Raw genomic sequence first — 42141 nt, 5'->3', positions numbered from 1 at the left:
TCCGCGAGCTGCAGCTGGTCCTCGCCACCTGGGCAGGACACTGCCCGACCTGCCACCGCGACATACCCGCACTCAGGCGAACCTGACCAAGCCCTACTATTGCTCCGTACCGGAATGCCGGTGGTGCAGTTCCAGCCTCCGAGGCTGATGAATCCGCCGGCGTAGTAGCCGCAGCAGCCGGGAATGTCGGCGTAGCGGCTCGCGGGCCTGGAGACCTGGCCGTCGGTGCTCAGGGTGACCGGTACTCCGGCGACCTCGGAGATGCTGTCGGCCGTCGAGGCCGAGGAGACGGGGCCGACCGAACGCGCTGCGGATGCCGCTGCGGCACCGGTTGCCACTTCGAGGCCCGAACCGTCGACGGCGACAGCGATGCTGGTGATCCGCTGGGTGGTGGCCACGCCCTGGGTGACGAGCCGCTTGCGGGCGTCGTGCAGTTGCTTCTTCGAGTACTTCGCGGCAACGACCCTGACCAGGGAGAGGTCGATGCCCGGATGGCGGCGCTTCGCCTCGGCCAGCAGCACGTCGGCACTGGCCGGTGCCGTGACGTACACCTTCACGCGGTGAGCGGAGGTGTCGAGTTCGACGCCTGCGTAGGTGTCTTCTCCGCGGCCCCGGCCCACTTCGTCCACAGCTCCTGCCACGGCCCGTAGCGGGTTCAGCAGTCTGTCCTGCTCGGAGTGCGGTAGCGCCGCGATCTGCTGCGGCGTCAGATGTCCGTCCGACGCGGTGCTCGCTGTCGCTGCCCCTGCACCGGCGAACAGCAGGCTGCCGCCCAGGCAGGCGACGGCAAGAAACGCCGTGAGCTGTGTATTCGCGCTACGCGTCCTATGTTTCACTGGGGTCCCCTCGCATGAAAAGCCCATGTCGTCCGAATCTGCGGACGCCCCTCCCGGGCGCCAGCCGACCGGGGAATGATCGGCCCCGGGGCCGGTAAGCCGGACGCCAGACTAGCGATCGAATCCAGATGAAGGTGCGGAACTATCCGTGGTCCTGCAAAGTGGGATGCGGCATTCCGGGGGCAAGAGGGAATTTGTGGCAGCCGACGCCCCAATTTCCACCTCCAGGGCATCCGAACCCTTTTGGGGTCGGACCCCGTGAATCCGCTCGAATCGGTCCTCGCAGGGCAGCGGCCAGGGGGTGGGTTTTCGGCTGTGGCGGAGGAGGCTGCTGCGAACACCGGCGGGCGGGGCGGGCCTGGCGTGGGACGACGGGCGGGAGGGTTCGGCGGGAGGGTTCAGCGTTCGGGGCAGGTGCAGAGCGGGGCGAAGGCGCGGGTGGCGGCCGCGGTGAGGTCGGCGGCGACGGTGGGGGGCGGGTCGCCGGCCAGGATGCGGCGGCGCAGTTCGCGCAGGGTGGCGCGGTGCAGGCCGGTGAGGGCGCCGGCCAGCAGGGGGGCGTCGGGGGAGCGGGGGGCGAGGGCGGTGGCGAGGGCGGCTTCGGCGCGTTCGCCGATCTCGCGTTCGCGGGCGCGCAGGGCGGGGCTGGCCTCGACGGTGCGGAAGAAGGCGGCGGAGCCGGGGGCGAGGCCGATCGCCGGGTCGGCGCGGCGGAGGGCGCCGCACAGGTCGTCGCGGACGGCGGCGGCGGGGCAGCAGGTGCCGGGCGGCAGCGGGTCGACCAGGGCGGCGAGGTGCCGTTCGACCTCGTCCTGCCGGTCGAAGAACAGGTCCTCCTTGGTCGGGAAGTAGTTGAACACCGTGTTGGTGGAGACGCCCGCGTGCCGGGCGACCTCGGCGACGGTGACCCGGTCGAAGCCGTGCGCCAGGAAGAGCGGCAGCGCGGTGTCCGCGATGGCGGTGCGGGTCTGCTGCTTCTTGGTCTCGCGAAGGCCCATGCGCCCATCGTACGGAATGGTAGGGTCGCTGAAAAATTGATGTGACACCAAGATTTTCCGCGGAGCGCGAGGAGAGCGACATGACGGACCGGCGGCGGGAGTTCACCTTCGGCATCTACCCGGGCGGGCTGCTCGGCGACGAGCACGGCCTGGTCCACCCCGTCCGGCCCGACGACCCGGTCCGGATCGCGGAGGCGCTCGACCTGCTGCAGGGCGCCGAGCCCGGCTTCCGGGTGCGGGTCTACCGCTCCTTCGCCGCCACCGTCCCCGCGCCGCCGCAGACCCCCGACGGCTGGGAGGCGTACCTGGGGCGGCCCGGGCGGAGGGTCGACCTCGTCCTGCAGTTCCGCGAGCCGACCGGCAGCCGGGCGGGCTGGGAGGCGTACGTGCGGGGGCAGGTGCGCGAACTCGGCGGGCGGCTCGGCTCGGTGCAGGTGTGCGAGGAGCCGAACGCCGACCTGCCGGTGCTGGACGGCAGCGTCCCGGGTGTGCTGGAGGCGCTGGTGGCGGGGGTGGTCGCGGCCAAGGACGAGGTGCGCGCGCTCGGGCTGGACGCCGCCGTCGGCTTCAACGCCGTCCCCACCCTCGCCCCGGACGCGCCCTTCTGGCCCGCGCTGGGGGAGCTCGCCGACCGGCGCTTCCTGGACGCGCTCGACTACGTCGGCCTGGACTTCTTCCCGGACGTCTTCCGCCCCGTCCCCGCCGGGCGCCTCGCCGGGGCCACCGCCTGGGTGCTGCACGGCTTCCGGCACACCGACCTGCCGAAGGCGGGCATCCCGGCCGACGTCCCGGTCCGGATCTGCGAGAACGGCTGGCCGACCGGTCCCGGCCGGTCCGAGGAGGCCCAGGCGCGGGCCCTGGAGACGGTGATCCGCACCGTCGCCGCCCGGGCCGGGGAACTCGGCATCAACGGCTACGCGCTGTTCGCGCTGCGCGACGCGGACAGCTCCGGGGCGAGCCCGTTCCACCGCTTCGGCCTGCTGCGCGACGACCACACGCCCAAGCCCGCGTTCGACACCTACCGCCGCCTGATCGCCGAACTCGGGCCGGAACTGAACCGCGAACGCCGGGTCGGCGGCCCCAACTCGCCTGTGCGGGAGCCGAGTTAGACGCATGGTGATGTTGGTCACGCCGGCGCCGGGGGTCGGAGTGCCTGACGGTCCGTCAACTTCCCTGACCGGAAAGGGCGGAGGGCGGTCGAATGCCGTCCGGTGTGGCCGCCGTCACGTCCGCCCGGCCGGTCCGGGGTGAACCACCGCTGGTCAGCGGGGGGACCGGCCCCGGACCGGCTCGGGCGCCGTGGCTAGCATGGGGGGCGCCTCGGCGCGGCCAACCCTCACCACGGCCCGCCTCCAGCTCGGCCTACCCTCAGCTCGGCCTACCCTCGAAAGTTGAATTGTGACTGTCAACGACGACGTGTTCACGGACTGGAAGAACCGCGAGGAGCTCGCGGAGACGATGATCCCGATCATCGGGCGGCTCCACCGCGAGCGGGACGTCACCATCCTGCTGCACAGCCGTTCCCTGGTGAACAAGTCGGTGGTCAGCATCCTGAAGACGCACCGCTTCGCCCGCCAGATCGCCGGTGAGGAACTCTCGATCACCGAGACCTTCCCCTTCCTCCAGGCCCTCGCCGCCCTCGACCTCGGCCCGTCCCAGATCGACCTCGGCCTGCTCGCCGAGGCCCACCGCGCCGACGACCGCGGCCTGTCCGCGGCGGAGTTCACCGCCGAGGCGGTGGCGGGCGCGACCGGCGCCGACAAGCTGGAGCGCCAGGCCCCGCGCGACGTGGTGCTGTACGGCTTCGGCCGGATCGGCCGCCTGGTCGCCCGCCTGCTGGTCGAGAAGGCCGGCGGCCTGCGGCTGCGCGCCATCGTGGTCCGCAACGGCGGCGGCGACGACCTGGTCAAGCGCGCCTCGCTGCTGCGCCGCGACTCCATCCACGGCCAGTTCCAGGGCACCATCACCGTGGACGAGGCGACCGACACCATCGTCGCCAACGGCAACGCGATCCGGGTCATCTACTCCAATGACCCCAGCGAGGTGGACTACACCGCGTACGGGATCGACAACGCCATCCTGATCGACAACACCGGCCGCTGGCGCGACCGCGAGGGCCTGTCCCAGCACCTGCGCCCCGGCATCGCCAAGGTCGTGCTGACCGCCCCCGGCAAGGGCGACGTCCCGAACATCGTGCACGGCGTCAACCACGACACCGTCAAGCCGGACGAGCGGATCATCTCCTGCGCGTCCTGCACCACCAACGCGATCGTGCCGCCGCTGAAGGCGATGGACGACGAGTACGGCGTGCTGCGCGGCCACGTGGAAACCGTCCACTCGTTCACCAACGACCAGAACCTGCTGGACAACTACCACAAGGCCGACCGCCGCGGCCGCTCCGCGCCGCTCAACATGGTCATCACCGAGACCGGCGCCGCCTCGGCCGTCGCCAAGGCGCTGCCCGAGCTGAAGGCCAAGATCACCGGTAGCTCGATCCGCGTCCCCGTGCCGGACGTCTCGATCGCCATCCTCAACCTGCAACTGGCCCGCGAGACCACCCGCGAGGACGTCCTGGAGCACCTGCGGGAGGTCTCGCTGACCTCCCCGCTGAAGCGGCAGATCGACTTCATCGACTCGCCCGACGCGGTCTCCAGCGACTTCATCGGCTCCCGCCACGCCTCGATCGTGGACGCGGGCGCGACCAAGGTCGAGGGCGACAACGCGATCCTCTACCTCTGGTACGACAACGAGTTCGGCTACTCCTGCCAGGTCGTCCGGGTCGTCCAGCACGTCTCCGGCGTCGAGTACCCGACCTTCCCGGTCGTCTCGACGCACTGACCCCGCACGTCCAGCGGGCCCCGGCCGACCGGTCGGGGCCCGCTGCCGTCTCCCGGCGCTACGTCGGCTCCCCTTCTCCGCAGGCCTTCTCCGCACGCTTCCTGGCGTAGGCGCGAGCCGCCCGGACGCGGTCCCCGCAGCGGGTCGAGCACCAGTGCCGGGCCGCGTGGGTGCGGACGTAGAACCGGCTGCACGGGGCGCCCCCGCAGCGGGCCAGCCGCTCGGCGTCCGGGCCGGTCAGCAGGTCGGCGGCGTCGGCGGCCAGCCGGGCCATCGCCCGGTCGGCGATCCGGTCCGCCGGGTGCGGCAGGCTGCGGTGCAGCCCCTGCTCGGCGTCCCAGCGCAGCAGCGCCACCGCCGGGGCCGCCGTCAGCGCCTCGTTCACCGCCGCCAGCGCCCCCGGCGGCGCGGGGCGCCCCGCCACCCGGGCGTCCAGCAGCTCCCGCACCGCCCCCCGGAACACCCGCAGCCGCACCGTGCACGGCCCCAGCACCCGCCCCGCCTCCGGCGCGAGCCCGTGCTCCACCAGCCACCCCGACGCCGCCTCCGGCCCGCCGAGCAGGTCCAGCGGTCCGCTCGGCAGCGTCAGCAGCGAGTTGGCGAAGTCCAGCGCCGGGTACTGCTCGGCCCCGGGCGCGGGCGGCGGCGGTGCGACGTGGTCCGCGACGGCGGAGGCGGTGGCGGTGGTGGCGCGCTGGCTCATGCTCCTCATGGTAAACGCTCGTGTTGCCCGTGAGGAGGGGTGCCGGGTTCACTTCACGGAAAAGCTTGCGATTCTCCGTGAGGAGTCGCTAGATTCATCTCACGGAGAAAGTTGAAGTTCCCCGTGAGGGGATCGCCGATTCGCGAGGTGCGCCATGACTGCTGTCCCCACTGTCCGGGTCTTCGGAGGCCCCACCGCCCTGATCGAGTACGGCGGCCTGCGCCTGCTCACCGACCCGACCTTCGACGCCCCCGGCGACTACCCGCGCGGCGGCGGCCGGTTCCTCACCAAGACCCTCCCCGGCACCGTCGACCCCGCCGACCTCGGCCCGGTCGACGCCGTCCTGCTCTCGCACGACGAGCACCCCGACAACCTCGACCACGGCGGTCGCAAGCTGCTCGCCGACGTCCCGCGCACCCTCACCACCCGCGGCGGCGCCGCGCGCCTCGGCGGCACCGCGCAGGGCCTCGCCCCTTGGCAGGAGGTCGAGTTGGGCGGCGTCACGATCACCGCCGTGCCCGCCCAGCACGGGCCCGACGGCTGCGAGCCGGTCACCGGCGAGGTGATCGGCTTCGTCCTCACCGGCCCCGGCCTGCCCGTCGTCTACGTCAGCGGCGACAACGCCTCGCTGGAGGTCGTCGAGCGGATCGCCGAGCGCTTCGGCCCCGTCGACACCGCCGTCCTGTTCGCGGGCGGCGCCCGCACCGGCATCTTCGACAACGCCCTGCTCACCCTCGACAGCACTCGCGCCGCCGAAGCCGCCCGCATCCTCGGCGCCCGCCGCGTCGTCCCCGTCCACTTCGACAGCTGGGCCCACTTCACCGAGGGCCGCGAACCCCTGCTCGCCGCCTTCGCCGCGGCCGGGCTCGCGGACGTACTCGAACTGGCCTGAGCGCAGCCGAAAGCCCCCGGGGTTCCCTGACGGGACCCCGAGGGCTCGTGACCCGGCGTCAGGCGGTGCGGAACTCCCCGGTGGTGGTGGCGGTGAGGAAGGCGGACCAGGCGTCGGGGGTGACGTGCAGGCGGGGGCCGTGCGGGTCCTTGGAGTCGCGGATGCCGATGGTGTCGTGGGTGGTGGCGAAGTCGGTGCAGACCTCGATGCAGTCCCCGTTGCCGCTGGCGTCGCTGTAGCTGGACTTGACCCAGGCGGCACCGCTGCTCAACAGGCCGGTGCCGGAAGGGTCTTGGGTACGGGCCATGCTCAGATCTCCTCCTGGACGCGGTGGAGCCACTCCCGGGATGCTTCGGGCGCCAGTGCTCTCACCTGGAGCAGATTGTAGATGAGGGAGAAGTCCCGGACCTTGGGCGCGTGGTCGATGAGTTGACCCGCGTCGGAGCCCTCCACGTAGGCCATCCGGGGGCCGTCCGTGAAGTCCAGCAGGGTGGTCGATCCGCCCAGTGCCCCGTGCCCTCCGGCGGCGAAGGGCAGCACCTGGACGATCGAGTTCTCGCGCTCGGTCAGGTCGAGGACGCGTTGGATCTGCCGGCGCATGGCCTCCGGGCCGCCCACCGGCCGACGGATGACCGCCTCGTCCAGGACGACCCACATCAGCGGCGGGTCCGCCCGGGCCAGCAACTCCTGACGGGCCTTGCGGGAGGCCCACTTGCGGGCGATCTCCTCGTCGGTGGCGCGCGGGTTGCCGAGCCGGATCAGGGCCAGGCCGTAGTCGTCGTCCTGCCACAGGCCCGGGAACGTCCCCGCCGAGTACTTGCGCATCTCGTAGGCGAGGCGTTCAAGCTCCACGTAGCGCCGTGACCAGTTGGGGAAGCTCTCCCGGAGCGAGAGGTTGAACAGGTGGGCGAACAGGCCGTCGGCCTGGAAGAACCGGTCCAGCTCGTCCGGCAGGTCGAGCGGGACCGGGCGGTCGGCCGTCTCCACGTCGGCGATCACGGTCTTCCCGCGCCGGAGTTCGTCGGCGAGCATGGCGAGGGAAAGCCCCTGCTGCTTGCGGAGTTTGCGCAGCTGGAAGCCGAACAGGTCCCGCGCCGAGCGGTCCGGGTGGAGCACTCGTTCCGGCTGGGCCATGGCGCCCCTCCCTCGGTTCGTGACTGGGGTGCAGAGTGCGCTGGCCCCGAACTCAGGTTAGCCGCAAGCGGTTACGCACAGGGGTCGGAACGTGACGAAGCGTCAAATGCGCGCTCCGGATCCTCGTCGGGTAGGTTTCGACGGGCCGGGACCGGCCCGGCCGGGGGAGGGGTCGTGCAGGTGCTGACGCTGGCGGAGATCGCCGAGGACCCCCGGCTCCTGACCTCCCGGCTGCGCCTGCCGGGAGGGGCCGAGTTCCTGTTCCGGCCGCTCGAACACGCCGACGCGGAACGCCTGGCCGCGTTCCTCGCCGCGCTCTCCCCCGCGACGCGGCGCTTCAGCACGTTCGACGGCCACGACCTCGCGGCCGCACGGGAGTCGTGCGAGGCGATCGCGCGCCACGACACGCTCAGGATGGTCCTGACGGAGCTGCCGACCGGCCGGATCGTCGGCCTGGTCGAGTTCAGCCTCGCCCTCACCCCCTCGGACCTGGCGCGCTACCGGGACGCGGGCATCCGGCTCACCGAGCGGACCGACTGCCGGTTCGGTCCGACCCTGGCCGACGACCACCAGGACGGGGGGCTGGGCACCCTGCTGCTCCCGCACGTCGTGGAGGTCGTGCGGCGGCTCGGCAGGTCCAGGGTCGTCCTGTGGGGCGGAGTCTCCGCCGACAACCTCCGCGCCGTCCGCTGCTACGAGGAGAACGGGTTCCGGCGGGCGGGCTCCTTCGTCGGCGCCGACGGCCGGACCTCGTTCGACATGCTGCTGGACCTGCCCCCGGTGCCGGGCCCGTCCGGACCGGTGCCGTCCGCACCGCTCCTGTGCGAGGGCGACCTCGCCCTGTCGCCGCTGGGGCCCGACGACACGGACGCCCACCTGGCCGGGGAGGACGAGCTGCTGGTGCGCTGGTTGAACGGCGGGCCGGGCACCCGCGAGGGCACCGCCGCGTACCTCCGCCACTGCGCGCAGCAGTGGGCCGACGGCGGGCCGCTGCGGGCCTTCGGCATCCGGGTGGGCGCCCGGCGCACCCTCGCCGGGACGATCGACCTCCGGCTGGAGGAGCCGGACCTCGCCCCCGGGCAGGCGAACATCGCCTACGGGCTCTACCCGGCCTGGCGCGGCCGTGGCCTGGCGACCCGGGCGGTCCTGCTGCTCTGCCGGTACGCCGCGGCGCAGGGCGTGGCCGAGGGCGTGATCCGGGTGGACCCGGGGAACCCCGGTTCGGCCGGTACGTCCGCGACCTCTCCGCTCCGCTGCCTCCCGGAACGCCGTCCGCCGCCGACCGCTGACGGCGCTCCGGCGCTTCCGGGCCGCGGTCCGCGCAGTCGGGGGCGGGTGCCAGGATGGGCGGGCCGGACGGGCGGGTGCGAGGAGGCGCGGGTGGCGGGGCGTGGTGGGCGGTGGGCCCGGGGCGTGGTCGCGGTGGCCGGGCGGCAGCGGGGGGCGGCGCGGGCGCTGGTGGCGGACCACGCGGCGGCCGTGGCGGAGGTCGCCGCCGCGCACCGGGAGGTGTTCGAGCGGCTGGTGCGGGCCGAGCTGGAGGCGATCCCGGTCGAGCGGCTGAAGGACGTCACCGAGGGCCGCCTGCAGATCGGCACGCTGCGCGCCGTCGGCTACGCCACCGTCGCGGCCGTGCACGCCGCGACCCGGCAGGACCTGCTGCGGATCCCCGGCATCGGCGGCCCCACCGCCGCGCACCTGCTCGGCGCCGCCGGGCAGATCGCCACCGCCGTGCAGGAGGGCACCGCCGTCCGCCTCGACCCCGCCCACCCCGACGCCGGGACCACCGCGCTGGTCGCCGCCCTGCACCGGCTGGTGCTGGCCGGGCCCGCCGCCCGCCGGGCCGCCGCCGAGGCCGCCGATCTCGACGCCCGGTACGAGGCCCCGCTGGCCGAGGCGAAGTACGCCCGGGGCAGGCTGCGCGGCCTGCTGGCCGGGGCGCAGAAGCGCGAACGGGCCTGGCACGCCGTCGAGTTGCTGGCCGCGGAGGGGGAGCGGGCGGCGGTCGACGGGGTGGAGCTGCGGTTCGCCCAGGCCTCCGCCGACCTGCTGCGCCCGCCCGCCGGGGAGGTGGAGGCCTGGGTCGAGTTCGAGCACCGGGCCGCCGAGTTCTACGCCGAACTCGCCCTGCTCGCCGAGGACGGCCGACTCGCCGGACCGACCGCCACCGACGGCCGGGCCGCCGCCGAGGGCCACCTGCCGGACGGCCTCGCCGAGCAGGTCCGCGCCCAGCCCTTCGACGACCGCGGCTGCACCGTCTCGCTGCGCGGCTACCAGGCGTTCGGCGCCCGGTTCGCGCTGGCCCGGAAGAAGGTGGTGATCGGCGACGAGATGGGCCTCGGCAAGACCGTCCAGGCGCTCGCCGTGCTCGCCCACCTGGCCGCGGAGGCGGCGGCGGCGCGCTTCCTGGTGGTGTGCCCGGCCTCCGTGCTGGTCAACTGGCAGCGCGAGACCGCCGCCCGGACCACCCTCGCCGCGCACCGCTACCACGGCCCCGACCGGGAGGCCGCCCGCGAGCGCTGGCTCGCCACCGGCGGCGTCCTGGTCGCCACCTACGAGTCGCTGCGCACCCTGGCCGACGACCCGGTGGCCGCCCTGGTGGTCGACGAGGCGCACTTCGTGAAGAACCCGGCCGCCCTCCGCACCCGGCTGGTCGCCGAGCGGGCCGCCCGCACCGAACACGTGCTGTTCCTCACCGGCACCCCGATGGAGAACCGGGTCGAGGAGTTCCGCACCCTGATCGGCCACCTCCAGCCCGACCTGCTCACCGGCCTCCCGGCCGGACTCGGCGCCCTCGGCCCGCTCGCCTTCCGCCGTGCCGTCGCCCCCGCCTACCTGCGCCGCAACCAGCAGGACGTGCTCACCGAACTCCCGGACGTGGTGCGGGTCGACGAGTGGGACGAGCTCTCCGCGGCGGACCGCGCCGCGTACGCCGCCGCCGTCGCCGAGGGCAACTTCATGGCGATGCGCCGCGCCGCCTACGCCGACCCCGCGCACTCCGCGAAACTCCGCCGACTGCGCGAACTCGTCGCCGGGGCGGCCGAGTCCGGGCACAAGGTGGTGGTCTTCTCGTACTTCCGGGAGGTGCTCGCCACCGTGCGCGCCGCCCTCGACGCGCCCGGCGCCGCCACCGGCGTTGGAACGGGCCTCGGCACTGGCGTTGGAACGGGCACCGGCACCGGCGTTGGAACGGGCCTCGGCACCGGCGTCGTCGTCGGCACCGTCGCCGGTTCGCTGCCCGCCGATCAACGGCAGGAACTGGTCGACGCGTTCACCGCCGCCGAGGGCCACGCCGTGCTGCTCTGCCAGATCCAGGCCGGTGGGACGGGCCTCAACCTGCAGGCCGCCAGCGTGGTCGTCCTGTGCGAACCGCAGCTCAAACCCACCCTGGAGGACCAGGCGGTGGCCCGCGCCCAACGGATGGGCCAGGTCCGCCGGGTCCGGGTGCACCGGCTGCTGGCCACCGACAGCCTGGACCGCCGACTGGTCGAACTGCTGCGCGGCAAAGCCGAGTTGTTCGACCACTACGCCCGCCGCAGCGACCTCGCCGAGGCCGCCCCCGAGGCCGTCGACATCTCCGACCGGGCGCTCGCGGTGCGGATCGTCGAGGACGAGCAGCTCCGACTGGCCGGACCCGCGGCCTGACGGTCCGTCAACTCCGTGCCGACATCCTGCCGGTGTTCGCGCCGGTCGGCCCGCTGCGGTGCCGCCCCGCCCGCCGCCGGGGCGAACGCGTCCTCCCCGGGTTCGAGCCGCGTGAGCCGCGTGAGCTGCGTGAGCCGCACGAGCCGGGGTCGACGGCTGGTGGTGGGAGGCGGGCGATGGGCGGGTGGCCGGTGGGTGGTCAGCCCTCGGGCGGGGCCAGGGCCTGCACCGCGGCGTAGTCCGGGACCGGGGGCAGTCGCGGGAGCGCGCCGTTCGCGCGCAGACCGACCGCGGCGTCCACGGCCGCGCCGAGGGCGAGCCGGAACAGCAGCGAGCCGAGACTGACCCGGCGCACCCCGAGCCCGGCCAGGCGGGCGAGCGAAGGACCGTCCGGGGTGGCGAGCACGTTGAGCGGCAGCACGGTCGCGTCCACCGCCGCCGCGATGGACGCCGGATCGGTCAGGCCCGGCACGAAGACGCCGTCCGCGCCCGCGTCCCGGTAGGCCGCCAGGCGGAACGCCGTCTCCGGGCCGCGGCCCCCGCCCAGCCAGTGGGTGTCGGTGCGGGCGTTGACGAAGAGCCGGGGCACGGCCGACTTGACCGCGGCGACCTTCGCCGCGTGCAGGTGCACCGGGGTGAGGCGGCCGTCGGCGCGGCCGTCCTCCAGGTTGACGCCGACCGCGCCCGCCTCGGCGAGTTCCGCCGCGAGGTCGGCGACCTCGGCCGGGTCGTCGCTGAATCCGCCCTCGAGGTCGACGGAGAGCAGGAAGGGCCCACCGCCGATCCGGCGCGCGAGCCGCAACGTCTCGGCTCGGGTCCGGCCGGCCCCGTCCGGCAGCCCGGCCGCGGCGGCGACGCCCAGGCTGGTGGTGCCGACGGCGGGGAAACCGGCCGCGGCCAGCGCGGCCGCGGAGGCGTGGTCCCAGGCGTTCGGCAGCAGCAACGGCGCGCCGGGGCGGTGGTGCAGCGCACGGAAGGCGGCGAAAGCGTTGGCGGCGGAAGCGTCGGCGGTGCTCATCCGCGCCCCTCGGGAGCGGTGGCGGTGCCGAGACGGCCGACGGCCCCGGCGTAGTAGTCCAGAGAGCCGGCGACGTGCGTGGCGAGCAGCCGGAAGGACCAGCCCCGGCCGGGGGAGCGGTCCAACTGCGCGTCGTCCGCCGCCCCGAGGCGGTCGGCCCAGATGCGGCCGAGCCGGACGAGGCGGCTGCGTGCCTCGTCGAGGTCCTCCGCGGTGAACGGTGCGAGGTCGGCCGGGGTGGTGGTCGCCGACGCGTGCCAGTGGTCCGGCTGCGGCTCCCGGCCGACCAGGCGGGCCTCCCACTCGGCGAGGTGGTCGACCAGGTGGTCGGCGATCCGGCGGACCGCCTTGTGCGGGGTGTAGACGCGGCCGTCCACCACCAGGGGCCGCCCGTCCCACGCGGTCCAGGTCGCGGCGAGGTCCAGCGCCCGGGCGACCGCACCGGTGACCTGCGCGGCCGGGTCGTCCCGCTCCAGCAACCCGGCGGCGAGCGCCACGGCCTGGGCCCGACCCGGGCACCGGTGCGGGCCCGCCCCGAAGGCGAGCGGGCCCGGATCGTCGTGGACGCCGCCGACCGGGGCGTCCGACTCCGCGGCGGTGACGTCGACCAGCACCACCTCCCCGGCCCGGAGGTCCAGCCCGCCCACGCGGACGTCGGCCAGCGCCCGTCGGCGCAGCGCGGTCACCGGCGGGTCCTGCCGCAGCACTTCGGCGAGGAGGGCGTCCGCGCCGCCCGGCGGGAGGCCGTCGGGCGCGGCCCGGCGGGCGTGCTCGACCAGGCGGGCGGTCGCCTCGCACGCTTGCACCAGCAGCCCGATCCGCTGCGCGGCGGCCTCCAACTCCTCCAACTCCTCCAGGCCCTCCGCGCGGTCACCCTGGCCGGTCCGGGCGGTGCGGGCGAGCAGTGACGCGACGGCTCCGTCGACGGCCTCCGCCCGGGAGGGCGCCGGTTCCTCGCCGAAGTATCCGGCGGAGACCGTCACGACCGCATCGGCCACGGCGCCCGGATCCGGCAGGCCCAGCGCCTCGGCCAGGAGGCGGACGACCGTGTGCCGGTCGTCCGCGCCGACCGCCGAACCGGCGGCGGCCTGGCGGAGTTCGCGCAGGTCCAGCCCGGCGAGTTCGGCCTCCGCGCGGGCGCGGCGGCGGGCGTGCGCCCGGGCGTCGCCGGTGAAACGGGCGACGGAGGCGCGCAGCCAGGCCAGGGTGCCGACGGGCGCGTCCGTCGCGTCGGCGGCGGGTTCGGGGACCAGCAGCGGCTGGTGGAGCACGGCGCGGGCACCGGTGTGCGTGGTGACCCGGGACGGGCGGGCGGACGGGTCGGTGATCGTCATGCGGCCCACGCTAGGCGCGGGACACTTCGGCGCCCGCCGAACCGTGGGCAGGGCATGATGGCCCCATGTCCGTGCAACCCCTGGCCCGGCTCGCCGGGCTGCTGGCGGACCCCACCCGGGCCGCGATCTGCCTCGCCCTGCTGGACGGCCGCGCCTGGACGGCCGGTGAACTGGCCCACCACGTGGGGGTCGTGGCGTCGACCGCGAGCGAGCAGTTGTCCCGGCTGGTCGCCGGAGGGCTGCTGGTCGAGGAGCGCCAAGGTCGGCACCGCTACCTGCGGCTGGCCGGGCCCGGAACCGCCGCGCTGGTCGAGGACATGGCGGCGTTCGCGGCGGAACCGGGCTCCGCGCCCGCACCGCGCAACCTGCGGGACAGCGTCCGCCGCAGTGCCGAGGCGCGTGCCCGGACCTGCTACGACCACCTCGCCGGCCGCCTCGGTGTCGCCCTCGCCGACGCCCTGCTCGCGCGCGGTGTCGTCGCGGACGACACCGGCCTGACCGTGACCGCACCGGGCCGCGCCTGGCTGGCGGGCATCGGGATCGACCTGGACCGGGCGCGCCGCGGCTCCCGTCCGATGGTCCGCAGCTGCCTCGACTGGACCGAGCGCCGTCCCCACCTCGCAGGCGTCCTCGGCACGGCGCTCCGGGCCCGTGCGATGGACGGCGGCTGGCTCGCACCCGTGGGCACCGGCCGGGCCCTCCGGGTGACCCCGTCCGGCGCCGACGCCCTGCACGAGCTGTTCGGCGTCACCCTCGACTGAGCGCCCCGGCCGCCCCGCTCCATCTCGCGCAGGTGCTGGGTCAGCGCCTCTCGCTCACCCCGGACAGGCCGCGGCGCAGTCCGGCGAAGCGCCGGACCCGGTGGGCGTCCGGCTCCCGGAGGACCAGGCCCTTCCACCTGCCGCCCACCACGTCGAGCGCGGCGTCGATGCCGCAGACGTACGGTCCGCGGCGCGGTGCCCTGGTCATCGTCGACTCCCGCTGGCGGAAAGGTGAGTGCCGCAGGAAGCAGAAAGCAGTGCGCCCTCCCGCTTCAGGCGCCCAGGCCCCCGAAGAGGGTCAGCAGGAGGCGGTCGACGTACTCGTGGGTCAGGGGCTCCTGGGTGATCAGGAAGCGGAAGTAGAGCGGGCCGGAGAGGACGGCCATGGCCAGGTCCAGGTCGAAGGCGGGGGACAGCAGGCCCTGGTCGCGGGCCGTTCGCAGGCGGGCGACGGTCAGCTCGGTCTGCGGGGTGATGAAGCGTTCGTTGAGGGCGGCGGCCAGGCCGGGGTCGTGCTGGGCCTCGCCGATCAGGGCCCGGTACAGCGGGCCGAAGGGCGGGTTGCCCAGCAGGTCGACGGCCGCGTGGATCTGGGTGCGCAGGTCGGCGAGGAGGTCGCCGGTGTCGGGGTAGTCCAGGACTGCCCCGTGCAGGTGGAGCAGGGAGTCCAGCAGCAGGGCGCCCTTGGACGGCCACCTGCGGTAGACGGTGTGCTTGCCCGCCCCGGCCCGGGCCGCGATCGCCTCGATGCTGAGCTTGGCGTAGCCGATCTCCCGGCCCAGTTCCAGGGTGGTTCGCATGATGGCCTCGGTCCGGGCGGCGCCGCGAGGGGAATCGGTCATGTCCCGCATCCTATCGGCACGGCACGTGCCGTACTTGACGAACTCCCGGCCGGTGCACTTTGCTTTTCGGCACGACACGTGCCGTTCTGGTGCGTGCGGTTCCGACAGGGGAGTGCATGGACACCGAGGTGATCGTCGTCGGCGCGGGTCCGACCGGGCTGATGCTGGCCTGCGAACTGGGGCTGGCCGGGGTGCGCCCGTTGGTGCTGGAACGGCAGGCCGAGCGCTCCGACACCCCGAAGGCCGGGGGACTGGGCGGACAGGTCCTCGAACTGCTGCGCCACCGCGGCCTGTTGGAACGGTTCGAGGCCGCCTGCACCGGACCCGCCCCGGCCCCGAAGTTCCCGTTCGGCGGCATCCACCTCGACCTGACGGGGCTCGCCGACCCGCCGCTGCGCGCCCTGCCCCTCCCGCAGCAGCGCCTGGAGGAACTGCTGGAGCAGCGCGCCGACGAACTCGGGGCGGAGGTCCGCCGCGGGCACCGGGTGACCGGGATCCGCCAGGACGGGACGGCGGTGACCGCCGAGGTGCTCGGCCCGGACGGACCGTACCGGGTGAGCGCCCGCTACCTGGTGGGCTGCGACGGCGCCCGCAGCCAGGTCCGGGAGCGGGCCGGCATCGCCTTCCCCGGCACCGCCTACCCGGAGGTCACCGGCTGGCCCAGGTCACCCTCCCCGACACGGTGACGGTGCTCGACGGCGGCGACCTCGACGTCCCCGGCCTCGGCACGGTCCGCGCGGGCTTCACCCGGACGGAGCGCGGCCTGCTCGGGGTCGGCACGTCGCCCGGGTCACCCGTGGTCTCGCTCTACACCACCGAGGAGGAGGGCACCGAGTACGACGACGACATCCCGATGACCGTGGCCGAACTCCAGGGCAGCCTGCGCCGCGTCCTCGGTGCGGAGATCCCCGTTCGCGAGGCCGTCCGGCTGTCCCGGTTCACCTTCAAGGCCCGGCACGCCGAGCAGTACCGGAGCGGGCGGATCCTGCTGGCCGGTGACGCCGCCCACCTGTTCCCCGCGACCGGGGTGGCGATCAGCGCGGGCATGCTCGACGCGGTCGACCTGGCCTGGAAACTGGCCGCCGACCTGCACGGCCGGGCCCCCGACGGCCTGCTCGACAGCTACCAGGACGAACGGCGCTCCGCCAACGCGCGCACCATGCTGCACACCCAGGCCCAGGTGGCGCTGCGCCGCGGCACCGACCCCGCCGCCGAAGCGCTCCGCGAACTCCTCCAGGAACTGCTCGCCGACGAACAGCCGCTGCGCCGCACGGCGGCACTCGTCGCGGGCGCCGACCTCCGCCACCCGGTGCCGGGGCCGTCCGACCACCACCCGATGGCCGGGTCCTTCCTCCCCGCCCCCACCGCGCCCGGCGGGCGGGGAACGGCCGGCCCCGCCCCGCTGCTGCCCACCGCGCGACCCGTCCTGCTGGACCTCGCCGACCGCGCCGACCTCCGCCGCGCGGCGGAGGGCTGGCGCTCCCGCGTCGACGTCCGCGCCGCTGCCACCACCGCGGACCGCGCCGCCGACGCCGTCCTGGTCCGCCCGGACGGACACGTCGCCTGGGCCGCGGCCGTCGGTGAGCCCGCCGAGCGGGCCGCTCCGGCCCTGCGCGCGGCGCTAGCCCACTGGTTCGGCGCCCCCGACGGCGACGCCTGACGTCCCGTCCCCGACGCCCCCGTCCCGTCCCGCCCCGAGAGGAAGCCACGATGCCACCCGTACCCGCCGACCCGACCCTGCTGCACCCGATGCCCGACCAGCCCCGGGTCGTGCTGCTCAAGCCCCTGGTGACCTCGCCGCTGATCGAGGTCGGGGAGTTCAGCTACTACGACGACCCGGTGGACCCAACCGCCTTCGAGCACCGCAACGTCCTCTACCACTACGGCCCCGAGAAGCTCGTCATCGGGAAGTTCTGCGCGCTCGGCGAGGGCGTGCGGTTCCTGATGAACGGCGCCAACCACCGGATGGACGGCCCCTCGACGTTCCCCTTCCCGATCATGGGCGGCTCCTGGGCCGACCACTTCGACCTCCTCACCGGCCTGCCCGGGCGCGGTGACACCACGGTCGGCAACGACGTCTGGATCGGGTACGGGGCCACGGTGATGCCCGGCGTCCGGATCGGGCACGGGGCGATCGTCGCGGCCGGTTCCGTGGTGGTCGAGGACGTGCCAGACTACGGCGTCGTCGGCGGCAACCCCGCCCGGCTGCTGCGGCGGCGCTACGACGACGCCGACGTCAAGCGCCTGCTCGCGCTGGCCTGGTGGGACTGGCCCCTGCCGCACCTCACCGCGCACCTGCGCACCGTCATGTCCGGCACCGTCGACGAACTGGCCGCCGCCGCGCCCCGACCGGCCCCCGGGGGTGCGGCATGACCAGCAGGTTCACCGAACTGGTCGTCGACTGCCACGACCCGGAGCGGCTCGCCGCCTTCTGGTGCGCGGCCCTGGACTTCGCGGTGATCGACCGCGGCGAGGGCAAGGTCGAGATCGCCTCCTGGGAACCGACCGCCGAGGACGTCCGGGCCCGGCAGATGCCGCCCACCCTGCTGTTCCTCCGCGTCCCCGAGGACCGGGCCGGGAAGAACCGGCTGCACCTCGACCTCAGCCCGATCGACCGCAGCACCGCCGAGGAGGTGGCCAGGCTGCTGGCCCTCGGCGCCACCACCACCGACGTGGGCCAGGGGCCGGGCCGCAACTGGGTCGTGATGGCGGACCCGGAGGGCAACGAGTTCTGCGTCCTGCGCACCCTGGCCCCGCAGGAGGAGTCCTAGGGAGCGCATTCGGTCGTGACCAAGGGGTTGTCCGTGCGAGGTCTTTGACCCAGATCATCGCGCCGCGTAGGAACCGACGCCAGCAACGGCGCGGGCCCAGCCGGGGCCGACCGCTCCGGCCGGGCCCGTGCCGGACCCGGTACGCCGACTTTGCACAGCAGGGGCTCGGCCGACCGGGTAAGGGATTCTCACCCGTCGGTCGGCTCCCGCTGCCGCGTTCCTGCGGACCCGGGGAAGTCGGGCCGCTCTTTCGAAACCGGGCATCTCGAACATGTTGCCCCGGTACCGCGCAGCGTCCGGGACGGGGACACCGGTACCCGCCTCGCCCGCCCGAGACCCTCCGGGGGACACGGTGAGCGCAGCGCCCCTGCACGGCCACCACGACGACCGTCAGCCGATCCCGCGCACCCAGGCCGCGGTGGCCGCGGTCCTGCCCCCGGCGCAGCGGATGGAGTTCTACCGGGAGATGGGCGAGGCCGACGACCAGGTGATCGGCGGGGTGCCGCGTCGGTGGTGGTTGCGGGCCGAGCTCTACCGCGATGCGGAGGGCGACCGGATCCACGCCGCCGTCCAGGCCGGCACCGCCCCGGGCACCTCCGCTGCTGCCGAAGCCCGGTGGAGGGCCGAGGGTCCCGCCGCCCTAGCGGGGGCGCCCGGCCCGGGAGAGAACGGGTGGGCCGGGGGCGGCGGGACGTGGAGTGACGAACCCCGCGACAGAGCCTGCCCGGCCCCGCTCACGTTCCGCTAACGTCCCACCGACGTGCACAAACGTCCGCCTTCCGGGCCCGACTTGACGGCTGGTCGGACGGCGGGGGAGGGTACGCCGGGCGGCCCGCGAGGGCCGTCCGGCAAGCCGGCAGGGGGAGCGGACGGGGGGAGCGATGCACACGCTCGCCGAAGTGCGGGACGAACCGATGACGGCCGACGGGCTGGTGCTGCGCCGACCGCGCCCCGGCGACGCCGACCTCGTGCACCGCGGCACCCACGACCCGCTGGTGCGCGAGTTCCTGCAGGCCGTCGTCCCGCACCGGGACACCGCCGCCGCCGAGAAGTGGCTCACCGACATCCCCCCGATGCTGTGGGAGACCGGCCGCGCCGCCTACTTCGCGCTGGAGGACGCCGCGACCGGCGTCCCCGTCGGCTGGGCCGAACTCGTCGACCTCGACCCGGAACGGGAGAGCGCCGAGGTCGCCGTCTGGCTGCTGCCCGAGCACCGCCGGCTGCGCACCGCCAAGGCCGCGCTGCGCCTGGCGTGCCGCTTCGGCTTCGAACGGATCGGCCTGCGCCGGATCGACGCCTACGCCGCCGCCGACAACATGCCCAGCCAGCTGACCGGAGCCGCGATCGGCTTCCGCCGGGCCGGCTACCGCCCGGCGCTGTTCCGCAGCTCCCGCACCCACCGGCTGCACGACGCCGTGCACGCCACCCTCGTACCGGAAGACCTCTGCTGACCCTCGGGGCTCCCAACCTCCCCGCACCGAACCAGGAGTGACACCATGTCAGGAAGCGTACGGCTGGAAGACGGCGGCCGCGGCGAACTGCTGATCACCGCCGACGGCACCTTCCGGGCCCTTCGCGCCGACCGCGAGCGGACCGGCCGGACCGACCCCGCGCTGCTCCGCCGCGTCCTCGCCGGAACCGCCCAGCTCCCCGCCCCCGCGCCCGCCGACGCGCCCGCCACCGGGCGGCGGCTCACCGTCCAGGGGCAGCCCGGGCAGCCCGACCGGCAGTGGACCGACGGCACCGCCGCGCCCGTCCCCGCCGACGCGGCCGTGCTCGACGCGCTGCTCGCCCAGGCCCTCGGCGAGGCCGACCGCCCCGCCGCGCTGCCCGCCGCCCTGGCCCGCACCGAGCCCGCCGCCGGAACCGCCCGCAGCGCCGCCGCGGTCGGCACCGTGGCGGGCCGGGCCGCGTACGCCCTGGTCGAGGCCGACGGCGCGTTCGGCCTCACCGCGCTGGACGACGCCGCCCCGCTCGGCGGCTCCGACGCCGACGCCGGGCTCGCCCCGACCGCCGTCGCGCTCGGCGAGGCGGGCGGCCGCTCGCTGTTCGCGGTCGGCAGCACCGACGGCTCGGTCCAGGTCTGGGACGCCGCCACCGGCGCCGTCGCGCACGGCACCACCGGCGGCGAGGGCGCCCAGTCCGTCGCCGCCCTGGTCTGCCGGGACATCCCGGTGGCGTTCTCGGCCGGGCAGGCCGGCGACCTGCGGGCCGTCCGGGCCGACGACGGCCGGGTGCTGGGCACCCTGCCCACCGGCGGCCGCGGCGCGACCGCGCTGCGCGCCGCGCACTGCGCCGGGGTCGACCTGCTCGCCGCCGCGTCCCCCGACGGCACCGTCCGGGTCTGGGACGCCGGGAGCGGCGAGCTGCTGCACCTGCTGGTCGGCCACCGCGGCGAGGTGCTGGCGCTGGCCGTGCTCACCGTCGACAACCAGGCCGTGCTGGCCTCCGCCGGACAGGACCGCCGGATCCGGCTCTGGGACCTCGCCACCGGCCAGTCGGTCGCCGAACTCGACGGCCACACCGCCACCGTGACCGGCCTCGCCTTCACCACCCTCGCCGACCGGCCCGTCCTCGCCTCCTGCGCGCTGGACGGCACCGTCCGCACCTGGGACGTGTACGACGGCCGCCCGCTGCACGGCTGGCCGGCCGGGGAGTGGCTCACCGCCCTCGCCGCCGTCGGGGACGCGCTCTACACCGGCGACGAGACCGGCAGGATCACCGTCTGGGACGCCGCCACCGGCACGCCCGCGCCCCGGGCCGTGCCCGCCGGACGCCCCGGCAGCCCGCTCACCGCCCTGGCCGCCGGCGCCCTGCACGGCCGTGCGGTGCTCGCCGCCGGGTTCGGCGACGGCGCCGTCCAGGTCTGGGACGCCGCGACCGGCGGCCTGCTCCTCGACCTGCCAGGCGAGGGCGGCCCCGTCCACAGCCTCGACCTCACCGCCGACCTGCTGCTCTGCGGCACCGCGGCGGGCGCCGTCCGCAGCCACCGCCTCACCGACGGCACCGCGCACCCGCTGCCCGTCCCGCACGCCGGGCCGGTCGCCGGGCTCGCCTTCACCCCCGGCGAGCAGCCGCTGCTGGCCTCCGCCGGACGCGACGGCGCGATCGCCGTCCGGGACGCCGCCACCGGCGCCGACAGCCGCCGGTTCGCCACCGGCTGCGGCCCGTTCACCGCGCTGGCCGCGACCGTCGCGGGTGGCCAGCCGATCCTGGCCACCGCGGGCGAGGACCTGGCGGTGCGCCTGTGGCACGCCGTCAGCGGCGCGGCCGGGCCGGTCTGCACCGGGCTGCCGCAGGCCGCCGAGGTGCTGTCCTTCGCGGTGCTCGGCGGCCGCCCCGCGGTGATCGCGGGCGCGGGCGACGGCACCGTCCTGGTCTGGGACGTCCAGGACGGCAGCCGCACCGCCGAGTTGGCCGGCGGCGGCACGGCCGTCCGGGCCGTGGCGGGCCGCGAGTTCGACGGCGAGGCGCTGCTCGCGGCGGGCGACGCCGCGGGCACCCTGCGGCTGTGGCACCTGGCCAGCGCCTCCCTGCTCAACGAGGCCGCGCTGGACGGCACTCCGCTGGCCATCGACCTCGACGAGGCCGGTGTGCGCATCGTCACTCCGGGCGGAGCGGTCAAAATCTGACACGAACCATGCGCAGAACATTCACGATCGACCCGGAGTGAACACTTCCGGTCTTTACTTCCCTTACGGGTTCATGCCGTGAATTTACCTGATGCATGCCTTCCGGACTCCGCCGCGACGTGAGCCGGTGCCAGGCTCGGCGCCGGGGTGACGTCACGTCACCCCGGCACGTCCGCGCGGCGGGAGCGCTCCCAACTGCGGGTTAAGGTGGGCACGGAACGGGCCGGTGCAGTACGCGCCGGCACCTCCCGGCTGCCCTCCCCCGGCGCTCCGGCACGTCCGGCGCAGACCGCCGGTGCAGGGGCGTGCCGACCGGGGGCGGTGGAGCACGGAGGGTGGGGAAAGTGGCGGACAAGACGGTCTGGATCGACCTCGACGAGGTCGAGGCGGCGGCCAAGAAGATCCTCGGACTGCTGGACGAACTGAACGGTCCCGCGAACCAGTTGGCGGCCAAGGTCAAACAGGTCAAAGAGACCGTCTACGGCACCGACCTGGTCGGCAAGGCGATCCAGGGCGGCAGCTCCTCGGTCGGCGGCATCGCCGAGCACCAGGAGCAGGTCCTCGAAGGCATCCGGGTACTGATCCAGAACGCCACCGCGGTCGGCGAGAACCTGCAGTCCATGGTCGCCAGGCACCGTGCCAACGACGACCAGCAGGCCGCCGCGCTCGGCGGCGTCATGGGCACCGGCACCATGCCGGCCGGACCGGGCCTGGCGAGCGCGGAGGGCTACGTGTCCGCCGGGACGCCGACGCTCACGCCCCAGCACGTGATGGCGCCGCTGGCCGAGCACCGGACGGCGCCCACCGTGGGGCACCTGCCGTTCGTCGCCGAGGGCCAGCCGCTGCAGCCCGCGCAGGCGCACCTGCCGCTCGCCCCCCGGGGCAGGCTGCTGGAGTCCGAGGAGGGGGAGCTGCCGCGCCTCCCCCTCGCGCCGATGGAGTCCGCGCCGCGGGAGCACACGGAGCAGCTGCACGGCCGTCCGGTGGACGCCCCGCCCCCGCCGCCGCCCATCGAAGGGCTCGGCGACATCGACCCGGGCGACGGCTACCACTCCGCCGAGGTGCCCGACCTCGACTACAACACCCCGCCGCCGCCGCCCTACATGGGGCCCGGCATGTGGACCCCGACGGGGCACGGCATCTGACGCCGCCGGGCGGGCCACCCGCCCGCCCCCGCCGGGCCGTCCGCCCGGCTCCGTCTGGCCGTCCGCCGGGCTCCGTCGACACCGCCCGGCTCTGCCGTCACCGCCGGGCGGGCGACCCGCCCGTGCCGGGCCGTCCGTCCTGCTCCGCGCCGCGCCCTCCGCGCTGCTCCTGCTCCGTCCGCGCCGCCGCGGGCCCCCTGCCGACCCGACCGCACCCCTCCGGAGACCCGCTGCCATGATCGAGCTGCCCGCCGACCTCGCCGAGGTGCTCAAGACCCTCCAGAGCAACGAGCAAGGCGCCGACATCGTCTTCCCCGACGGCAACGAGGACCTGCTCGCCGAGCTCGCCGCCGCCTGGGCCAAGTGGAACGAGGTGGCCGACAGCCACGTCGTGGCGATCGTCGAGGCCGCGAACCGGGCCATGGCGAGCATGTCCGGGCCCGCCGCCGACAGCTTCGCCCAGTACCTCAAGAAGTTCGCCGGAGGCGAGGGCTCGCACGTCAGCACCACCCTGCAGTCCGGGCACGCCATGGCGAACTCGATGCAGGGCGCGGCCCAGGCGGTGGGCGACGCCAAGACCGAGATGATCCGCGAACTCCAGTACGCCAAGGACTACATCGCCGCCCACCCGGCCGGCAAGCACGACGACATCGCGAAGTCCGAGGGCGTCAAGCAGGCCGTCTCCCTGTACCACCAGTACGTCGGCCAGGTCAGCGGCAACGTGGACGCCACGCTCCGGACGAACGCCGACCACATCGCCGACATGACCGGCATGGGCCAGACCTGCTCCCTCAACGGCAGTACCGCGAGCGGGAGTTCGGGTGCCGGAGGGGTCGGCGGCGCGGGCGCGACGGGCGGCCCGGGCGGCATCGGCACGATGAGCGGCGGCGTGGGCGCCAACCTGCCCGGCGGCCTGTTCGGGACGGGCGCGGGCAGCGGCCTGCCCGGCGGCGTCCCCGGCGACCCGTCCGGCTTCTCGCTGCCCGGCCTGGACGGCAGTGGCGCGGCCGGGGCGGGCACCCCCGGCGGGACCGCCGGGGCCGACTTCTCGCTGCCGGGCCTGGACGGCAGCGGCGCGGCCGGGGCGTACGGCGGCTCCGGGGCGTACGGCGGTTCCGGGACGTCCGGCGGCTCCGGATCCTTCGGCGGGTTCGGCTCGGTCGGCAGCCCCGCCGACTTCTCCGGGACGGGCAGCACCTCCGGCTCCGGCGGCGCCTCCGGCCTGGCCCCCTTCAGCCTGCCCGCCCCGAACCTCCCCGACTTCGGCTCCGACACCGGCGGCAGCAGCGGCGCCCCCGTGTTCAAGCCGCTCTCCAGCAGCACCGGCTCCCTGGGCCTCGACAGCATCGGCAGCATCGGCGACCTCGGCACCACCACCGGAACGCCCGGAAGCACCTACAGCCCGAGCTCGATCTACGGCACCGGCCCCGGCACCGGCAGCATCGGCGGCAACCCGCTCGGCAACCTCGGCACCACCCTCGGCAGCACCCTGGGCACCCTCGGCAGCACCGGCACCAACACCGGCCGCGCCGGACTCACCCCGTTCAACGGGACGGGCAGCAGCCCCTACGGCCTCGGCGGCTCCTCCGCCCGCGGCCTCTCCGGCGGCGCGGGCGGCACCGGCGCCTCCGCGCTGCGCGGATCGGGCGGCGGCATCGGCGCGGGCAGCGCCCTGGCCGGACGCACCGGCGGCGCAGGAGCGGGCGGCGTCTCCGGGGCCGGTTCCGCGGCCGGCCGGACCGGAACCGGCCCCGGAGCCGGTGCCCTGGCGGGCGGCGCGACCTCCGGCCGCACCGGCGCCACCGGCGCCTCCGGAGCGGGCCACATGCCCGGCGCCGGCGGGGCCGGACGCGGTGGCGGCGGCAAGGGCGACCGGCACGGCAACCGCTTCGTCAGCCCCACCCGGTTCGGCAGCGAGGGCGAGGAGGAAGAGGAGCTGTACGGCGACGCGGGCATCCTCGGCCAGGCCGGCGACGTCGACCCCCGCGACCGCCACTGGCAGCGGGCCCGCCGCCGCTGGCTCGACGACGCCCGCGCCGACGGCACCTTCGCCACGCCCGAACCCGAAACGGCCCCCGCCGCGGCCGCACCCGCCAGCGAGAGCGAGGTCCTCAACCAGCTCGCGGGCGTCCTGCTCGGCGGCGGCGCGACCGTCACCGGGACGGACGGGACGGGCGACGGCGGGGCGGGCGCTACGGGCGACGACCGGACCACCGCCGTCGCGGACACCGCCGTTGCCGCCACCGCCGTTGCTGCCACCGCCGATCAGGTGACGGCACGTCAGGAGACCCCCGTGACGGCGGCGGAGACCTCCACCACGGCGACCGGGACCACCGGCGGCACCGACGACGCCTACCTGGAACGCGCCCGCAGCGCCGCCGCCCGCCGCGGCCACCCCGCAGCGGGCCCCCCTCCGCGAGGAGGGCGGCTACCAGGTGCCCAGCCCGTTCCTGCGCGCCGCCCTCTCCCGGCTGGCCGCGCCCGCCGCCGACTGACCGCGCGCCGCCGTCGCCCGCACTGACGAAGGAACCCCCTGATGAGCAACGACGAGCAGGCCCGCCGGTACGTCGAGGCCGAGACGCCCGCCGAACCCGCCTTCACGGCCCGGCTGATGCCCGAGGAGTCCGTCGCGCCCACCCCGTTCCGGGTCGGCACGGCGATGCCCGACAGCGTTCCGGCCGAGCCGTTCCTGCGGGCCACCGAGGCCACGCCGGTGGAGCCGTTCCAGCGGGCGGCGGAGGGCGTGCCGTTGCAGCCGTTCCAGCGGGCGACCCCGGCCACGCCGGTGGAGCCGTTCCAGCGGGCGACCCCGGTCGAACCGTTGCAGCCGTTCCAGCGGGCCACCGAGGCCACGCCGGTGGAGCCGTTCCAGCGGGCGGAGGAGGCGACGGCCCCGATCCAACCCGCGCACGTCATGGGACGGCCGGTGCAGCAGGGCGTGCCGATGACCGCCGCCTCCCCGCGGACCGCGGACGCCAAGAAGCGGGGCGACACGGGCGGTGCCGGGACGGGCTTCCAGGTGGACCCCGAGCAGTACCGGGCGGCCGTGTCGCCGATGCTCGCCGCCTACGAGCAGGTCGCCTCGCTCTCCCGGTCGTTGAGCGCCTTCATGTCCTCGATGGAGGCCCAGAACCCCTGGGGCAACGACGAGTCGGGCAAGAAGTTCGCCGAGGGCGAGAAGGGCTACCTGCAGTACAGCCACGCCACCATGACCGTGCTCAAAGGCCTGCCCGACGAGCTGAAGTACATCGCCGACGGCCTGAAGGCGATGGCCGCCGGCTACGAGAGCGCGGACGAGGACGTCACCGCCGAGCTCGACGGTATCGAGAGCACCGCGCCGCTGCCCACCGCACCGTCGCTCCCGTCCGCCCCCGTCCACCCCATCATCTCCACGCGACCCGTCCAGAGCGGAAGGCACTGACCCCATGGCTGTCGAACTCCCGGAGCCGCTCCAGTGGGTCCTGCTGCTGCTCGCCGGAACCCGCTGGCCCGAAGCGGACGAGGACCAGCTCCGCGACATGGCCGACCGCTGCCGCAGGGCGGCCGAGGAGCTCAAGGACGCCACGCAGAGCGCCGACTCGACCATCAAGCGCGCCCTGGACGGTCAGAAGGGCAAGGCGGCCGAGGCCCTGGGCAAGCACTGGGAGGGGTACACGGTCGGCAAGGGCACCCCGGAGGACCCCGGCCGACTGACCGGCACGATCAACTCGCTCAACGGCATGGGCGACATGCTGGAGCAGGTGGCCAACTCCGCGGAGACCGCGAAGATCCAGATCATCGCCCAACTCGGCATCCTCGCATTCGAGTTGGCCACCGCCGAGGCCGAGGCCCCGTTCACCGCGGGCGCCTCGCTGCTCCAGGTGCCGGTGATGATCGCGGCCAGTCGGACGGTCGTCTCGCAGCTGCTGAAGAAGCTGCTCAAGGAGACGCTCGAAATGGCGGCCAAGCAGGCCGCCCAGATGGGCGCGATCAACCTGCTCGCCCAGGGCATCGAGGTGGCCGAGGGCCACCGCAAGAGCATCGACCTGAAGGAACTCGGCCAGAACACCCTCGGCGGCGCGGTCGGCGGCGCCTCCGCCCACCTGCTCGGCAAGGGCATCGGCGCCGCGGGCAAGAAGGTGGGCGCCGAGAACGCGCTCAACTCCACCGTCGGGAAGATGGGCACGGGCGCCGTGGTCGGCGTCGGCGCGGACGTCTCGACCCAGCTCATCACCACCGGCCACGTCGACGGCGGCTCGCTGCTCGGCTCCGGCCTCTCCGGCGGCGCGGGCGCGGGCCTGCACGCCGGAGCCTCCAAGCTCAAGGGCGCCGCCGCCCCGCCCCCTCCCGCCGCCACCCCGAAGCTCGACCTCCCCGGCAGCAACGGCAGCAGCGGCGCCGGGCACGACGGCCCGCCCACCTTCACCAAGTCCACCCCCAGCGACAGCGCCTACCACGGCCCGACCGGGACGTCCTCCTCCACCGGCGGCAGCAGCCGCGGCAGCGGGGCGACGGAGACCACCGGTACCGGCGCCGACTCGGGCTCGGGCACCAGGGGCGAGAGCGGTACGGGCTCCGGACTCGGACTCGGGACGACCGCGGGCGCCACCGCCGGACACTCCGCCGGGCACTCCGCCGGGACGGGAGGTGCGGGCGAGTCGAAGGTCAACGGCCTGGCACCGTTCGGCTCCGGCCACAGCAGCCCGACCCCGACCCCGACCGCGTCCACCGCCACGCACGGGACGGACTCGCCCACGCCCACGCCCGTCCCGCACGAGCAGGCTTCCACGCACGTCCAGGAGCAGCCGGCACCGCACGCAGAGACCCCGGCCGCCACCCCGCAGCCGCACCAGGACGCGCCCGCACCGGAGCCGGTGGCGCAGCAGGTGCATGAGGCCCCGGTGCCGCGTCAGGAGCCTGCGGCGCAGGTGCACGAGACGCCGACCCCGCGTCCGGAGCCCGTGGCGCAGCAGATGCACGAGACGCCGCTGCCGACGCCGGAGCGCGGTGTGCTGCAGCCGGACGCGACGACCGCGCCGCCTGCCGAGCACGTCGCCGCGCAGCCGCACGAGACTCCGGTGCCGCGCCACGAGCCCGTGGCTCAGCCGCACGGGTCGACCGCGCCGCCCGCCGAGCACGTCGCCGCGCAGCCGCACGAGGCGACGACGTCGCGCCAGGAGCCCGCGGCGCAGCCGCAGTCGCAGCAGTCCGGGGTGCCGAACCTCTCCGGGGCGCTCGGTGCGGCCGGGCGGTTGGCCGGGGGCGGGGAGACCCACCTCGACGGGGGGACGCGGTTGGCGGCCGGTCCGACGGCGACCCGGACGGCGGGGCCGGACCCGCTGCCCGGGCAGGTGGTGCCGGACGGCCTCGCCGAGGGTGCGCCGCCCGCGAACGGTGCCGCCGCGCAGAACCCGGCGGCGGGCGGTTTCGCGCCCGGTGCGATGGCTGGCGGCAGCGCGATCGGGCACGGCGGGAGCGGTGCGTCCGGGCACCGGTCGGCGACGCCGCCCAGGTCCGCGGTGCCCCGGCAGACCGGTGCGCCCCTGACGGGCGGTCCGGTCCAGGGCGGTCCGGTCCAGGGCGGCACGATCCGTCCCGGTTCCGGACGGCAGGGCGATGGCGGCAGCCGTTCCCACACCCAGGAGCAGCGCCGTCGCGAGCAGGAGCAGGAGCAGCGTCGGCACGAGTTCGCCACCCGTGAGCACGACACGTCCGGGACGCCGGTCGAGTCGAAGCGCGACGTGCCGACGATGGGCCAGCAGGAGCGCCTGCACACCATCGGCGGTCTCAAGCCGGAGGAGCGGCGGGCGCTCGCCACGGACAGGGAGTTCGTCGCCGACCTGCGCCGGAACTCGACCCCGGACGAGTTCGCCGAGTCGGCCGCGCACCTGCTGGTCGAGGTCGACCCCCGGACGGTGCAGAGCGGGGCGTCGCGCCACGAGGCGCAGCAGCAGATCGCCCGGCTGCTCCGCGACCCGGCGGTGGCCGAGCGGCTGCTGACCAACGGGGTCGAGGTGGTGGTCGTCCCCAAGGACGTCCGGATGACCGACGTACCGGCCTTCGAGAGCCTCAAGAACCAGCAGCTGGGAGGCGATTCGGCGCACGGCCGCGGCTGGGACGACGTCCGCGGCTCGGGCGGCCGCAAGGTGGCCGTCACCGAGGAGAACCTGCTGGGGGAGCGGACCACGATCGGCGGCGAGCACAACAACTACGCCGACGGCTACTCCACGACCACGCACGAGTTCGCGCACGCCGTCCACAAGTTCGGCCTCTCGCCGCAGGACAAGGCGCTCGTCACCGAGTCCTTCAACGGGAAGCGCGACGCGGACGGCGACCGCACCGCGCAGTGGGCCGACGGGCAGCGCCGGGACACCCAGGGCCGGGACCGGGAGAACTACAGCTCCACGGACGAGAGGGAGTACTTCGCCCAGGTCACCAACGCCTACCTGTCGACCAACCACGGCCGCGACCCGCTGACCGGCCAGGACCGCAACAACGGCGCCCACTGGGCCGGGAACCACGAGCAGCCCCTGCACGACCTCCTGGGCCGCCTGTACGGCCAGGACCCGCTGGCCGTCCACACCGGCGGCCCGGCCAACCAGCGCAACCGGACCGAGGCCGAGTCGGGCGTCGGCGACTTCTTCCGGATGGCGGAGGGCCAGCCGCACGACGCCCCGGCCCCGCACGACGCCCCGGCCCCCCACGAGACCCCGACCCCCCGCGACACCCCGGAAGGCCGACCGCAGCCGGAAGGCCAGCCGCACGGGACGCCGCGCGAGGAGCCGGCTCCCGCGCCGCCGACCAGGGGCGGTGCGCCGGAGCGGGAGGGCCGGACCGAGTTCAACCGGCGGATGCTCGATCTCGCCCTCCAGGAGCACCCGGGCGAGGACCTCCACATCCCGCTGGGCGGCGGCGGTCACCTGACGGCCACCCCGCACGGCGACGGCAACACGTTCTCCGTCCAGGAGCACGGCGGGGACGGCAAGCCCGTCGGCCCGCCCACCGACCACACCGCCGCCGAGCTGTCGGAGCGCGGGACGCCGGTCACGGTGAAGCCGGGCAACGTCTGGGAGCCGCGGACGAAGCCGCTGTCGGACCCGAACGGCCCGGACAACCTCACCCTGGTGTTCAGCCCGTACGAGCACTCCTTCGCGCACTACTCGTACCGGCCGACCGGGAAGAAGGACGGGGAGGAGAACCCCCACCTGACGGTCGACAACGCCCTGGCCACCCTGTTCGCCAAGATGTCCCCGAACGACGGCACGCACAGCACCGCCTCGGAGTTCCTCGACGCCCGCGCCGACTCGCAGCAACTGGGTCGGAAGGACAAGCCGATGGACAAACGGGACTACAACAACCTCCTGCAGGAGCACGGATACGCCCCGGTCGACAACCTGCACTTCTACCCGTCCGGGTCCGCCGCCGGGAAGAAGGGCGGCAAGGCCGCCGGGCAGCCCGCTGACGTCAACCTGGCGGAGTTCTCCAAGTTCGTCGACGACTCCCTCGGGAAGGTCGGGGCGGACGGGGACCTGCGGAAGGTGATCAGGGACTCCACCGCGGACCTCGCGGAGGGCAAGGAGATCAAGGGCGGCAACGGCAACCAGCCGCGGCCCAAGCACGTCGACCGGCCGATGGACTCGCTGGTCATCGACGGGGACAAGAAGCCGGACTTCGCGCGGTTCGTCACCCAGGTGACCACCCGGACCGGGGCCCGGCCGGTGCCGCCCCTGCTCGACAAGCTCATGCGCGACCACGACAACGCGCTCCCGCTGACCCGGGACGAGTACGGCCTGCTCAAGGACAGGCTGTCCCCCGAGCTCCGGCAGCGGATCGAGGACCACTACACGGCGACCGAGCGCCCGTTGCGGGAGGCCGAGGCGGAGCTCCAGGACGTCAAGAAGCGGGGCAAGGCCGCGGAGGAGGCGTTCAAGGACGGGAAGAAGAGCAGGTCCGAGTACCGGGAGGAGCTCAAGTCGCTGCGCGGGGAACTGCAGGCGGCGCAGGAGAAGGTCCGGGTGGCCGAGGACGAGGCGTCCTACCGCGCCACCCCCGGCACCGGCGGCTCGACCCAGGTGCACGAGGCCATCGCCGAACACCACTGGCGCGACGTCAACGCCTGGGTCCGCGACCCGCTCAACGAGAACCAGAACGCCCCGCACGACAACGGCGAGGGCCCCTCCGCCTCCCCGCCGCCGCCCGCGCACGAGGTGACGTCCACCCGCGGGGGCACGTCCGCCCACGACGACGTCCCGTCCCCGCCGCCGCCCGGCGCGTCCGAGCGCCGGGTCGACCCGGACACCGGCCGGATCCTGCCCGACCCGGCCGAGGTGGCCAGGGTCCAGCAACTGCTGGCCGACCGCCCCCAGGGCGAGCCGGTGCAGGTCGGCATCTCGTACCGCACCGACAGCCGCGGCGGCGCCTACACCTCCCACGACAAGCAGTCCTGGGAGGGCGCCAAGCCGGTGGAGCAGGTGCACGCCGAACAGGGCGAGGTCCGAAAGGGCCAGCCCGACGGCGAAGGGGTGCCGTGGGTGCAGCAGGACTCCCTCCCGCCGCACTCCGAGGGCAGCGCGGCCTCGCCGCCCGCCCGCCTGGAGGACCCGGCGCAGCACCTCCGGGACAAGGACGTGCTGTACATCCCGGGCGCGGCCAACGCCAACGACCACCAGGTCGCCGGCCCCGGGGTCGGCCCCGGCGCGAAGGAGCAGGCCGAGGCCAAGGACTTCAAGCGGGTCACCGACCCGGTGCCGCTGGAGCAGAAGCGGGACGACCTGCGCAACGAGCGGCAGCGGCTGCTGGACGAGCGGGCCGCGCTGCAGGCCAAGCAGGACCGGATCGCCCGGCAGGAGGCCGACGGCACCCCGCCGGAGACGCTCACCAAGAAGGAGCGGGGCCGCCTCACCAACAACCCGCGCGAGCTGGAGAAGGTCGAGAAGGCGCTCCCGAAGGCCGAGAAGGACGCGGCCAACGCCCGCCGCACCTACGACGAGCACCGCCAACGCGCCTCGTACGAGCTGAAGCTGATCGACCACGCGCGGATGACCGGCATGCCGATCCTGGCCGTCTGCGGCGGGTCCTGGCGGCTCGCCGAGAGCTACGGCGCCTCGATCGGCACCTTCCCCAAGCACGAGCGCGGCCAGCACCAGGACGGCACCTGGGACCTGCGGCACGGCATGACCACCGAACCCGGGACCTTCCTGGACGGTGCGATCAAGCACGGCACGGACAAGGACCCCTCGGGCGCCGAACCCGTCTTCCAGGTCAACAGCACCCACTGGGCCGCCGTCCTGGAGGCGGAGGGCCTCCTGACCAGCGGCCCGGGCGACTCCCCGCTGGTCGTCTCGGCGCGGGCGCAGGGCACCGACTCGAACTCGGTCGAGGCGTTCGAAGGACGGCACGGGGCCCCGGTGGTGGGCATCCAGTGGCACCCGGAGGGCAACCTGCCCGGCATGCCGGGCAGGGAGGCCAACGAGACGCTGGTGCCGCACGACGACGCCTCCGGGCTCAAGCACCGGCAGGAGACCGAGCAGGGCCGCCAGGCCGACAGTATCTTCCAGGCCATGACCCAGGCCGGACAGACCTACCGCCGCCGCCAGAACCTGGTCGAGCAGTTCAACGAGACCCACCAGCCCGGGCACTACCCGGACGACCGCGAGGGCCAGGGGCAGCGCCCCGAGCACGAGGAACCGCAGACCTGCGGCCCGTGGACGGCCCAGGACCACGAGCGGATCGCCGAGACGCGCGCGGAGACCGAGCGGCAGCGCGAGAGCGGCGAGCCCCGCGACCTGACCGAGGGCCAGCAGCGGCTGGACGAGCGGCGGGCCGAGGAACGGCAGCAGGAACTGGACGCGCTGAAGGACCGTCGCCTGGTGAGCGGCGACGAGGACCTCCCCTCGCCGCCCCCGCCCGGCGAGAGTTCGCGGGACGGCGAGAACGCGCGGGACGGTCAGAACGCGCGGGACGGTGAGCAGAAGGCGCTGCAGAAGGCCGGGCTGGACCTGGGCGGGGACCCGGACCGGGTGATCACCCGGCTGACCGAGCGCTTCGGCCCGCAGGACGCCGGGGCGGCCGACCGGGTGCGCGAGGCACTGGCCGACGGCGCCGACTTCGACCGGGTGCTCGGCGCCCACCTCGGCCGGGAACTGCACTCGGACGGCACCGGCGAACTGGTGCACGCGATGCAGAACGGCGCCAGCGCCGAGACCGTCCACTACCTCTTCGGCGACGGCGAACGGACCCCGGCCGTGGACGGCCAGCTCGGCCGCCACCCGGAGTGGGTGGACCCGCGCGAGCTGGGCCGCTGGCACATGGGCGTCAGCATGCAGGGCCGCAACGAGCCGATGGTCCGGCTCAACGAGGGCCTCGCCAACGGCGAGCACGGCGGCGGGTCGCTGCTCTACCTCGGCGGCGACGCCGACCTGGAGCACCCGGTCTTCACCACCGGCAGCAAGGACCTGACCATCGTCTCGACCGACCCCAACGTCCCCGACCGGACGCAGTTCCTCGACAGCAAGGGCGCGGCCATCCAGGAGAAGCTGGAGCGCCTCGCCGACGGCCACACCGTGGTCAAGGAGCCGATCGGCAGCAACGGCACCCACTTCTCGGTGCGGGACGCCGACAACAACTCGCTGATGGACGTCCGCTTCCACGCGATGACGTACGACGAGTTCCTGCAGGGCACCGGCGCGGGCCGCCAGTTCGACTTCCTGATGGAGAAGGACTCCTGGTTCGGCAGCTGGGAGGACCCGCGAGGGGGGACGCTGAGCGACGCGGACATCGTGCAGCGGCTCGGTGCGGCGGTGAAGGACGGCGGCCACTGGATCGGCGGCTTCGAACCCGGCCTGAGCGCGCACACCGAGCAGCTCTTCCACGACCGCACCGGCGACTTCACCCTGGACGCGAAGACCCCGTGGGGCGGCCAGGAGGAGCTGCACGTCCGACGCCGGGTGGACCAGCCGGAGTCCCGGACCCAGCAGGGTGACGACCCCGAGGTCCTGGAGACCTGGGACATGGTGAACCAGCTCCTCAAGGGGGAGTACCCCGTCCCGGTCGGCATGAGTGTCGACTACTTCCACGAGACCGTGGTCCAGTCGGTCGTCGAGAACGCGCTCAACTACCTGCCCGAGAGCCAGCGCCACCCCGCCGAGCTGGCCACCAGGCTGGCCGACTGGTTCCGGCGGGAGGGCGGTGACGGGCAGCCCGACCCGGCCACCATCGAGGCGCGGCTGCGGACGGCCGATCCGGACGAGGACGCGTCCCCGCCGCCGCCCGCCCAGGAGCAGCCGCCCGTCCACGAGCAGCCGCCCGTCCACGAGCAGCAGCAGCGGACCGGCGAACTCGTCGACTACCTCGGCGGTGAGCCGAAGGTGCACCCGCCGATGAGCAACTCGCTGCTCCAGAAGGTCAACCCGCACCCGGCGGCCGGGCACGGCGGCGACCTGGCCGCCCGGGTCGAGCACGTCGAGGCGTACCGGGACACCCACTTCGGGCAGCCCCGGGTCTCCGCGACGCCCGCACCCGGCACCGCCCCGTGGCAGCGCGCCGAAGCACCCGCCCTGTTCGGCCAGGGGCCGGACGCGGTGCAGAAGCTGACGGACCAGGTGCGGGCGGGCGGCCCCGGCAGCTTCGCCACCGTCCTCGGCGCCGGGGCGCACGGCGACGCCCACGCCGTCGCCCTGGTCCACGACCGGGACGGCACGCTGCGCTGGGCCGACCCGACCAACCACCAGGTCACCCCCGCCAGCGGCGGACTGCCCGCGGACTTCCGCCCCGACTGGACGGTCTGGGCCTCCGTCGCCGACCCGCACGGCACCACCGTGTCCGGGCCGCACGACCCCGGGTTCGCGGAACGCTTCGGCGCCCCCGCGGGAACCGGCGCGAGCACCGACCGCACCGGCCGCACCGACCTCGACACGACCCCCGGCGGCCGCAGCACGCCCGAACCCGCCACGACACCGGAACCGGCCGCGACCACCCCGCACGACGAACACCCGGCCCGCCCAGAGGACACCGCGAACCCCGCGGCACCCGTCCGCCCCGACGCCGCCCCGGCGGGCACCACCCACCCGGCGGGCACCACGCCCCGCGCCCGCTCCGCCTCCGCCCCGCCGCAACTGGGCCGTCCCACGGCCGCCACGCCGAACGGCGGCAGCACACCCCACGAGAGCCGACCGGCCTCCCCGACCCCGAAGGGCGAGGAGCCGACCCCGGCGGTCCCGAAGGCGGAGCCGAACTCCTCGGCTTCGAAGGCGGAGTCGGCCGTCGTGCCTCCGAAGGACAGGTCCGTTCCGGCGGTCCCGAAGGCGGAGTCGGCTGTCGTGCCGCCGAAGGACGGGGCCGTTCCGGCGGAGCCGAACTCCCCTGCGCCGAAGGACGAGCGCAGCGGTGCCGAGCGGGAGTTCCCGCCCGTCGGGCCGCGGGTGCCGGTGCCGATGGACGGGCTCTGCCTGCTCCACTCGATCGCCGTGAGTGCGCCCGGACACGCGGGCGGCGGCAGCCCGGTCCGGGACCTCCAGGGCGCCGTCGAGCGGCACTTCAGCACGCTGGCCCCGGAGCAGTGGCCGAGCGAGGTCGTCTCCAACTACCGCAACGACCTGATCGCCCGGGGCGGGCTGGGTACCGAGGAGCTGCTCGGCTACCTCCCCGCCGACGCCCGCCCGAACTTCGCCGGGATGGACCCCGTCCAGTTGCGGCGGACCGTCGGCACCCACCTCACCGAGAACTCCCCGCCCCCGTCCGCCCGCGAACGCGAAGCCCTGCTGCGCACCGTCCGGGACTGGGAGGCCCGCTGGCGGACCGACGCGGGCGAGATGCTCCCGGCCGCCGCCGCCCACGCACTGGGCCTGCGCCTGCGGGTGGTCGGCCACGACGGCGTCGCCCGGGCGGTCTTCGGACCGGCGGGCGGGCGGCCGGTGACGGTCTACCGCCAGGACGACCACTACGACGGCAGCGGCCCGGCGGACCCCGTCGCGCACGCCACCCCGGAGCCGGAGCAGAAGAGCACCGTCCCGGAGCCCGAACAGAAGAGCACCACCCCGGAGCCGGAGGCCAAGCCGGACGTCCAGGACCCCGCCGCGGAGCCGGTGGCCCCGAAGGACCGGGCGAACCCGAAGAACACCGGTCCGCGTCCGATCGCGGGCGACGACCTGGTGCTCGGGCTGACCGAGCACGAGACGGCCGTCCGGGCGAAGGTCGTCGAGGTGATGGCGGCGGCCGTGCCGGGTGACCGGGCGGAGGCCCGGGCGTTCGCGGACGCGTACTTCGGTCCGGCGACGCTGCGTCCGATGCTCGGTGCGCTGTCCCGGGGCGAGGTGTGGACGGCCCCGTTCGAGAAGAACGGGTGGAGCGGCAGCGTCAGGCTGAGCGGGGAGGTCGTCCGGTCGACCCACCGGGGGACCGAGAAGATCGAGTTCGAGGACGGCGCCGACCGGACGGTGGTGACGGGCACCGCGCACGACGCGCAGTGGCAGTCCAACATCGGCGTCCAGGCGCGGCACTCGGCCGGGATCGCCGAACCGTTCGAGCTGGCCGGCTACTTCCACGACCGGGGCGAGGGCGAGGTCGACCTCGCGCTGGGCGGCATGGTGGCGCGGTCCAAGACCTCCGAGACCGCCGACGTGTTCGAGTCGCAGATGCGGCTGGAGCTGGACTTCGGCGACCTGCGGCACGACGGCTCCCCGGTGCGCACCGGTTCCGCCCGCACCGAGACGGTGGACCTCGGCATGACGGTCGCCGTCCCGCCGCGTGCCGACGCCGGGTCGGTCGGCGAGCTGCGGACGCCCCCGCAGCGCCTGCTGGGCGGCCGGGTCGGCGGGCCGGAGATCGTGCTGGACCTGGTGCCGCGCGACTCGGCGGACCAGCGGCCGGTGGAGGCGCTGCTCGACCGGGTCGAGGCGGCCGGGCAGCGGGAGTTCGGCGAGAAGTGGCCCGAGCTGCGGGAGAAGGTCCTCGCCGAGGTCGACTTCAACCGGCTCCAGCAGAACCTGAAGAGCATGACGGCGGGCGAGCCGGTCACCGTCGCGCTGACCGACCGGCACGGCCGGACCGTCGCCAGCATCGACATCACCGCGCGGGTCGGGGAGCTGAAGCAGACCGGCACCACCAAGGAGACCGAGTTCAACATCGGCACCACCGTGCAGCAGGTGCACAGCACGGTGACCAACCGCGGGCACGCGGGCCAGCTCGGGGTCGGCAACGTGTTCAAGCCGGGCGGCGGCGCGCTGCTCGGCGGCAGCACGGCCGGGCGGCTCGGCCGGGACCGGATCGCGATCGAGGGCGACAACCGGACGGCCCAGCTGACCAGCAAGTCGAAGGTGCCCGGCGTCCGTTACGAGGGCCCGGTCCACTTCGACCTGGCGTTCAACGGCCGGGGCGTCGCGCACCCGGCGGGTTCGGCGGACGTCCGGCTGCTGGTGGACCGTGCGGACACCACGGAGCCGGTGGCGGCGGCCGAAAAGGCCCCGGAGGCCCCGGAGACGCAGAAGGCCCCGGAGGCCCCGGAGGCCCCGAAGGAGCAGAAGGCCCCGGAGGCCCCGGAGACGCAGAAGGAGCAGAAGGCGCCGGAGCCGCAGGAGACCCCCGCGCCGCCGGAGTCGGTGTGGCGCGGCGGCGACGGGACGGGCGGGCTCGGCGAGACCGTCGTGGTCCGTGACGTGGAGGGGACGGCCGCGCTGCGGGCGGCGGTCGACGCCAAGGGCCGGCAGCGGTTCGGCGACGAGTGGGACGGCATCCGCGACCACGTGCTGCGCGGGCTCAGCCAGCCGAACGTGGCCGCCCGGCTGACCGGGATGACCCGGGGCGAGCCGCTGCAGGTGAAGATCCCGGGCAAGGAGGACCTGGTCGTCACGGCGACCGCCCGGGTGGAGTCGATGACGTACCGCCGGGAGGACGGCAAGGCCGAGCTGAACACGGTCAGCGAGACCGGCGCGTTCAGCGTGGACCGCAGCCTGCTCTCCCGCACGGTCGTGGGCACCGGCCAGCTCGGCGGCCCGGTCGCCAAGGGCACGCCCGGCGCCGACCTGGTGGCCACCGGGTCCAGCCAGCAGCGCAAGCGGGCGGGCGGCCAGGGCCGGCAGGCCGACCGGGTGTACGCCAGCGGCAAGTACGGTGCGCCGCAGGTGATCTACGGGTCCCGGATGGCCGTGGACGTCCACTTCGGCCGCCCCGGCGAGGCGGCGACCGCCGCCCCGGACGTGTCGGCGCCGGTGCGCGTCGAGGTGGGCATGGACGCCCGGGACACCGTCAAGGTGCGGGCGCAGCGCGGCGAGGACGGCACGGTGGCCTTCGGTCCGCCGAGCAAGGACGCCGAGTCCACTGCGGGTGGGGGCAGTCCGGCGCCGAAGCCGGAGGCCACCCACACCGCGCCGCGCCGGATGCTGGAGCAGCACGAGCTGAACGCGTCCTACGTGGTGCACACCCTGAGCGGCGCGGACAAGGTGCGCAGCACGGTGGAGGAGCTGATCCGCGCGAAGCACGGCGAGCCCGCGGACGAGGTGAACCGGAAGATCGACTCGACCTTCGAACGGGGCGCGCTCAAGGCGAAGCTGTCCCAGCTGACCCGCGGCGGCAAGCTCACCGAGACGGTCTCCGGGAAGACCTGGACGGCCGAGATCACCGTCACCGCCCGGGTGGAGGGCGCGACGTACCACTCGGCGACGGACAAGTACGAGTTCGAGTCCGGCACCCGCACCTCCAGCGGCCAGGGCAGCGTGCAGGACCTGCGCAACCGGCACGACGGCGGCGGCCAACTCCGGTTCAGGACACCCGTGGTGAACGGCGCGGGCGGCTACACGCACCGGTTCGACCGCAGCTACGGCCAGGGCGTGGAGACGGTCGGCTCGGCGTCCAACCGCGGCAAGCACGTGGAGCCCGCGGTGCTGTTCGACGTCAACGCGGCGTACGACGTGAAGGTGGAGTTCAAGCGGCTGGGCGTGGCGGACGGGTCGGTCACCCGGCCGGTCGGCGCGGTGGCCCGGGTGGCGGTGCCGACCCGGGACGCCGAACCGGTCGGCGGGGCGACGGCGCGCACCACCGTGAAGCAGCCGAAGGGCTTCGTCGAGGGGCGGCGGCTGGACTCCTCGGCGATCGTCACCGACGTGCACGCGCTGCCGGGGACCCGCACCGGCGACCCGGGGGCCCGTACCGGCGACCCGGGGCGGACGCTGGGCGAGTCGCTGCTCTCCCAGGTGGAGTCCGGCTGGAAGCCGAGCCGGTTCCGCCGCGGCGGCGAACGCACCGAGAGCGCCGGACGTCCGGACGGCGCACCGAAGTCGGTGCGCAACCCGTTCGCCGACGACTGGTCGGGCATCCGCCGCGAGCTGGACGCGGAACTCACCCCGGACCGGCTGCAGGCGCGGCTGAAGGGCATGACGGCCGGGGACGAGATCGTGGTCCGGCACGGGCGGACCGAGGTGCGGGTCTCCGCGGTGCTCCGCGACCGGCTGGAGCACCTGGGCGACTCGGGCACCACCGAGTTCAACACCGGCACCGACGTGCAGCGTTCGTTCGCGGACAGCGGCGGCAGCGGCAACAGCCACCAGGGCCTGGCCGGGCTGACCGGGGCGGTGCCCGTCGGGGCCGCGCCGGTCTCGGTGACGCTCGGCGCGACCGGCACCGGTGGCAGCGGGCACGAGCACGCGGACGTCCGCACCAGCAGCACCGCGGCCGGGTCGGCGACCAAGGCGAAGCTGCCCGGCAGCGCCTACCGGGGCGAGGCGGAGCTGCAGTTCACCATCACCCGGCGGCCCTGGTTCGGTCCGTCGGTCCACCAGCGGCGCACCGCGGTGGTCGGGTTCGAGACCCTCGTGGAGACCGGCGAGACCGTGCCGGTGGCCGCGGAGCCCGACGCCGCCACCGCACCGCCGCGGACCGTCCCGGCCCAGGCGCCCGCGCCGGTCACCGTCCGGGTCCCGCCGGAGCGGGTCTGGGAGACCGGCCTGCGCGACACCGACGTGCTGCGGTTCCTCGAGGACGCGGGCGGCATCCAGGACCTGCTGCGGCTGCGCGGAGCGGAGTACTTCGGCAGGTCGGCCTGGCAGGAGATGGCGCCCGTGGTCGGGACCGTCGCCGCGCACAGCCACGTGTCGGCGCTGTTCGGCACCGCCAGCCAGGGCGCGGAGATCGCGGCGAGCGTCCCGACCGGGCGGCTGTCGCTCGGCGGCGGCAAGGGCGTGGAGCTCGGCCTCAAGGTCGTCTCGCTGGAGCACCGGACGGACGACAGGGCCGTGGAGTCCAGCCCGTCCAACAGCACCTCGTCCGGGGTCGGCCACGCCGACCTGTCGGCGCGCAACGCGGGCCTGCAGGGCCTGGTGGGCGCGTCGGTCACCGGCGACGTCACCCACAACGCCGGGATCACCGGCGGCGCCCAGCGGCTGTGGCGGGAGGGCGGCAGCCACGCTGACACCGGCCAGACCGTCTCCAACGGCAAGTACGCCGTCCCGATGGCCCGCTACCGGGGCGCGGCCGAGGTCGAGGTGACCTTCTTCGACAACGACCGCAAGCCGGTCACCGAGAAGGGCGTCGTCCCGTTCACGGTGGACATCCCGCTGGCCGAGACCACCGCCTCCGAGGTGCCGGGCGACCACTACCTCGCCTTCAGCGGCGACCGGCGGAACGGCGAACTGCGGTTCGGCGAGAACGCCCGGCTGCTGGAGGACGTCCACCGGACACTGGCCGCGGACGGCGACGCGGCGCCCTTCGACCACACCGCCCGCACGCCCGCCGAACGCGAGCAGCTGGCCGGCACCGTGCGGCTCGGACGGGCCGTCTACGGCGGGGAGTTCACCGCCGGGACGGCAGCCGGGGAGGCCCGGATCCGGGCCGTCCACCGGCTCGTCGAACTCGGCGGCGGCACCTCCACCGGCGCCTCCGCCCTGCTCGGCGACCTGCTCCGCACCCCGGAGGGCACCGCCGCCGACGCCGGGCAGGCCCGCCAGGTCATCGACCACCTCGCCCGGCGCACCGCCGACGGGCCGGTCACCCTGGACGACCTGTACGAGGGCGCCCGGGACGGCTGGTCCGCGCAGCAGCCGTACGAGGTCCACCGCGAGACGTGGACCGACCACGGCCCGGCCAGCGAACTGGTCACCGCCGCGATGGCCACCGCCGTCGACGCCCTCGCACCGCTGCTCCGGGGCGCGGCGCCCGGCCCCGGACAGCTGCACCTCACCGTCAGCGGGACGGGCCCCGAACTGCCGCTGCACCGGGAGTTCCCGCTCGACGGCGACCCGGCGGACCGGATCAGGGAGATCGAACAGGGCACCTACCTGAAGCCCGGCACCCGCCCGAGCGAGGTCACCGTCCGGGTGGCCGGGAAGCCCGGGTCCGGCCAGGACTGGGACTACCGGGTCACCGCCCGCGCCGACCGCAGCCGCGAACTGACCCTGCGCCACCGCACGCCCGCGGCGGCCGGGGCGGCCTCGGAGGCCGTGTCGGACGTGTCGGAGGCCTCGGCCGCGTCGGACGCGGGGCAGCAGGCGGAGGTCGCCCGCCGGGCCGCCGCTGCCGCCCGGGTCGACGCGCTGCGCGCGTTCACCGCGGGCCTGGGCGCGCCCCCGGAGGCGTCCGCCTGACCGAACCGGAGAACGACAGGTCCGCCGGGCCCCTGCCCGGGCCCGGCGGACCCACCGGGTCAGGGACCCGGTGGCATGCACCGGATAACGACCGGATAACCTCCCTGACCGGACAAGGCACCACGTGGGGGGTACACGGTGAAATTCCGGCTGCTGGGCGCAGTCGCGGCCGACGGGGCCGACGGCGCACTACACCTCGGACCGGAGAAACGGCGCAGCCTGCTCGCCCTCCTGCTGCTGCGCCGCAACCGCGCGGTGTCCGTCGCCCAACTCACCGAGGCGCTCTGGGTGGACGAACCGCCCGCCAACGCCCGCACCGTCGTGCAGAGCCACGTCTCGCGGCTGCGCGCCCTGCTCGCCGCCGCGCACGCCGACCGGCACGGCGTCCGGCTCACCACCGCGGGCGACGCCTACACCCTGCACCTGCCCGAAGGACTGCTCGACGTCGAGCAGTTCGACGCCCTGGCGGCCGCCGCCCGCGGCGAACGACGCTCCACCGAAGCGGTCGGCGCCCTCGAACGCGCCCTCGGCCTCTGGCACGGACCCGCCCTCACCGGCACCGTCACCAGCGCCCCGCTGGCAGCCTGGCGGCAGACCCTGGAGGAGAACCGGATCGCCGCCGTCGAAGCCCTCGCCGACCACCTCCAGCGCCTCGGCGACCCCGCCCGCGCCGCCGAACTGCTGCGCACCGAAACGGTCGCCCACCCGCTGCGCGAGTCCCTGGTCGCCGCACTGATGCTCGCCCTCTTCCGGGCCGGACGGCAGTCCGACGCCATCGACTGGTACCACCGCACCCGGGACGCCCTCGCCGACCGCCTCGGCGTCGACCCGGGCCGCGCCCTGAACACCGCGTACGAGCGCATCCTGCGCGGCGAGTGCGACGAGCGCGGCGAGGGCTCCGGTGAGGCGGACGCTCCGCGGCAGGCCGCAACGGCAGCGCCCGGCACCCCGGCACGGCCCACCCCGAGCCGAGCCACCCCCACCCCCGCCCCGGTGGCCGGGCCCACCCCCGCCACCCCGTCCGCGCCCGAGCCCGCGTCTGCC

25 protein-coding genes and 2 pseudogenes are annotated in these 42141 nt (G+C 75.1%); 18 read left to right on the top strand and 9 right to left on the bottom strand.

Features of this window, described 5'->3' with window-relative positions:
• A partial coding sequence (locus OO57_RS44300; protein ID WP_199811365.1) for a hypothetical protein occupies positions 1–629 on the bottom strand: 629 nt, incomplete at its 3' end.
• A gap of 605 nt (positions 630–1234) precedes the next feature.
• On the bottom strand, positions 1235–1834 hold the full coding sequence (locus OO57_RS31700) for a TetR/AcrR family transcriptional regulator (RefSeq protein ID WP_051778501.1): 600 nt from the start codon (positions 1832–1834) through the stop codon (positions 1235–1237).
• 80 nt (positions 1835–1914) lie between these two features.
• Between OO57_RS31700 and OO57_RS31695 the strand changes: the two genes are divergently transcribed.
• Together OO57_RS31695 and OO57_RS31690 are read left to right on the top strand one after the other, a co-directional pair.
• Positions 1915–2943 carry a hypothetical protein gene (locus tag OO57_RS31695; RefSeq protein WP_051778500.1) on the top strand — a complete coding sequence of 343 codons (1029 nt, stop codon included), beginning with the start codon at positions 1915–1917 and terminating at the stop codon, positions 2941–2943.
• Positions 2944–3232: 289 nt separating this feature from the next.
• Positions 3233–4672, top strand: a complete 1440-nt coding sequence (locus OO57_RS31690) for a glyceraldehyde-3-phosphate dehydrogenase (RefSeq protein WP_033256183.1) — start codon at positions 3233–3235, stop codon at positions 4670–4672.
• Positions 4673–4730: 58 nt separating this feature from the next.
• Here OO57_RS31690 and OO57_RS31685 read toward each other — a convergent pair whose 3' ends face one another.
• Complete coding sequence (locus tag OO57_RS31685) at positions 4731–5375, bottom strand: CGNR zinc finger domain-containing protein (protein WP_033256182.1); 645 nt, start codon at positions 5373–5375, stop codon at positions 4731–4733.
• Between the two features lie 154 nt (positions 5376–5529).
• On the opposite strand from OO57_RS31685, the gene OO57_RS31680 reads away from it, so the two are divergent.
• Positions 5530–6267, top strand: a complete 738-nt coding sequence (locus tag OO57_RS31680; protein WP_033256181.1) for an MBL fold metallo-hydrolase — start codon at positions 5530–5532, stop codon at positions 6265–6267.
• A 58-nt stretch (positions 6268–6325) separates the two neighbouring features.
• Here the strand turns inward: OO57_RS31680 and OO57_RS31675 are convergent, their stop codons facing one another.
• A complete protein-coding gene (locus OO57_RS31675) occupies positions 6326–6574 on the bottom strand; it encodes a DUF397 domain-containing protein (protein WP_033256180.1) in 249 nt (82 codons plus the stop codon).
• Positions 6575–6576: 2 nt separating this feature from the next.
• Positions 6577–7401 (bottom strand): helix-turn-helix domain-containing protein, encoded by an 825-nt coding sequence (locus OO57_RS38750; protein ID WP_051778499.1) that lies wholly within the window; start codon positions 7399–7401, stop codon positions 6577–6579.
• Here OO57_RS38750 and OO57_RS47460 point away from each other — a divergent pair.
• Positions 7375–8616: pseudogene (locus OO57_RS47460) on the top strand (GNAT family N-acetyltransferase); the annotation flags it as partial. The gene OO57_RS38750 and the pseudogene OO57_RS47460 sit on opposite strands and share 27 nt — an antisense overlap.
• 120 nt (positions 8617–8736) lie before the next feature.
• Positions 8737–11046 carry a DEAD/DEAH box helicase gene (locus tag OO57_RS31665; RefSeq protein ID WP_199811366.1) on the top strand — a complete coding sequence of 770 codons (2310 nt, stop codon included), beginning with the start codon at positions 8737–8739 and terminating at the stop codon, positions 11044–11046.
• A gap of 199 nt (positions 11047–11245) precedes the next feature.
• Here the strand turns inward: OO57_RS31665 and OO57_RS31660 are convergent, their stop codons facing one another.
• Entirely contained in the window at positions 11246–12064 is an 819-nt protein-coding gene (locus OO57_RS31660; RefSeq protein ID WP_033256179.1) for an isocitrate lyase/PEP mutase family protein, read from the bottom strand.
• Positions 12061–13398, bottom strand: coding sequence for a hypothetical protein (locus tag OO57_RS47265; protein ID WP_324606809.1), 1338 nt, complete (start codon positions 13396–13398; stop codon positions 12061–12063). Before OO57_RS47265 ends, OO57_RS31660 begins: the two co-directional genes overlap by 4 nt.
• Before the next feature lie 71 nt (positions 13399–13469).
• Between OO57_RS47265 and OO57_RS31645 the strand changes: the two genes are divergently transcribed.
• Positions 13470–14159, top strand: a complete 690-nt coding sequence (locus OO57_RS31645; protein WP_033256187.1) for an ArsR/SmtB family transcription factor — start codon at positions 13470–13472, stop codon at positions 14157–14159.
• 8 nt (positions 14160–14167) lie between these two features.
• Here OO57_RS31645 and OO57_RS38745 read toward each other — a convergent pair.
• Both OO57_RS38745 and OO57_RS31635 read right to left on the bottom strand, forming a co-directional pair.
• A pseudogene (locus OO57_RS38745) lies at positions 14168–14367 on the bottom strand (winged helix-turn-helix transcriptional regulator); the annotation flags it as partial.
• 64 nt (positions 14368–14431) lie between these two features.
• Positions 14432–15001 carry a TetR/AcrR family transcriptional regulator gene (locus OO57_RS31635; RefSeq protein ID WP_033256178.1) on the bottom strand — a complete coding sequence of 190 codons (570 nt, stop codon included), beginning with the start codon at positions 14999–15001 and terminating at the stop codon, positions 14432–14434.
• 116 nt (positions 15002–15117) lie between these two features.
• On the opposite strand from OO57_RS31635, the gene OO57_RS44915 reads away from it, so the two are divergent.
• The 12 genes from OO57_RS44915 to OO57_RS31580 all read left to right on the top strand — a co-directional run.
• Positions 15118–15687, top strand: coding sequence for an FAD-dependent monooxygenase (locus tag OO57_RS44915; protein WP_199811364.1), 570 nt, complete (start codon positions 15118–15120; stop codon positions 15685–15687).
• A complete protein-coding gene (locus tag OO57_RS44910) occupies positions 15684–16661 on the top strand; it encodes an FAD-dependent monooxygenase (RefSeq protein ID WP_199811363.1) in 978 nt (325 codons plus the stop codon). Before OO57_RS44915 ends, OO57_RS44910 begins: the two co-directional genes overlap by 4 nt.
• Positions 16662–16711: 50 nt before the next feature.
• Complete coding sequence (locus OO57_RS31625) at positions 16712–17374, top strand: CatB-related O-acetyltransferase (protein WP_033256177.1); 663 nt, start codon at positions 16712–16714, stop codon at positions 17372–17374.
• Positions 17371–17772 (top strand): VOC family protein, encoded by a 402-nt coding sequence (locus OO57_RS31620; protein ID WP_033256176.1) that lies wholly within the window; start codon positions 17371–17373, stop codon positions 17770–17772. The genes OO57_RS31625 and OO57_RS31620 overlap by 4 nt, the downstream gene beginning before the upstream one ends.
• A 352-nt stretch (positions 17773–18124) precedes the next feature.
• Positions 18125–18520, top strand: a complete 396-nt coding sequence (locus tag OO57_RS31615) for a hypothetical protein (RefSeq protein ID WP_033256175.1) — start codon at positions 18125–18127, stop codon at positions 18518–18520.
• Positions 18521–18671: 151 nt separating this feature from the next.
• Complete coding sequence (locus OO57_RS31610; protein ID WP_158715296.1) at positions 18672–19223, top strand: GNAT family N-acetyltransferase; 552 nt, start codon at positions 18672–18674, stop codon at positions 19221–19223.
• A gap of 45 nt (positions 19224–19268) precedes the next feature.
• Complete coding sequence (locus OO57_RS31605; RefSeq protein ID WP_033256174.1) at positions 19269–21404, top strand: WD40 repeat domain-containing protein; 2136 nt, start codon at positions 19269–19271, stop codon at positions 21402–21404.
• A gap of 344 nt (positions 21405–21748) precedes the next feature.
• Entirely contained in the window at positions 21749–22549 is an 801-nt protein-coding gene (locus tag OO57_RS31600; protein WP_033256173.1) for a hypothetical protein, read from the top strand.
• A 235-nt stretch (positions 22550–22784) separates the two neighbouring features.
• The gene (locus OO57_RS47035) at positions 22785–25070 is read left to right on the top strand and encodes a hypothetical protein (RefSeq protein WP_033256172.1); all 2286 of its coding nucleotides are present in this window, start codon (positions 22785–22787) and stop codon (positions 25068–25070) included.
• A 15-nt stretch (positions 25071–25085) separates the two neighbouring features.
• Positions 25086–25970, top strand: a complete 885-nt coding sequence (locus OO57_RS31590; RefSeq protein WP_033256171.1) for a hypothetical protein — start codon at positions 25086–25088, stop codon at positions 25968–25970.
• A gap of 4 nt (positions 25971–25974) precedes the next feature.
• Positions 25975–41097 carry a gamma-glutamyl-gamma-aminobutyrate hydrolase family protein gene (locus tag OO57_RS31585; protein ID WP_033256170.1) on the top strand — a complete coding sequence of 5041 codons (15123 nt, stop codon included), beginning with the start codon at positions 25975–25977 and terminating at the stop codon, positions 41095–41097.
• A 138-nt stretch (positions 41098–41235) separates the two neighbouring features.
• A partial coding sequence (locus OO57_RS31580; RefSeq protein ID WP_234337593.1) for an AfsR/SARP family transcriptional regulator occupies positions 41236–42141 on the top strand: 906 nt, incomplete at its 3' end.

This window comes from Kitasatospora phosalacinea, assembly GCF_000717185.1.
GTDB classification, from domain to species: domain Bacteria; phylum Actinomycetota; class Actinomycetes; order Streptomycetales; family Streptomycetaceae; genus Kitasatospora; species Kitasatospora phosalacinea_A.
This window is presented reverse-complemented; position numbering and strand designations above follow the sequence as displayed.

What these genes read in the sequence shown, in the direction of transcription:
- OO57_RS47035 (WP_033256172.1), top strand. Translation starts at nt 22,785, where the DNA reads ATGATCGAGCTGCCCGCCGACCTCGCCGAGGTGCTCAAGACCCTCCAG.
- OO57_RS31585 (WP_033256170.1), top strand. Translation starts at nt 25,975, where the DNA reads ATGGCTGTCGAACTCCCGGAGCCGCTCCAGTGGGTCCTGCTGCTGCTC.
- OO57_RS31590 (WP_033256171.1), top strand. Translation starts at nt 25,086, where the DNA reads ATGAGCAACGACGAGCAGGCCCGCCGGTACGTCGAGGCCGAGACGCCC.
- OO57_RS31660 (WP_033256179.1), bottom strand. Translation starts at nt 12,064, where the DNA reads ATGAGCACCGCCGACGCTTCCGCCGCCAACGCTTTCGCCGCCTTCCGT.
- OO57_RS31625 (WP_033256177.1), top strand. Translation starts at nt 16,712, where the DNA reads ATGCCACCCGTACCCGCCGACCCGACCCTGCTGCACCCGATGCCCGAC.
- OO57_RS31685 (WP_033256182.1), bottom strand. Translation starts at nt 5,375, where the DNA reads ATGAGCCAGCGCGCCACCACCGCCACCGCCTCCGCCGTCGCGGACCAC.
- OO57_RS31700 (WP_051778501.1), bottom strand. Translation starts at nt 1,834, where the DNA reads ATGGGCCTTCGCGAGACCAAGAAGCAGCAGACCCGCACCGCCATCGCG.
- OO57_RS47265 (WP_324606809.1), bottom strand. Translation starts at nt 13,398, where the DNA reads ATGACGATCACCGACCCGTCCGCCCGCCCGTCCCGGGTCACCACGCAC.
- OO57_RS31605 (WP_033256174.1), top strand. Translation starts at nt 19,269, where the DNA reads ATGTCAGGAAGCGTACGGCTGGAAGACGGCGGCCGCGGCGAACTGCTG.
- OO57_RS31695 (WP_051778500.1), top strand. Translation starts at nt 1,915, where the DNA reads ATGACGGACCGGCGGCGGGAGTTCACCTTCGGCATCTACCCGGGCGGG.
- OO57_RS38750 (WP_051778499.1), bottom strand. Translation starts at nt 7,401, where the DNA reads ATGGCCCAGCCGGAACGAGTGCTCCACCCGGACCGCTCGGCGCGGGAC.
- OO57_RS31620 (WP_033256176.1), top strand. Translation starts at nt 17,371, where the DNA reads ATGACCAGCAGGTTCACCGAACTGGTCGTCGACTGCCACGACCCGGAG.
- OO57_RS31680 (WP_033256181.1), top strand. Translation starts at nt 5,530, where the DNA reads ATGACTGCTGTCCCCACTGTCCGGGTCTTCGGAGGCCCCACCGCCCTG.
- OO57_RS44915 (WP_199811364.1), top strand. Translation starts at nt 15,118, where the DNA reads ATGGACACCGAGGTGATCGTCGTCGGCGCGGGTCCGACCGGGCTGATG.
- OO57_RS31635 (WP_033256178.1), bottom strand. Translation starts at nt 15,001, where the DNA reads ATGACCGATTCCCCTCGCGGCGCCGCCCGGACCGAGGCCATCATGCGA.
- OO57_RS31675 (WP_033256180.1), bottom strand. Translation starts at nt 6,574, where the DNA reads ATGGCCCGTACCCAAGACCCTTCCGGCACCGGCCTGTTGAGCAGCGGT.